The following is a 57671-nucleotide window of genomic DNA, read 5'->3' on the forward strand; positions in this document are numbered from 1 at the left end:
GGAAAAGAAAGTCATCCTTGACTCAATCCAGCCACTCTGAGGTATAATGAAAATTCAGCGTCACTTCGCTCCGACAGGTGGCCGGTTTCAATCAGAATCAGTGGCCAGATTCATCGGAATATGCACAATCCGTTAAATTTACAGCTTTTCCTTTTTTTCTCATTTCATAAGAAAGTTTTCCTGCTTTTATCCATGTATTTTCTTTTTGATCGATTATATAAAATGCATCTAAAAAATCTTCAATAATTGATACTTCTCTATCAGATTTGGCTCCCTGAATCAGCTCAGCAATTACTACTTTAGGTACACATATTTCATTTTCAGATAGTATTCTATCTACTTTCTCTGATATTTTAGATGGTTTATTCTGAAAATAATCAATCCATACAGAAGTATCTATTAATATTTTTTCAGCGCTCATAATGTCTCATCTCTTCTGCGGTCAAGACGAATTCCAACTTTCCTTTCATGGATTTAATTTTCTCGATTTTTTTCTTTCTCAAATATTCATTAATTGCTTTCCTGACGGCAGAGCTCTTATTTTTTGACTTTGTTTCTTTTAATAACTCATCAATTATATCTTTCTCAATTGTTACTGTTGTTCTCATGAATCTCCTTTTTATTAGTTTATTTTCACAATTTATAATAATAAAAATATTTTATATTGTCAATAAATTTAAAAAAATTATTGTTCTAATTATGTCATATTTTTAGGTCAAAATATTATTCATTTTATATTTTTCTATTTCCATTTTTTAATGTAAGTAATTAAAGTTTTCTGGCAATTAAAATTTTGAGTGCTATCTTTTTCAATTTAAAATTCATGACATGTAATATAAGATATTTCTTTATTAATATATTTATGAAACAGCCCATGAGAAATATTAATGTTAATGATAAAATTTAAAAATTAAAAAATGGAGGAGAAACATGCTATCTAAAAAATATCTAATAAGCCCATTAATATTTATCTGTCTTTTAATTTCGGCATTCAATTTAAAAGCTGAAAAGAGAATAAGAATAAGAGAAATGGGAGTTAAGGTAGGCATCCTGAAGCCCGGCAAATGGAATTCAATAACCGATGTAAATGGAGTTAAGGTTGGTCATTTTACCTTAATAGAAGGGAAGAATGTCAGAACAGGAGTGACAGCAATTCTTCCTCATTCTGGGAATATCTTTCAGGAGAAAGTTCCAGGAGCAATATATATCGGAAATGGATTTGGAAAACTCACAGGAATTTCTCAGGTGGAAGAGCTTGGGAACATTGAGACTCCAATTATCCTAACCAGCACATTATCTATTCCTGCAGCATGGGAGGGAATCCTCGATTTTGTTCTTTCTCTAAAAGGAAATGAAAATGTTCGTTCGGTTAATCCAGTCATTGGCGAGACCAATGATGGATTCCTGAATGATATAAGGGGAAGGCACATAAAAAGAGAGCATGTGCTGAAAGCCATTGAAAACGCAAAAGAGGGTCCGGTTGAAGAGGGTTGTGTTGGAGCTGGAACAGGAACAATTTGTTTTGGATTTAAAGGAGGGATAGGAACATCTTCAAGAGTACTTCCTCCATCACAAGGCGGATATACTGTGGGAGTCCTTGTCCAGACAAATTTTGGGGGAGTTCTCCAGATAAACGGTGCTCCTGTTGGAGTGGAGCTCGAAAAATATTATCTAAAAGACCAGATTGATTATGAGTTAGTTAAAGAAAATCATTCTAGTGACACAACAATAGATGGTTCATGTATGATTGTTGTTGCAACCGATGCTCCACTGGATTCAAGGAATCTAAAAAGACTTGCAAAAAGAACAATGCTTGGGCTTGGAAAAACAGGTGGGATTTCCTCCAATGGCTCTGGAGATTATGTAATTTCTTTTTCAACCGCTAAAGACTTAAGAATTCCTTTTGATTCAAAAAGTCCTTTAAGAACACAGCAGCTTTTAGAAAATGATTTTATTTCCGCTCTTTTTTTAGCATGCATAGAAGCAATTGAAGAAGCAATTTACGACTCACTTTTTATAGCTGAATCGATGAAAGGAAAAGATGGTAATTTTATTGAAGCGCTTCCCCTGGAGAAAGTGAAAGAAATTCTCATTAAATACAATCAAATCAAGAAATAATTTCTAATTTAAAGGGTTTTTTTGACCACTGCTTAATTTCATCCCTTACACAACTGAAATTAATTAATATTTTATCTTCTTATAATTAAAAATTAATCAATCAATAAATAATTTGTAGGGCAACCCTTCAGAGCCTGCCCCAAACCTTGCCCTGAACTTGTTTCATGGGTTGATTCGGGGGTTGCTTAATGCAAGGCTGAAGCCTTGCCCTACATGTCAATTTATTTAATTCGTTTTTATTAATTAACCAAAAAAAGAATAATTTGAATTTTATTAACTATATTTCATATAATTCAGTGCTGGAGAAAAAGATGTTAAAGAAAAATAAATATTTATTTTTTGCTTTTACAGCCATTTCAATTTCATTAATTTTTATTTTTGCTTCTGAGGATTTTCATAAAAAAGCTGTAGAAATAAATCAGAATTCACTAATAATCGATTTCCATTGTGATACACTTCAGTATGTTTTGATGAAAGGGAAAGACCTTGGTAAAAGAGGAGAAACTGGAGCTGTTGACATACCTAAATTGAAAGAAGGAGGTGTTGATGCTCAGGTTTTTGCTGCATGGGTTGATTCAATATTTAAAGGTCCTCTTGCAACAAAAAGGGCTCTTAAATTAATCGATGCGATGTATGAAGTTTTTGAAAAGAACCCGGATTCTGTAGAACTTGTCTTAAATTCCTTCGACGTGGAAAGATTGGCCAGAAATGAAAAAATTGGAGCCATTATTGGAATTGAAGGGGGTCATGCCCTGGATGGAGACATAAGAATCTTAAGAAATTTTCACAGGCTCGGCGTAAGATTGATAACACTTACATGGTCCAATTCAAATGAAATCGGAGATTCATCCGATGACAAGCCAATTCATAATGGCTTATCTGAATTTGGAAAATCTGTGGTAAAAGAAATGAACAGGCTCGGAATGATAATCGATGTATCTCATATATCTGATAAAACATTCTGGGATGTTATTGGAATAACCAAAAAACCTGTTGTAGCTTCTCATTCAAACTGCAGAAGCATTGTAAATGTTCCACGGAACCTTACGGATGATATGATAAAGGCTATAGCAAAAAATGGTGGAGTGATTGGAATTAACTTCTATTCTGGTTTTGTCGATGAGGAATTCAATAAAAGATACATGGAATGGAGAAAATCCCAGCCTCTAAGGGAAAGGAAAACTTTTAAGGATCCAGAAAAGTTAGCTGAGTACAAGTTTACTTTTTTCTCAACGCCTCTTCCTATTCAAGGACCTCCCCTTGAATCTCTCTTAAAACACATCGACCATATCTATAAGCTCGTAGGACCCGACCATATCGGGCTCGGTTCTGATTTTGATGGGATAGATTCAGCTCCTGTAGGTCTTGAAGATGTCTCAAAACTTCCAAATTTAACTGAAGCTTTATTAAAAAGAGGATACTCAGAAAAAGAAATCAAAAAAATTCTGGGAGATAATTTCCTCAGAGTTATCAAAGAAGTGGGGGGAAAATAAAAACCATAGGAATATTAGGAGGAATGGGCCCTGAGGCTACTCTCCATCTTTTCAAATTAATCATAAAAAATACACCTGCAAAGATTGATCAGGAGCACATTCCAATCTTGATATGGAACAATCCCCATATTCCTGACAGGACAAAATTTATAATCGAAAAAGGAGAAGACCCTCTTCCTCATCTAATCGAAGGAGCAAAAAAACTGGAAAATTCTGGAGCAGATTTTTTAGTGATGCCATGTATTACAGCCCATTACTTTTATGAAAAGATTTTAAAAGAAATAAAAATTCCTTTTCTACATATAATCAGAGAAACAATTGAACATCAAAAAAATAGATTTCCTGGCCTAAAAAAAATCGGAATTCTTGCATCTACAGGAACTGTCAGAACTGGCTTGTTTCAAAAATTCTTTAAGAAAGAAGGGATTGAAATCATAACTCCTGACGCAAACGACCAAAATAATCTTATAATGAAAGCAATCTATGGAGATAAAGGTGTAAAAGCCGGATATAAAATATTACCGAAAAAATTATTGATAGAAGCGGGAAATAATCTTATTAAAAAGGGTGCAGAAGCATTAATATCCGGCTGCACTGAGGTTCCCTTACTGCTTACTAAAAATGTATTTAATGTTCCTCTTTTAGATCCTCTAATTGTCTTAGCAAAATCATCTGTTAAATTTTCTTTTAGTTGAATTTTTGTTCTATTCTAAATAAAGAGGTCAACCATCTTCTGAGCGATATATTGACGAGCATCTTAATCTCTAAGAAATACTTGATTCTAAACGCCGAACATACATTAGTGAGCAGGAAGGGTGGCGGAGAAACCGAAGGTTCCTGAAAACCGTCACGAATGCGTAGCGGGCATGGTTTTCTCACTTATTTTAAAGTATAAGTGAAATTAAAACCAATAGAAGATAATGTTTTTTGAATTATGCATAAGTTATATATTCTTTCCCTTTTTAATAAGTGAGGGGGGGGTGAAGCATGAGTGCTCCCGCACTAACTATATTTATTCCAAAAAAATTAAGTGATTGAAGTAGAGATATTCTTAATTCCTTAATTTATAGCAAACGCATAAAATATTGTTACATGTAGGGCAAGGCTTTAGCCTTGCATTAAGCAACCCCCGATCAAGTTCGGGGCAGGCTCTAAAGGGTTGCCCTACAATTTATTCAATGCGTTTGTATTAGGTAATAATAAGTTAGTGCGGGACGAAGTCACCCTTGCTGATCACTGTATAAAAGTATAAGAGAAACTATCTTCTGAGCGAAGGGGATGGTTGACCTCTTCTAAAAAACTCGTATTGGTTACTAATTTTTCAATATTTTCATTTAGCGGGAACAACTCTTATTGTTTTAATTTCCCAAGGATTTACATCCAAATATACTTTTTTCCCTGAAAATTCAACTGAAGAGATTTCTTTCAACTCAAGAAAATCGATTTCTGAAGCTTTAATCATTTCAAAGGGAAGGGATATCTCTCCTTTTACTTTTTTCCCTTCAGTTTCATAAAATCTCATTACTAAGGATTCATCATCTTCTGATTTTTTTATTACATGAAGAATCACATTTTCAGGAGAGATTTCAAAGAATGAATAGCATGCAGGAAGTTTTCCAGAATGATTTGCCTCTAAAATTCCATAAAGAGGGTAGTTGAACTCATAACCTTTTTTATAGGCTTTTGAATCTTTCCAGTCTCCCCTATGGGGAAAGATAGCATAATCGATTGAATGATATCCTCTATCTGCCTTTGGGTCGGGTGAAATTGCAGATTTTAAAAGGGTAAGACAGACTTCAGAGCCTTCAAGGCTATGTCCATATTTTGACCGATTCAAAAAAGTTACCCCATAATCATCATTAGATAAGTCAACCCATTTGTGTGCTGGGAATTCCCACTTCGCCTTCTCCATTGGAGATTCAGGGTTTGTAGGTCTTTTATATATCCCATAGGCAATGTCAGTAACAAGAGCATCTGTTTCAATGTTTATTGGAAAATAAAGTTTTAGAAGAGTCTCTGATTCTTTCCAATCTGCCTTAAGATTCATTTCTATCAACTTGCTTCCCTCGTAAAGCCTTATTTCCTGGACGAACCTTGAATTTCTGAAATTTCTCTTTACCCTTAAAGAGGCCCTTAGGGGACCCCTCTCACCAATTTCTATTTTGCCCTTTGGTAACTCATATGGATAATTCCTGTATTTAGGGTCTATATTCCATGCATTAAAACTTTTTGGTTTATCTCTATACGCTCTTAAAAAATTCCCTTTTCCTTTAAGAATTTCTCGATTATTCTCTTTGTCAAAAATACTTTTGATCCATCCCTCTCCTTCAAGGTTAACTCTAATGAACTCGTTCTCTATTGAGTCTTTATTGACTCTTAAAGAAGTTTTAGAAGTGCTTTTCTCAGGAAGGATTCTGTAAACTGAATACCCTAAAGAAGGGACTGAAGCAAAAAATATAAGATAATTTTTATCATTCTCTATAACTATTTGTGATGGAATTTCTTCTCCTGTAGAATCTATAACTCCTGCTGAATTTGAAGCGCCCGGCCATTCAATTCTAACAATGTCTTTTCTCTCCCATGAAAGAGGATTAAATATAATTACTGCCTGACCTTTTCCTTCAGTATTGATATTTTTTGAGATGTTTTTAAGAGATTCATTCAATAACTCATTTCCAATTCTTTTGATTATCCTGTAATCAACCTTTGCATCTAAATAAACTTCAGGAATGCTACTTCCTGGAAGGATATCATGGAATTGGTTGAATAGAATTTTTTCCCAGAGAAAATTTATCTTACCCTGAGGATATTCATGCTCAAAAAATCTTGATATCGAAGAAAATTTTTCAAGGGAAAGAGCTAAAACCTCTGATTGCCGATTCAGCTTTTTTATATCCGCCTGGGATGTGAAAGTCCCTCGATGGTATTCAAGATAAAGTTCATCATCCCATGTTGGAAGTTTATCTCTGTATTTCTCCAAATCTTTAAAGAAATCAATGATTTTTCCATGCTTCCAGGGTTCTAAAGAAGTCAGTTCCATTGCAGCCGCAGTTTCTTTTGGGGTAGGTCCATGTCCACCATCACTCTCTCCATAGAGATAGGCAATTTCTTTCACATAATCTTCTGTAAATAATTCAGGTTTATCAAATTTCATGTCTTTTGATGAAAAAATTTGAGGTTCTTTCATTAAACGATTCTGGGATTTAAATTTTTCGATATCTTCAGGGTATGGTTTTGGAAATATTCCATATCCTCTTATTCCCAAATAGGCAAGAACTTCTGATCCATCAGGAGCTCTCCATGTAAATATGTTAAATGGAAAATTATTAGTATCATTCCATGTAATTTTTGTGGTTAAAAAATATTTTGCCCCTGTCTTAGCTAAAATCTGGGGAAGATTGTAATTGAAGCCAAAACTATCAGGAATCCAGGAAACCTCACTTAATTTTCCGAATCTCTTCAAATAATATCTCTGACCGAGTAGCCTCTGTCTTACTATGGATTCTCCATCGGGCAGATTGTTATCAGGCTCAATCCATTCTCCACCCACATATTCCCAACCCCCATTCTTCACAGCTTCGTCAATCTTTTTCGATATCTCAGGAAAATATTCTTCTGCCCACTTATAATATTGAGGAGCACTCTGGACATATATGAATCCTGGATATTTCTTTATGTGCTCTATAGCCTGATTGAAGGTGAATCTACATTTCTCTATAGTCTCACTTTTTCTCCATAGCCATGCTGCATCGATGTGGGATTGCCCTATCATATAAATCTTAAAACCAGAAAAAATAGACAGATCCTTTTTTTCTGATTTTGTAAAATTGGAATCGATCTTTTTCTCATCTGAAAATTTCTCTGATGAATAATTGAACATAGCTAACATAAATACCAATATGATTGATAAAAAAATATAGTGACTTTTCATATTCATTCTCCAACTAATAAATTCAATTATAATTTTATTGAAAAAAAAGCAACCAAGTAAAGTTTTGTAGTTGTTAATAATTTAGGCAGCAAGGGTAACCAGAAAACACGCTGTATTTTTCCACCAATCTAAATAAATTAAAAGAGGTCAACTATCCCCTTCGCTCAGAAGAGAGTTGACCTCTTAATTTAAGTCTATATTTCAGGTCACCCTTCCTGCTCAAAAAAGTTATATAAAATTTTCTTCCCACAAAACTTTACTTGCTTGAAAAAGATGGACAAAATATCTATTTATTTATTATTAAGTTAATATGAAAAAAATTTTAAAAAAATGGAATTTTAAATACACATTGATTCTTGTTTTCTTCTTTCTTTCATTAACAATTATAGTTGTTTCAATAAATTCTTCTTTCCTCAAAAAATCAGCGTTAAAAGATTCACTCTGGGTTTGGCCAGATGAAAAACTGATTTCACAGAGTTCTTCGATATATTTCAGAAGACTTTTTATGTCGGATTATAAACCGAACAAAGCAGATATTATAATCACATGTGACCATGAATACATTCTATATCTAAACGGAAAAAGAATTGCCTCCGGTGGATATGATGAATCATGGCATCACCCAGATTTATTTAACATTTCTCCTTTTATAAATAAAGGAACGAATCTTATCGCTATAGAAGCAAGATCTCCTTCTAAAAAAGGAGGATTAATTGTAAAGCTTTCAATTGACGGCAGAAAAATAACAACCAATAAAAGCTGGAAATGGATCCAAAAATATTCTGAAAAATGGAAAGATTTAAATTTTGATGATTCTTCATGGCTAAATCCAAAAGAACTGGGAAAACCACCTGTAAAACCGTGGAAAAAGTTAAAGCCGCCTGTAAAAAAATTAACTTTTCAGGAATTGTTTCAGAAGAAAGTTCACCCTGCTAAAATTTATATTATTTCAAATAATGATATCATTAAAAATTCGGAAAGAGCTCTCTATAGTTTTGAAGAAATTGGCAGGAGAGATATTTTAGTTGATTTTGGTCAGGAAGTAGTTGGTTATTTAGATGCGAAAATTCATCATTCTAAAAATACAAAATTAAAATTAACTTATGGTGAATCCACTAAAGAAGCAATGGATAAAGACTCTCCTCAAATAGAGCATGTTGAATTTATCTTACCCAAAACCGAATGGAGTGGGGCTCAAAGGAGGGCTTTTAGATTTGTCAGGGTATCAGGGGTAGATGGGAAAGATTTAAGAAATATAAAAGAAATTTATATAAATTTAGTCCATTTTCCAGTAAAAGAAAAGGGAAAATTTTCTTCAAGTGACGAATTTCTTAATAAAATATGGGAATCAAGTAAGACAACTGTTAAATTGTGCATGCAGAGCTTTTTTGAAGATGGAATAAAAAGAGATAGAGCTTTGTGGGTAGGAGACTTAAGAATTGGAGCTCTTTCTAATTATTATACTTTTGGAAATTATGAATACGTAAAAAAATCATTGGAACTATTAAAAAATCATAAGAATAAAAATGGTTCAATCCGACCTGTTTATCCCTGGACAGGGAAATGGGTTTTATATGATTACTTATGCTGGTGGGTAATTGCCGTCGAAGACTATTATTTGTTTTCAGGGGACATAAAATTTATCAAGGATAACATCAAAGAAATTGAAAGCCAGGTAAATTTTCTTGTTAAAAGGATAAATAAAAATGGACTTCTTGAAGTAAGAACTGAAAATAAAGCACCGATAACAGATTGGGCATCGATGCCTTCCAGAACAGGTGAGGTGGCATTTCAAAATGCTTTATTCTATAAAGCATTAATTTCATTAATTAATCTGAAAAAATTTCTGAGAAGTGAATACAATCTGTCCAAATACAAAAAACTGGCAGAAAATATAAAAGAAAATTTCAATAAAACTTTCTGGAATTCGGAGAAAAAAGCCATAATTGATTACCAAAAACAAGGTCGCTTTTCATCTCTTTCGGCTCAAGATGGAAATGTCTTGGCTGTTCTTTTTAATATTTTAGATGATGAGAAAAAATCTAATTGCTTAAATTTTTTATATACACACCATTCAACTCCCTATGGAAACCTTATTTATGAAAAAGATTACACAGAAAAGAATAAAGATTTTCTCTCTATGAGATTAGGTGGAAATGAAATTTCTCCATTCATGAATGCCTATGAAGCTGAGGCATTATTTCAAAGCAACAATCCAGAAAGAGCCATTGAACTTATAAAAAAGTGCTGGGGATCTATTATAAACAAAGGATATAACACATTCTGGGAATTTCTTCCTCCATCCGGAAATATACCTGATAAATATCGAAGTCTCTGCCATTTATGGTCAACAGGCCCCTCATACATTATCCCATCTTACATATTAGGTATAAGACCAATAGAGCCTGGATTTAAAAAAATAATTATAAATCCTAAATTTTTCATTTTTACTGAATTAAAAGGGGTAATCCCATCACCTTTAGGAGATGTAAAAATTAACTTTTTAAGAGAAAATCAATTCTATAATTTAAAACTAACTATTCCTGAAAAAGCAGAGGGTATTTTACTAATTCCTGTAAAAGATAAAAATCTAAATCTCTTCGATAAGAATGAGCTACGGATTTGGAGGTTCGATAAAGAATATTATCCTGAAATTTCAGATAAAGCTGAGTTTGTTGAATTATCAATAAAAGAGGGTGGAGATTATTCATTAAAATTTAAATATAAATAAATATCCTCCACTTAATCTCATCCCATTCTGCCTTAAAATCTATCCTCCTCATAAGCTCCTTGCATTAATATCAATGCTAAGAAGCAGAATACATGTCCCTTTATGGTTAAATCATATTTGTGATAACCTTCTCGGTGTATCTCGAAAGAGAAGTTAGTAAATCATTGATCTTCCCTTTCAACATTCTATCACTATTTAATTAAAATATCTAATGCAAGTAAATTCAAGAGCCACAGCTAAGGAACCAGCTATAACAATTGGAAGCCCAGACAGAAAATAGTTGATACAATATAGCCTGCCTTCCAAAAAGATGACGAGAAAAATGTAAATTATGGTAAAATCTTTAATTAATTCAATTTTAAGAAAATGATACTGATAAAATTAGCCATAATAATTTTAATTCTCCTTACTCTTATCAGATTAAAAATAGACTTAGGAATAACAATGTGTACTGGTTCAATTCTTGCAGGAATTTTTTTCAGGATGAAGCCCTTATCCTTTGTAAACTCTGTAATAGAAGCTGCTACAGAAAAATCAACATTAGACCTTGTGGGAATAGTGCTTCTTGTGATAATTCTTGGAAATTTGATGAGTAAAAAAGGTAGTTTCGATCAGCTTGTAAAATCTCTTACATATCTCATCCCATATGAGAGAGTTGTTCTTTTTCTTCCATCCTCTTTGATTGGCTTGCTTCCAATGCCTGGGGGAGCACTTTTCTCTGCTCCAATGCTTGAGGCAACATCTAAAAAATTCAATCTTTCTCCTGAGTATAAAACATTGATTAATTTCTGGTTCAGACATATATGGGAGTACGTCTGGCCTCTTTACCCGGGTCTTATTATGACAGCCAGTATGTGGCAGATTCCGGTAAAAAAAATAATCTATTCTTGGTTTCCCATGACAGTGGCTTCTTTTTTGGCTGGATTGATATTTGTTTTTGTTAAGCTTCCAAAATTTAAAAAAGATGAAAAAAACAACAATTTTTTAAAATCTTTATTGATTCTTCTGTCGAGCTTATGGGAAATATTGATTATTATTTTCCTTACTTTTGCTCTCAATATTCCTTTAATTCTTTCAATTTTTATTTCAGTGATTTTAACTCTAATTACAACAAAAATTTCTTTTAAGGAGAAAATGAAAATAACAATAAAAAGCATATCATTGAAAACAGCATTTTTACTCGTTTCAGTTATGGTTTTTAAGAATGTCCTTGAAGATTCTCGTATATTTTCTGAAATTACCAGCTCTTTAAACATTCAGGGATATTTTTCATACTTTTTTTTATTTTTTGCTCCATTTATAATAGGGCTTCTAACAGGAGCAAATCAGGCTTATGTTGGAATTTCTTTTCCAATTTTAATGCCAGTGATAGGATTTCCGAGCCCAAAACTATATACACTCCTATTTGCATATGTAAGCGGTTTCATGGGAACTTATATTTCTCCCTCCCATTTTTGTTTATCTCTGAGCTCAGAATATTTTAAAGCTGATTTTAAAAAAGTTGTAAAATTAATGATTCCTTTAATCTCCATTTTAATTTTATTCTCATTATCTTTATCCATTCTATTGCCTAATTGGTAGATTTTATATATTTGCTATTAAATTGAAGAACCTCGCCATTCCTGAATCAAGTTCAGGACAGGAAATGGCGGGGATTCTTCGACGGCAAGGTATTTTTTCATTAATATGCTCGCCTTGACCCGCCCCTGAAGGGGGATTACGGCGAGCCCTCCGTTCAAGCTTCCTCAATGGAAAATTTTGAGGGAACCAAAGGAATTGATATAATACTTAGTGAATAAAATAGTAGGAGGTAAAAATGCTCCCGACATTGTCAAATCTTGCATGGAAGATCCTTGTTCCCCTTGCGGCAGTTCTCGCATCCCTATTAATAGGGCTTATCTTCCAGAGATTTATCTTCTCAAAACTTCACAAAATTGCCAAAAGAAGTGAAGTAAGATGGGATGATGTTCTGATCATATCTCTGAAAGGGATGATTGTCTTATGGTTCTTTATAATAGGTGTGGCAATTGCATTGAAAACCATCTATCTTCCTCCTGATATCTCTGCCCTTTCCAACAAGCTGATTGTTATTTTATTGATATTTTCGGTAATCCTTTTTTCGGGGAGGGTTTCTGTTAGATTTGTCAACCTATATATGGATAGGATTACAGTGGTTCCAGCAACAATATTCAGAAATCTAATAGCGATAATCATCTATCTTGTGGGATTTATGATAATACTTCACCACCTTGGGATCTCAATCACACCTATTATTACAGCATTAGGAATTGGAGGACTTGCAATAGCACTTGCCCTTCAGGATACGCTTTCCAATCTCTTCTCAGGTTTTCATATCTTAATAACAAGACAGATAAAGCCCGGTGACTATGTAAAACTCGATACAGGAGAAGAAGGTTATGTTACAGATGTAACTTGGAGGAATACAACGATAAGGGCTCTTCCGAATAACTTGATAATTGTTCCAAATTCCAAGTTGGCTTCGGCAATTGTTGTTAACTACTATCTACCAGAGAAGGAGATGGCGGTGCTCGTTAATGTAGGAGTAAATTACGATAGCGACCTTGAAAAAGTTGAAAAGGTAACGATTGAAGTGGCAAAAGAGGTAATGAAGGAAATTCAAGGGGGTGTTACAGAATTTGAACCTTTCATAAGATACCATACCTTCGCAGATTTCAGCATTAATTTCACGGTGATATTGCGTGCTAAAGAGTTTGTCGACCAATACCCCATAAAGCACGAGTTTATAAAAAGATTACACAAACGCTACAAAGAAGAAGGGATTGAGATACCCTTCCCTATAAGAACAGTTCATTTACAATCAAAGGAGAGAGCAAGAAATGATATGGAATAAAGATAGTTTAAAGGAGATAGTAAAGGAGAAAATTGGGGAGCACAAATTCATCATCGTCTCAAACCGAGAGCCCTATATTCACACCTATTCAGAGGAGGGGATAAAGTGTATAACCCCTGCCAGTGGAATGGCAGTGGCATTGAATCCAGTGATGATATCCTGTGGGGGGATATGGATTGCCCATGGCTCTGGAGATGCGGACAGAGATGCAGTGGATGAAAGAGACCATGTAGATGTCCCACCAGAGAACCCGAGATATTCATTGAGAAGGGTTTGGTTGACGAGGGAAGAAGAGGATGGCTTTTACTATGGCTATTCCAATGAAGGTATATGGCCTCTCTGCCACATTGTCTATGTTCGTCCTACCTTTAGGGAAAGAGACTGGGAGATGTACAAGAAGGCGAATGAAAGATTTGCAGAGGTTGTCCTTAAAGAGATGGGGGATGACCAAGGCTTTGTTTTTATTCAGGATTATCATTTCGCTTTACTGTCAAGGATTATAAAGGACAGGCGCCCAGATATAGTGGTTGCACAATTCTGGCATATTCCGTGGCCCAATCCAGAAGCATTTAGGGTTTGTCCCCAAGGCGAAGAGATTCTAAATGGACTCTTAGGAAACGATATCCTTGGGTTTCATATTCGTTACCATTGTCTAAATTTTCTCGATACCGTTGACAGATTTGTAGAAGCGAGGGTTGATCACGAAAAGCTTTCTGTTATAAGAGGAGGAAAAGAAACACTGATAAGACCATTTCCCATAAGCATTGATTTTGAAAGGATAGAGGATATCTCAAGGAGTAAATGGATCAATGAGAGGATATCAAGGATAAGAACGGATTATAGGATCAGGGATAGATTACTTGGTGTAGGAATTGACCGCATGGATTACACGAAAGGGATTATAGAGCGATTTAGAGCAATTGATAGATTTCTGGAGAAATACCCCGAATACATAGGTAGATTCGTTTTTCTTCAATTGGGCCCTATTTCCCGAATTCATATTCCAAAATACAAGGAATACAACGATGAGATCTACCACACAATGGTGGACATAAATGAGAAATGGAAGGTTAAGGACTGGCAGCCCATTATTCTCCAGAAAAGCCATCTTTCCATTGAAGAGGTTATTAGCTATTATAGAGCAGCTGATCTATGCATAGTAAGTTCCATTCATGATGGCATGAATCTTGTTGCAAAGGAGTTTGTTGCATCAAGAATTGATGAGAGTGGAGTTTTAATATTAAGCAGGTTTACAGGAGCATCAAGGGAATTGGAGAGCGCAATACTTGTCAATCCTATTGCTATAGATCAGTTTGCCAATGCCATAAAGGAAGGGTTGGAGATGCCAGAGGATGAAAAGATGCAGAGGATGAGAGGGATGAGAGATATTTTAAGGAAAAACAATGTTTATCGCTGGGCAGGGAAGATTGTTGACGAGATGAAAAAGCTTATTTAGAATTTTAAACTGAAAAATGCAAAATGGAAAATGTGAAATGAAAGAAGTTAAAATCAACTACTTAAAATTTGCATTTTACAATTTTCAATAAATTTTACATCATGATACAGCCTTTCCATTTCTATACAAGACTTAACCTTGTGGAATTATTAGGGATGAAAGCTAAAAATGTGATGGAACTTCTTGATGGGATAAAAAAGGCTCCTGGCTCATCTATTTACTATCATACCCATAGATTCCTTCAGCAGCATCATTATCTTTCTCCAGAACCTCCCAATGATTTCGCATTCTGGACGACGAATTCCTTAGGGCTTGATGAATTGGGTGAAAGGCTTGCCAGCGCTGATACAGTAAGATTCAGGAGGATAAGGGATTTAAGAGAAAGATTTATTGAGATTTTGGAATCTTATACAAGAGAAAAGAATGTTAGAATTATTGATTGTCAGGAAGGGGAGGAATTTCACTTTATGTCATGTAGAACTTTTATCCTTCCCACCTGTTACAAGGCCCATGACCTAAAAGAATTTATAGAAATACTTGAGAAGATAAGTGTAAACTCCCTCTATTTTCATATCTTTGAATCCCGTTTGAGACTTGAAAGAGGGGAAAACGATTTTTCCAACTGGTTTGAAGCTATGGGAATGCAAGAGCTGGCAAGGGAATTATCACGGTTTGATCCCTATACCATAACATTGGAAGGATTGAGAAGGAGGATTATTCAATTGGTGAGCAAATATGTCAAGAATTGATGAATATATTCCCATTGTGGGGAAAAGCACTATTGAGGAGCTCTTCTTTCTGGCTGAGAGGCTAAAAGGGAAGGTTATTCAGAATATTAACTCCACTGGAGTGGGAGGAGGTGTGGCTGAGATACTCACAAGGATGCTTCCTCTTCTCAAAAATCTTGGCGTAAACACAAAGTGGGATGTGATAAAAGGGAATGAAAGATTCTTCAATATCACAAAAAAGATGCACAATGCCCTTCATGGTATGAAGTTGGATATAGGAAAAGAGGAAATTGAATATTTTATTGAGGTCAACAGGCAAAATGCTGAGGACATAGAGCTTTATGGTGATATAATCTTCATACATGACCCCCAACCAATAGTTCTTATAGAAAAAAAAGCAAGAATCGGTAAGAAATGGATATGGAGATGCCATATAGATTTTACAACCCCTAAAAAAGAGGTTTGGGAACTTTTAAAAGGGTTTATTGAAAGATATGATTGTGCTGTTTTTTCTGCCCCAGCTTTTTCAAGAGCCCTATCAGTAAGACAGGTTCTTATCTCTCCTTCCATTGACCCTTTATCCAAGAAGAATAAAGAGCTGCCAGTGGATATTGTAGATAAAGTATGCGAGCGGTTCGGTATAGACAGAAAAAGACCCATTATAACCCAGATCTCAAGGTTTGATTATCTCAAGGATCCTATAGGGGTAATAAAAGCATACAGAATGGTAAAAGAGCATATGGATTGTCAGCTTGTTCTTGCAGGGGGAGGTGCCACAGATGATCCTGATGGGATAAAGGTTCTGGAAGAAGTGAAAAGGGAGGCAGAATCTGATCCGGATATATTTGTCATTTTTCTTCCTCCAGCCAGTGATATAGAGATAAACGCTCTCCAAAAGGCATCAGATATTATTCTTCAGAAATCGTTAAAGGAGGGGTTTGGTCTTACAGTGGCGGAGGCTCTATGGAAAGCGAAACCCGTAATTGCATCCGCTGTGGGAGGAATCCCCCTCCAGATTGCCCATAGATATTCTGGCATTCTAACCCATTCTATTGAAGGGACAGCATACTGGATAAAACAACTTCTTAACGAGCCCGAATATGCAAAGAAACTTGGGATTAATGGGAAGGAGCACATTAAAAACAATTTCCTTATAATAAGGCACTTAAGAGATTACCTTCTACTTTTCCTCTCTTTGTATGAGAAGAAGGATATAACTTATCTATGAAAGAGATAATCAAGAGTATAAGATATCACAAAAATATCCTTCTCTTCCTAGATTATGATGGGACCCTCGTTCCAATAAAGAGAAGACCAGAGCTTGCCTTGCTTCATCCATGGAGAAGGAGGATATTAATAAATCTGAGCGAGAAGGTTTTCTTGTCAATTGTTTCAGGAAGATCTCTACCGGAGCTAAGAATTCTCGTGGGCATAGATAATATAGCCTATATTGGTAACCATGGTATGGAGATCTATTTAGATGATAAATACTGGATTCATCCGAAAGCTGAAACTATAAAATTACTCCTAAAAGATTCCCTAAGAAGCATAGAGCAAAAAACAGGGGATTTTAAAGGAATATTTATCGAGGACAAGGGTCTAACAGGTAGTATCCACTACAGGCTGTTAGCTCCTGGAAAACGGGATAAATTGAAAGACATAATTAATGAAGAGATAAGAACTACCGAAGGATTGCTGAGAATTGCTGAAGGGAAAATGGTTTATGAGATAAGACCCAATGTGGAATGGGACAAGGGGAAAGGGGTGAAAGAGCTTATCAGGTGGCTTGATCTTAAAGAAGAACCATTAAGAATCTATATAGGAGATGATATAACCGATGAAGATGTCTTTAGAGTCCTTGGTAAGGATGATTTAACCATTCTTGTGGGTAATAGAAAAGATTCAAATGCCCTGCACCGCTTAAAGGATATTAAAGAAGTTTGGAGATTTTTAAGGGAGTTAAATAAGATCTTAGCAACATGAAGAAAATAGAAAGTGTTTCGTTCACCCAAACCTATTGTCGTGTCACTTAAATATCTTTCGTTAGTCTTATGTGACACGACACTTTCCCTATGGGGGCAAGCCCCCCTTAGACGCTTCGCTGAGCACCCCCAGACATGGGGAAGGTCTCTTCCCCATACCCCTTCGAGTGTGCTTCAAGAGAAATATATTGTTTGTAAAGAAATTTATGTGACAGCACACTAGATGTATGATATTATATGTAGTTAGAACCATATTTATGATTCAACACACTATAAAATATTTCACGATTTTTAAATTAATCTAAATGGAGAAATCTAAATGACGGAAAAACTTTTCTGGCTAAATCCTTATGAGAAAGAATTTGAAGCAGAAATACTGGAAAATCTGGAAATAAACGGAAAGAAAGCTCTGATATTAAACAGAACCCTATTCTATCCTGAATCTGGAGGTCAACCATCTGATAAAGGATGGATAGATGGAATTGAAGTTTATGATGTGAAAGAAGAGGATTCTAAGATATTCCATTATGTTAAGGATTTCCCCAGAAAAAAATTAATCCGGGGAAAAATTGACTGGGAAAGAAGATATGACCACATGCAACAGCACACAGGCCAACATATTCTTTCTGAATCTTTCATCAAGCTACTGAATGCTGAAACTCTTTCTTTCCATCTTGGCGAGGAAATTTCAACCATTGAAATTAATCTAAGAAAGATAGATTGGGAAAAAGTCTATGAAGTTGAAAATCTTTCCAATTCAATAATCTATGAAAATAGAAAAGTAAAAGTATATTTTATAAAAAGGAACGAAATAGGAGAAAATATAAGATTGAGAAAGATTCCAGAAGATGTAGAAAATTTAAGAATCGTTGAAATAGAAAATTTTGATTTCTCAGCATGTGGAGGAACCCATTTAAAAAGAACAGGTGAAGTAGGAATTATAAAAGTTTTAAAGTGGGAAAAAATAAGAGATAATTTCAGGTTTGAATTTTTATGCGGAAAAAGAGCATTGAAAGATTATTATTTAAAAAATAAGCTTTTAAAAGAAATTGCTGACAGTTTTTCAGTAAAAGATTTAGAAGTCAAAAATGCCATCGAAAGATTAAAAGAAGAGCTGAAGAGCTTCAGGAAAAAATCAGAAGAGATTGAGAATAGATTGATTGAGTATGAAGCATTTGACATCGAAAAAGAGGGTGAGAAAGGAATTATTAAAAAAATTTTTTATAATAGAGATCCAAAGAAAATAAAATATTTAGCTTTGAATTTAATCAAAAGGGGAAATTATGTAGTTTTATTTGGAGTTAAATCAGAAAAAGTTTATGTTATTCTTGCCTGCTCAGAAAATATTCCACTCGACCTAAGAGAATTTACTCCGAAAATTTCCCAGACCATAGAAGGAAAGGGAGGGGGAAGTAGAACATTGATTGAAGTGGCAGGTCCAAAAAGAGAATCATTAGAAGAACTTCTTGACGAAATTAAGATATCTTTACAAATCCAATAAAAATTACAAAAATAAGTGAATAAATCAATTCAGTTCTACCAATTTTTTTTATATTAAATCCTGAAGGCTCGAAAATTAAAGGCCATATCCCCCTAACTATAACTGGTAAAAAAGCAAAGAAAACGAAATACGATATTTTATTGCTTACAATTAATGAAACTATGAACAAGAAAAGAAATAAATGATAAATTAAACACAAGGTCTTCGACTTTCTAATTTTCTCTTCATTTCTTATAAAAAAAGAAACCCTCAATTTAACATAAAAAATGCTGCTAATAAAAAAAATTCCATTAATAATCCATAAAATAATAGCTTTTAAATCAATGGAACTAGTTAATGAGTAGTATCCTGCAGGGGCTGATAATGATAATCCTGTTATGGCAAATATTTCTCCCATAAAAGTTCTTTCTTTCTTTTTTGAGACAAAATATATGTAAACGATGAGAAGAAAAAATGCAACAATTCCAAAGTATATCAACAATTTAAGCCCATATATAAAAATTAATAAAAAAGAAAGGAATGAAATCAATAGAAAATAAAAAACCAAAAAATAAATTGCATCATAAAAATTTTTACTCTTTATATTTTTTAGTTTTTCGAGCCTCATGATAGCAATTAAAGGCTCTTTGGATAGGAAAAGCAAAGAAATTAAGAAAAAAAATAGTATGTATTCGATTTTTATATACTTCAGTAGCAAAAAAGATGAGAAAAAGGGAACATAGAGCATTCCCCATGCTCCATGTTCCTTTGGAATAATCGGTTTTGGAAAAATTTTAAAAAATCTCATGAAAAGGAGATATATTAATTAAATTCCCAATTCTTTCTCCAATTTCTCAACTAATTCCACATATTTATGATGGATCCCTTCTCCCATTTCCTCATCAACTTTATCGAATCGCTTTATTAATTCCTTCTGATCTTCATTGGCAAACATCTGGTCTGCCATGGGATAAAGGATGTTATCCTCTTTGAAAATGTGTTGAGTAAGGAGTTCTGAATAGCCAAGAGCATTTCTTATTATCTCAGTTCTTGCTTCTTTGTTATTTTTCTCATACTTTTCAACCGCATCAGCTAAACCTTTTACGAATCTTCTTCCCTCATCGTGTTCCATCAACATTACACCAATCGGGCCACCTTCTCTTGGCATTCCCCGATTTTCCATTTCATTAAAAAGGATATTCTCTTCTTTCCCATGGTGGCATTTATCAGCAAATGTTCTTATAAAATCAACCGACTTTCTGAAAATTTCCGCTGGAACATCCTCTCCTGAATTCAACTTTTCTGATGCAATCTTAAGTATATTTATCATTCTCTCAATCACTCTATGTTCATGTTTTAAAACATCTGTTGAAATCATTTCTTTCCTCCTTCACCATTAATATAATATACAAAGATTTCCATTGAAATGACTTAAGTCACAGATTTTAAAAAATTTAAATTATTTCTGCTTCTTTCTTGAGCTTATGAAAATCCATGATTATGATTTTTTTCCCTTTAGACTGGATAATTCCTGAATTACGGAATTTTTTAAAACTTCTTGAAATTATTTCCCTCACTGTCCCTATTTGAGATGCCAATTCCTGATTCGTCAATTTAAGGTCCAATATAATTCTTTCCCCTTCTTTCACTCCTGATTCCTCTGCTCTCTTGATTAAGTATTTTGCCAACCTCTGTTTAACCTCCAGAAATGCTAAATCTTCTATAAGATGAACCATTTTTCTCAATCTTTCTGAAAGAGAACGTATTATCCCCTCGAATATCTCAGGAAATTTGTAACACAATTCTTTAAGGTCTCTTTTTGGAATAAATATTAAAGTAGTTGGTTCTAAAGCTTCTGCAGAAGCAGGGAATGGACCCTCATCAAAAACTGAAAGTTCAGCTATTGGTCTCCCTTCTTTTTCAATCGTAAGAACCTGTTCTCTATCTTCACCAGAACTTTTATAAATCTTTACGGTTCCCTTGTGAATTATAAAAAGGCCATCACAAAAATCGTCTTCAAGGAAAATAATTTCTCCTTTATTAAAATTTCGAAGTTCAGACTTCATGCATAAAATCTCTAAAACATTGAATTTTAATTTAGAAAAAAAACTTACCTTTTTAAGAGTTTCGATAACACAAAGACCTTTTATCATCGGATTTAAACTTTTTTATTGTTTTTAAATTTTCTCAAGTATCCAACCAATTTTTTTAAAGCTTTTCCCCGATGACTGATTGAATTTTTCTCATCTATATTCATTTCTGCAAATGTTTTGTCCAACGGAGGATAGAAAAACACTGGATCATATCCAAATCCCATTTTTCCTCTTGGCTTTTCAAGAATTACCCCATCCACTTCTTGTTTTGTCTCAAAAATTATTATTCTTTCATCGGCAAGAGCAAGCGCGCATACAAACTTTGCCTTTCTCTTTTGGTAGGGAATACCTTTCATTAAATATAACAATTTTTCAATATTCTTTTTACTATCTCCTTCGCTACCTGAAAATCTCGATGAATATATTCCTGGCAATCCATTAAGAGCCTCAACAATCAATCCCGAATCCTCACCCAGAGTCATCAGATTGGTCTTTTTATTCCAGAAAATAGCCTTCTTTCTTGCTATTTCTAAAAAGCTCCTTCCTGATTCTAAGAATTCATTTCTCAAATATAATTCATGGAGACCTATTATTTTGAAAGGAAGATCGGAAAGGAAACTTTTTATCTCTTCAATCTTTCCCAGGTTAAAACTTGCAATCAATAGTGTTGTGTCACTTAAATACCTTTTGTTATTTTGATGTGACACAACACTCTCCCTATGGGAGAAAGATCTCCTTAGACGCTTCGCTGAGCACCCCCAGACATGGGGAAGCTTCTTCCCCATGCCCCTTCATTGTGTTTTATTCTAAAGTATTTATTTGTGAAGATATTTATGGAAAAGCACAATAGTGTTGTGTCACTTAAATACCTTTTGTTTTTCTTTTGTAACACGCTACTTCCTCTCCCTATTTTTAACCTTAAGTATAAATTATACCCTATGGGTTATCTCTTCTATTTCTTTTAATTCAAGAATGTTTTTCAGGAATTGCTTATCCTTAGATTGGCTGCCAGAATATGAAACAGATACATGAAAAAAATCTTCTTTTCTCTTTATCTCAAAGCTTTCAACATTTAAATCCAACTGAGATATTATTTTTTTAATTTCATTTACAACTTCAGGCGTTTTCTTTGTTTTTACTTCATATAGATGAACACTGTATTTAGGTGAGATGAGGTTCTCCAAGAATCTGAAAATAATCAACGTAAAAAGAATTATAAATGTGGAGATAACAGAAATAAAATAATTGCCTGTTCCAATTGCCAAACCTAACCCAGCAACAGCCCACAAAGATGCAGCAGTGGTCAAACCCCTTACCTCTCCTCTTGCCTGAATAATAGTTCCAGCTCCAATAAATCCAATTCCTGTGATAACCTGAGCTGCAATTCTTGAAGGGTCTCCTGATGTACCTTTAACAAATTCAAAGGATAATATGGACATCAAAGTTGCACCAAAACAAATCAATATGTGAGTTCTGAACCCTGCATATTTTCCACTTATTTCTCTTTCGATCCCTATGATTCCACCCAGGATTATACTCAAAAGCAATTTAATTATCATATCTTGGCTGATTGTCATTATTTCCCCCATTAAAACTAATTAAATTTTCTCAAATTTATTTTACAAATAAAGAAAAGAAAATAAAAATAAATATTAAAAGAATCAAAAAAAAGAAGAGTTTATCCTTTATAAGGGATTCTGGTTCGTCAATCAATGCTCCACCTTTTAGCACTTTGTATGAAAAACTTAAAAGAAATATAAAGACAAAAGGTATTGAAAAAATGAAAAGTTTGTTTTTTATTTCGACTGAAAATTGGATGTATAGAATAAAAAATAATAAGCCGCTTAAAATCATAAAATAATTAAGAGTTCCTTTTTTGTATCCATTGAATGATTTTCTGTAATTTTTAGCTCTTTCATCTCCAAGATATTTCAACTCTGAGATTCTCTTGCCAGACAATAAAAAATTACCGAATAACCACCAGAAAATTAATGGTATTAACGGTGGAAATTTCTCTGGTTCTAATGAAAACCATCCTATTAAAAATCTAATTGGATTATTTGCCGATTCAAGAATCGAATCAAAATAAGGGATGTCTTTCACTCTAAATGGCTTTAAATTGTATAAAATACCTGCAATAAACAATGAAAATAGAGACAAATGAAAATAAAGAGAAAAGAATAGCACTGATATAATGAATGAAACTAATAAAAGAGAAATGGCAATGAAAATCAAAGACTTCTTATTTACTTCGCCTTTAAGCAAGGGCCTTTCCTTTTTTGCGGGATGATGAGAATCAAATGGAAAATCAGCAATTTCATTAATTATATAATTAACTACAGAGACCATGCCTGTTAAAATAAATGCAAATAATGAATAAACAAGAAGGTATTTTAAATCAATTTGACCTAAATTATTTCTGTTAAGCAAAAGGTAAAAAAATACTCCCACAAAAATAGCCAGGCTACGAGGCCAACGCTCAATTCTCATTGCTTTTAAATAGGAATTCATTTTGTTTTATTTTCGCCTGGCATAAACTTCTAAAGAATCGCCTAAAGCCAGTATTATATATAGTTTTTTAAAAAATCTCCATTCTGAGACTCTTTTCATTATTTTAAACCTTGACATAATGTAAGATAAAGTAAATTTCCAAACATATTTTCTAATTTTTAATATTTTAAATCCGTTCAATTCAAGTAGTTTAGTCAGGGATTTTTTTGTGAAAAAAACTAAATGGGCTGGCCTAAAATGCCACCATCTTCTTCCTAATATCTTTGCAACTGGGCTAAATACATCTGGCGTAACGATAACAATTACTCCTTTATTTTTCAATATATTATGCGTTTTTTCAACAACTTTTTCTGGGTAAGGCGTATGTTCAATTAAATCTATTAAAGTAACAACATCGAACCCTTCATTGCCAAATTCATAATCAAGAAAATCTTCCTGGATAAGTTCAATTCCATAAATTTCTTTTGCTTTCTCCACACTCCACTTGCTCGGCTCAATTCCTGTGGCATTGAACCCTTTACTTTTAGCAAGGTTTATGAAAATCCCTGTGGCAGTGCCAACATCCAGTAGTTTTGCATTTTTTCTGGAAATTTTTTCTAAATAATTTATTATTCTTAAAAAATTAAAAGACCTTCCTTCTTCTTCTTTCTGATAGGCATTGTCTTCCATCGACTGATAGTATTTTAATATCTGAGCTTTAGAAGGCATTGGATTTGCAAAAACAAAATCGCACATTTCACATTTACTTAAATCCCATAATTTACCATACTGCGAATCTGTAACTTTAAAATCTTTACTTTCAAGATGTTCAAGCCTTATGTTGCCTTTTCTAAACATTTTTATTTTCTCACTTTTACATAATGGACACTTTTTTCTCTCATTCATTATCATTTTCATTTCCTAACATGACTAAATATTAAAGGAAATTAATTTTAAGCACAATAGAATTGTCAATTATCATTAATTTCTATTATATTATCTCCCGCATGTTTTTATTTTATATTCCTTTATTTTTCTTGGGTGCTGTCCCCTAAATATCTTAACAAACAAATTTTTAACCCGAATTACGCAAGGATATTATGTAAACCTTCGTTAATTCGTCATTCCCGCCCCTGCTTTCGCAGGCCCCTGATTAAATCAGGGGTTGCCCCCGTGAAAACGGGGGGCGGGAATCCAGAAATAAGGGATGATAAACGCTGGATTCCTGCTGAAGTTTACCCCTTTGGATTCCTGCTTTAGCAGGAATGCCATTGAAGGAAACCTTGCGTAATTCGGGTTTAGACAAAAATTAACTTGCTTCCAGCCTAAAATCCCTTGACATAATAAAAATATTTTATTATTTTTTAATATAAGGTTTTCAATTAGACATAGATGACACAGATGTCACTATTTAATATAGTTATTATTGAAGACTGTAATATAATGTCCTATGCTGATAGTGTTTTTGTCATTCCTGCGGAAGCAGGAATCCAGAGGAAAGGAGCTGGATTCCCATTTTCACGGGAATGACGGAACGATGGGACATTTTTATACAGGAGTCAATAATATAGTTAATAATAATATTTTAATAAAATATTTAGGCTGTTTTTAATTAATATTTTTATAGGAGGCTTCATATTTTTTATACACCCAAAGTGGGGGAGATAAAACTCCAGATCACTATTACTCCATTAAATTATAATATTTCATATTTATAACCATTTAGGAGGGAAAAATGCAGATAAAAAGAAATATTAAGTATGAATCAGAATTGGATAAAGAATTTATAAAAGAAGTTGCTTCCATGTATGGAGGAGAAGAGGTTTATAACTGCATCCAGTGTGGAACATGCAGTGGAACCTGTCCTATTTCCCTTTACATGGATTATACGCCAAGAAGAATCATGGCAATGATAAGAAGTGGGTTTAAGGATGAAGTTCTGAAAAGCTTCACAATCTGGCTATGCTCTTCATGTTACTCCTGCACTGTTCAATGTCCAATGAATATAAAGATTACAGATATTATGTATGCTTTAAAGAGGATGGCTATTGAGGAAAATATATGTCCTCGAAAATTTCCAATTCCGGTTCTCGCAAGAGAATTTACAAAAATGGTCAGAAACTATGGAAGAATAAACGAAGGAAGGCTAACTACAAAACTTTTCTTTAAGTCAAATCCTTTTAAAATATTTAACTATTCAAACCTTGGGATGAAATTGTTTAAACTTGGGCGTATAAAACTCATGCCAGAGACAATAAAGAACCCTAAGGAAATAAAAACTCTTTTAAAAGGACTGGAGGGGAAAAAATGAAAGAATATGCTTATTTCCCAGGTTGTTCTGTTAAAGGAACTGCTAAGGCTTATGAAGAATCCCTTTTGGCTGTGTTCAAAGAATTGGGGATTATTTGGAATGAGTTAGAAGACTGGAATTGCTGTGGAGCTACTATATATATGTCTGTGGATGAAACCATATCTTTTACTCTCTCATCAAGAAATATGGCCTTAGCAGAAAAAAATGGAAAAGATATTGTTGCTCCCTGTAGTGCTTGCTATCTTGTATTAAAAAAGACAAAAGATTACATCGAAAAATATCCTGATTTAAAAGAGAAAATTAAAAATAGTCTTAGCTCTATTGGACTCAGTTATTCAGGAAATACTATTGTAAAACATCCGTTGGAGATATTCGTTAATGATATGGGGTTGAATGAGATAAAAAGACATGTTAGGAAACCTTTAAAGGAAATGAAGATAGCGCCATATTACGGTTGTCAGATTGTCCGCCCTTATACGGATGTGGATAATCCAATTTATCCAGAGATAATGGATTCTCTTTTAGAATCTATCGGAGCCAGTGTAGTGGAGTATCCTGTTAAAACGAGATGCTGTGGAGGATCTTTAACAGGAACCATTGAAGAAGTTGGGCTCAGACTAAATTACATCCTCATTGAAGAGGCAATTAAAAGGGGAGCGAATTGTATCGCAGTTCTATGTCCTCTCTGTCAATTCAACCTTGAAGCTTACCAGGAAAGTATAAACAAAATGTATAAATCCAATTTTAACATGCCCATTCTATATTTTACTCAGGTAATGGGTATGGCTTTTGGACTATCTAAACAATCATTGGGGATGAAAAGATCAATCGTTTCAGCAGAGCATTTTTATCCAGTTTGACGGAGGTAAAAATGAAAAAAAATTTGGAAAAAAACGAAGACCTATGGATAGGTGTTTATATTTGTCATTGCGGGACTAACATTGCACCAAAAGTAAAAGTTGAAAAAGTCGCTGAATTTGCTTCAAAAATTGAAGGAGTTAAAGCAGCAAGAGATTATAAATATATGTGTTCTGACCCGGGGCAAGATCTTATAAAGAATGACATCAAGAACTTAAACCTGAACAGGGTAGTTGTTGCTTCCTGTTCACCAGCCTTGCATGAGAACACGTTCAGAAGAGCCTGTGCTCAAGCTGGTTTGAATCCTTTCCTCTTTCAGATGGCAAATATCAGGGAACATTGTTCATGGGTTACAGAGGACTCTATTGAAGCCACTGATAAAGCTGAAAAAATTGTATCAGCGGCAATCAGAAGAGTTACTTGGCATGAACCACTTGAATATACAAAAGTTAAGATAAACCCAGATGTCCTTGTAGTTGGCGGAGGAATTACTGGAATCGAATCTGCACTAAGACTGGCAGGAGCTGGAAGAAAGGTGTATTTAGTGGAAAGAGAGCCGTCAATCGGAGGTCGAATGGGTGAGCTGGACAAGACATTTCCCACACTCGATTGTGCAGCATGTATATTAACTCCAAAGATGGGAGAAGTGAAAGGAAAGGAAAAAATTGTTCTCATGACCTATTCAGAAGTTGAAAATGTGTCAGGTTCGATTGGAGGCTTCAAGGTTAAAATTCATAAAAAACCGAGATATGTAAAGCTGGATGTGTGCACTGGCTGCGGGATTTGCTGGGAGAATTGCCCTGCATTTATAACCCCCTCCCAGAGAAAAATCGAAAGAGAAGGAGTGTTGATAGGGGAGAAAGTTTATGCAAAATAACCAAACACCAAGTAATCTAAGGCACAAAGGCACTGAGGCGCATAGGCACAGAGGTTGTTTAATTTTTCATCCTTTGTGCCTTTGTCACTTTGTGCCTCTGTGCCTTTCTTTGTTTGTTGGAATTTGGTAATTGGGTATTTCTGTATATGATTCTTGAAGAGATAAAAAGAATACTTAACTGTGAGGTTATCTGTGGTGGAGACTCCATGAATACAGAAATAAAATATGCATGTGGTTCTGATCTGATGAGTGATGTTCTGGCCTATTTTAAACCCGGCTCTCTTCTTTTAACAGGGCTGACTAACATCCAATCTGTAAGAACTGCTGATATAGCTGAGGTTAAAGCTATTGTATATGTTCGAGGGAAAAGACCTGATAAAGATGCGGTAGATCTGGCCATAAAACTGAACATTCCTTTGCTATCAGCAAAATGTATGATGTATGAAGCCTGTGGTCTTCTTTATTCCCATGGCTTGCCTGGCGTTGGCGAAAAATCTAAAGGTTAGCAGAAATGTCAGTTGAAAATATTCTGTGGGAAAAATTTAACATTACGGGAAGAGATTTTAAAAATGCTGGAAGTGTTTCAATAAAAATAAAAGAAATTCTCAAACAAGTTGGAATAAATTCTTCAATTGTAAGACGGGTGGCTATCGCTACTTATGAAGCAGAAATGAATGTAGTGATGTATGCTAATAAAGGAATTTTAAATTTTTCTCTTTCTCCTGAAAAAATTGAAATTAATGTAGAAGATGAAGGTCCAGGAATTGAAGACATAGAGCTTGCAATGCAGGAAGGATATTCCACTGCTACAGAAGAAATGCGGGAGATGGGTTTCGGAGCAGGGATGGGATTACCAAACATCAAGAAAAACGCAGATGAATTCGAAATTTCCTCTGAGGTAGGCAAGGGAACAAAAGTTGGAATAATCATTAATTTAAAAAAAGAGACATAAATGGAACAATATTATCACTCAATCTATTTCGATGAAGAAAAATGCAATGGCAGAATGAGGTGCATGCGAGTTTGCCCGACTCAAGCAATTAGAATTAGAAACGGAAAAGCTAAAATGATCGAGGAGAGATGTATTGATTGTGGAGAATGTACAACAACTTGTCCACAAAATGCCATTCTTCCCCTCACAGATTCATTTTCTGAACTTTCTAAGTTCAAATATAACATTGCTATTCCATCACCTGCCCTTTACGCTCAATTTGGTCGAGAAATCCTTCCTGATAAAGTCCTTGAAGGAGTAAGAAAGATTGGATTTGATGAGGCATACGATGTAGCTCTGGCATGCGGTTCAGTAAGTTTCGCGATTCAAGAATACATAAGAGATTACAAAGGGCAAAAACCTCTCATTTCAAATTCCTGTCCGGTTATTGTTCGATTAATCCAGGTAAAATATCCTGAATTGATAGATTTAATAATACCAATCGAACCACCGAGAGAAATAGCTGCAAGAGAAATGAAAAAGGGGAAATCTAAAAAATTAGGGCTTAAGGAAGAAGAAATCGGTGCAATTTATCTTACTCCTTGCCCTGCAAAAATGATATCCATAAAACAGCCCGCAGAAGGGGGGAAGTCACATTTAGACGGGGCTATTTCAATTGCTGATGTTTATGCTCCTCTTCTTTCTGCAATGGAGGGTCTGAATAAACGGGAATATAAACAATCCTTAGAAAACATATGTATAGTTGGCATAGCCTGGTCCATAGCAGGAGGAATATGTAGAACACTTAGATTAAAGAACTCTTTGGGAGTTTCAGGTCTCTCCCATGTTATCAAAATATTTGATGATGTAGTAAGTGGTAAATTAAAAAATATTGATTTTGTTGAAGCTTATGCGTGCATCGAAGGATGCGTCGGAGGTTCATTAACTGTAGAGAATATCTACATCTCTTATAATAAGATTTTAAAATTAATCGAGACCCTTGAGCTAAGAAAGAATAAAGCCTGTCCCGATATAAGGGAAATAAGAAGATTATACAAAGAAGATTATTTCTTCATTAGAGAAAAAATAAACCCAAGACCTCTTAAGCCTCTCGCTGAAAACATCTCAGATGCTATAAAGAAGATGAAGGAAAAGGATGAAATATATCAGAGCTTGCCAAAGATTGATTGTGGGGTCTGTGGCTCTCCCACCTGTTTGGCATTTGCTGAAGATGTAGTTAAGGGAGAAGCAAAAATTTCAGATTGCATACTTATCTCATCAGAAAAATTTCTCAAAATAAAACAGGTTAGTAGAAAAGGAGAAAATTAAAATGAACTTAAATGAAATAATAAAAAAACTTAATTTAGAGATAATAACCGCAAAAGATAGGTTAGATGTCCAGATAACAGGAGGATATGCCAGTGACCTTTTAAGTGATGTCATAGCTAATACAGTAAAGGGAAATATCTGGCTTACATTACAGACTCATCAAAATATAGTAGCTGTTGCAATTTTAAAAGAACTTTCGGGAATAATACTTGTAAACAATCGCAAGCCCGAAGAAGAAACTATAAAAAAAGCCCAACAAGAAAATGTTCCAATTTTAATAAGCAAATTATCCACTTTTGAGTTAGCAGGTCAATTATATCAGTTGGGAATAAAAGCATCACAAAAATGTTAAAACCCTTTAAAGCTGATTTACATATACATTCATGCTTATCCCCCTGTGCTGATCTGAATATGTCACCCATAAAAATAATAAATAAAGCTACGATGGAGAAAATAGAGATTATTGGTATCTGTGATCATAATTCTTCCGAGAATGTAGTGGCATTTACAAAAGTTGCAGAAACCAAAAACATCAAAGTTTTACCTGGAATGGAAGTAACTTCAAAAGAAGAAGTGCATATACTTGCGTTATTCGAAAAAGCTGAATCTGCTTTAAAGCTTCAGGAGATCATATATGAGAATCTTTCTGGCGAGAATGATGAAGAGGCTTTCGGGACTCAAGTTGTTGCAAATGAACTTGATGAAGTCGAAGGTTTTAATAATAAACTTTTAATTGGAGCTACTGAACTTTCAGTAGAAGATGTGGTTGATTTTATTCACTCTTTTAATGGACTTGCCATTGCCTCTCATGTAGATAGAGAAGGATTCAGCATAATCGGTCAGTTAGGTTTTATCCCAGAAAATCTTAAATTAGATGCTTTAGAGATATCTCCAAAACTTTCAAATATAGAAGCAAGGAAAATATTTAATCAATATGAGAGTTTCCCATTTATTTTCTCTTCAGATGCTCACAAGCTGGAAGAGATAGGAAAGGGCGTAACCTCTTTTCTTTTAAAAGAGCCTACTTTAGATGAGATAAAAAAGGCTTTAAAGAGCGAAGAAGGAAGAAAGGTCATTAACTGAAATGGAAGATTTATCTCTTCACATTCTGGACATAGCTGAGAACTCCATTTCTTCTGGTGCAAAAGAAATTAAAATCAAGATCTCAGAAAATTCAGAAAAAGACATTCTTTCTTTAGAAATAATAGATAATGGAAAAGGGATGGATGAGGAAACTGTAAGAAAAGTGCTTGATCCATTTTTTACAACAAGGACAACAAGAAGGGTGGGGCTTGGATTGCCACTCCTTGCTGAGGCAGCAAGAATGAGCGGGGGGGATATATCTATTAAGTCAAAATTGGGGAAAGGAACAAAAATTACTGCTACATTTCAGCTCAGACATATCGACAGAAAGCCCCTTGGGGATATGGTAAGTACCTTGATTACACTCATTGCAGCAAATCCTTCACTGAAATTTATATACATACATCAAAAGAACGGAAGTAAATTTATCTTTGATACTAATAATTATAAAAAATTAATAAAAGATAATTTTATAAAACCTGAAACCATCAGGGAAATAAAAAAGATATTGAAGAATGGATTGGACAATTTATCAAGGAGGTGAGCAAATGTTTTCAATGGAAAAGGTCGATAGTATCATTGAAAGGTATAAGGGTGAAAAAAGTTCCCTTATAGCCATGCTTCAAGACCTTCAGGCTGAATTCAATTATCTTCCAAAAGATGCCCTTAAGAAAATCTCAGAAAACACTAACATCCCAATAAGTAGAATTTATAGTGTTGTAACTTTTTTCAAGGCTTTTAGTCTAAAGCCTAAAGGTAAACACATCATAAAAGTATGCTTGGGGACAGCATGTCAGATTAAACAAGGTGCAAAAATATTAGAAAATTTTGAAAAGGAATTAAATATAAAAGAAGGTGAGACAACCAAAGATATGAAATTCAGCCTCCATAAGGTTTATTGTTTAGGATGCTGTGGACAAGCTCCAGCTTCAATAATAGGAGAAGATGTTTATGGATATTTAACTCCTTATAAGATAAAAAAAATTATCACAAAATTTAAGTAGGAGGTCTTAATATGACGAAAAAAACATTAGAAGAATTGAAGAGAATAAGAGAAGAAACAAAAAAAGGATTATTTTTAAGAGAAGGTGATTTTAAAGCTAAGATAATTGTTCATATGGGAACCTGCGGAATTGCTGCTGGTGCAAGACAAATTATGAGTGCACTCATGGATGAATATGAGAAAAAAGGGATCCGTGATGTGATGATAACAACTTCAGGTTGCGCTGGGTTGTGTTCAAGGGAACCTATGGTAACTATAGAAATAAAAGATCAGGCTCCTGTAAAATATGTTGATTTAACTCCAGAGAAAATAAGAAAAATCTTTAATGAACATGTTCTAAAAGGAAATATTGTAAAGGAATATGCCCTGGCTGTAGGAAGCGAGAGGGTTGGTGGTTGAAAAAATAAGGAGGAAAAAAAATGGAGAGGATGCGTAGATTAGAGCTTTTAGTGTGTACTGGCACCGCCTGTGTTTCAAAGGGTGCCTTTGATCTTTTAGAAATTTTTAAAAAAGAAATAGAGAAAAAAGGACTCAAGGACGAGGTTGCTGTAATACCTACAGGATGCAATAGTTTATGTGGAAAAGGTCCATTAATCCTTGTAGAACCCGATGGAATCTTTTATCAAAGTGTGAAAGAAGATGATGTTCCCTATCTTGTTGAAGAACATTTGTTAAAAGGAAGACCTGTAAAAAAGCTCATGTATACTCCTGCCTTAGAAGAGATACCGATCCCAAGGATGAGAGATATTGATTTTTACAAGAGGCAAATTCTTATTGTTTCAAGAAACAGGGGACTTATTGACCCAGAAAAGATAGAAGAATATTTAGCAATGGATGGATATACTGCTCTCGAAAAGGCCTTTACTCAGATGACGCCTGATCAAATAATAGAAGAAATCAAGAAATCTGGACTCAGGGGAAGAGGTGGAGCAGGATTTCCTACTGGTCTCAAATGGGAGATAACGCGTAAACAGCCTGGAGATGAAAAATACCTGATTTGCAATGGCGATGAAGGAGATCCAGGAGCGTTTATGGATCGTGCAATTCTTGAATCAGACCCTCATACTGTTTTAGAAGGGATGATTATTGGAGCAAAGGCAATAGGCGCAAACCACGGTTTCTTTTACATCCGAGAAGAATATCCCTTGGCCTTAAAAAGAGTTTATACTGCGATAGATCAAGCTCGAGAATATGGTCTCTTAGGAGATAATATAATGGGAACAGAGTTCAGTTTTGATGTAACAGTTGTAAAAGGAGCAGGCGCATTTGTTTGCGGTGAAGAAACAGCTTTAATAGCATCCGTAGAAGGCAGACTTGGTGAACCGAGATACAGGCCACCTTTCCCAGCAGAAAAAGGAGTGTGGGGTAAACCTACATGCATAAACAATGTAGAGACCTGGGCTAATATCCCAGCTATAATCAATAGAGGGGGAGATTGGTTCTCTACCATCGGCACAATCACAAGCAAAGGGACTAAAGTTTTTTCAGTGGCAGGGAAAATAAGAGATGCAGGACTTATAGAAGTGCCAATGGGGATAACACTTGGGGACATAATTTTTGATGTTTGCGGTGGTATTCCTCAAAATAGAAAGTTCAAAGCCGTCCAGATTGGAGGACCATCTGGTGGATTTTTGCCAGCAGAACTTCTCAATCTTCCAATAGACTATGAAAGCCTTACAGAAGCTGGAGCTATAATGGGTTCTGGAGGACTGGTTGTTATGGATGAAAATACTTGTATAATAGATGTTGTCCGCTTTTTCCTTTCTTTTTTGAAAGATGAATCCTGTGGTAAATGCACTCCCTGCAGAGAAGGAACAGTAAGATTATTTGATATCCTCACAAAAATATCTGAAGGTAAAGGAAGCATGGAAGACCTTGAGCTCCTCGAAGATATTGGTAGATATATAAAAAATTCAGCCTTCTGTGGATTAGGTACATCCGTGCCTAATACAGTATTGACAACAATAAGATACTTTAGAGATGAATATGAGGCTCATATAAAAGATAACCGCTGTCCCGCATCGATTTGTAAAGAATTAAGTATAACCCCTTGTATTGAAGCCTGTCCTATAGATACACAAGCTCCTGCGTATATTTCATATGTGGCTGAAGGGAGATTCAAAGAAGCTTTTAATGTTATAAGAGAAGACAATCCACTGGCTACTGTTTGTGCAAAAGTGTGTGATAGTCCTTGCGAGATAAGATGCAGAACAGGAGAAACTGGGGATGCAATAGGTATCAGGAGTCTTAAGAGGTTTGTACTTGATTATGGAAGAGAAAAAGGATGGAAACCTCCAGTGGTTAAAGGTTCAAAAAGATATGAAAAAGTTGCAATTGTTGGCAGCGGTCCGGCAGGTCTTATGTGTGCATGGGAGCTTGTGAAGCTTGGGTACAGACCAACAATTTTTGAAGCCGAGGAGACTTTAGGAGGAATGTTAACTCAAACCATTCCTGAATTCAGACTTCCAAAATCTGATGTGGATCAGGAGATAGAAGCTATCAGGAAAAGTGGAGTTGAGTTTAAAACGGGAATAAGGATTGGCATTGATAAAACACTGGAAGACCTTTTCAAAGAAGGATATAAATCTATATTTTTAGCTACAGGAGCCTATAAAAATATAAAACTTGGAATCCCAGGTGAGGATTCAGCTGGAGTGATAGACCCTATAGAATTTCTAAAAGCAGCAAAGAGAGGGAAGAGGCCAAAGATAGGGAAAAAAGTTGCTGTGGTAGGAGGTGGAAATACTGCAATAGATGTGGCAAGAACAGCCTGGAGATTGGGCTCTGATGTTACAATTTTCTATCGAAGAACACAGACTGAAATGCCTGCAAATAGAGAGGAAATTTTGGAAGCTCTGGATGAGGGCATAAAAATTGAACTTCTTGTAGCTCCAGTGGAAATTATATCAGAAAATGGCAAACTGAAGGCCATTAAACTCATAAGAATGGAACTCGGAGAATTTGATAAGGATGCAAGAAGAAAGCCAGTTCCAAAAAAAGGATCTGAATTCTTAATTGAAATAGATACATTAATTCCAGCAATTGGTCAACAGCCTGAAATTCCTTTTGCTAAAGATGGTTATTCTCTAAATTTATCAAAGTGGAATACCATTGAAGTCGATTTCAAATCTCTTCAAACAAATGTGGAAGGTATTTTTGCAGGTGGCGATGTTGTCACTGGTCCTGCTACAGTGATTGAGGCAATGGGAGCTGGAAAAAGAGCTGCTTACTATATTCATAGATATTTACGCTCATTAAAAGGTGAACCTGTAAAAGAAAAAGAAATAACTCAAATATATGTCAAACCGTACGAGCTTTCTGATGAAGAACTTGAAGAGATAATTTCAGCCTATCGTCCTGAAGTTTCTTATTTAAATATAGAAGAAAGAAGAGGAAATTTTAAAGAAGTTGCCAAGGGGCTTACTAAAGAACAAGCAATAAAAGAGGCAAAAAGATGTATAAGATGTGATTTAGAAAGGATGAAAAAGGAGGTGGCCATATGATTAGAGTGGAAATAAATGGCAATAAATTTGAAACTGAAAAAGAAGTAACAATTCTTCAGGCTTGTGAAAAGCTTGGAATTCCCATTCCAACATTATGTTATCATCCTTTACTTGAGCCCTATGCAGCTTGCAGAGTCTGTGTTGTCGAAATCACCCATAGAGGTGCAACTAAGATAGTGACTTCCTGTAACACAATGATAGAGAATGGAATGATTGTAAACACTGAGTCCCCAGAGGCATTGAGTGCAAGAAGGATGAACTTAGAACTTTTAATGGCTCAGGCTCCTGCTGCAGAAGTAGTTCAACAGATTGCAAAGGATATGGGGATTGAGAAAACAAGGTTCCCTATTAGAAAGCCTGAAGAGAAGTGCATTCTATGTGGACTCTGTGTAAGAGCATGTGAACAGGTGGTGGGAGCCAATGCCATAGGATTCAAATACAGAGGAGTTGATAGAGAAGTTGCACCTCCTTTTGATGAACCATCTGAAAAATGCATAACCTGTGGAGCTTGTACATTTTTCTGTCCAACTGGAGCAATTTCCTTGAATGATTTCTTTGGAAGAAAAATTATTCATTCAGAACTTTTCCTCGGCCCTCCAAAAGCGATAAGGGTGCCTACTCTTACAGCTGTTCCAAATGTGCCAATAATTGACCCGGAGTATTGTATTCATTTTAAGACGAATAACTGCCAGCTCTGTGTTAAAGTATGTGAGCCAGGGGCGATCGACCATGCGATGAAGGAAGAATATGAAGAAATAGAAGTGGGAAACATCGTTCTTTCTACTGGCTATGAACTTTTTGATTGTAGGAAGATTCCAGCATACAATTATGGAAAGCTAAACAATGTGATTACAAGTCTTGAGTTTGAGCATCTCTGCCATGCCAGTGGTCCCACTGGGGGAAAGATAAAAACAACAGATGGAAAAGAACCTGAGGCGATAGGGGTTGTCCATTGCGTTGGAAGCAGGGATAAAAATTACCATGAATATTGCTCAAAAATCTGTTGTATGTATGCCTTAAAATTTTCGCATCTTATAAGGGAAAAAACTAATGCTCATATTTACGAATTTTACATTGATATGAGAGCCCCTGGAAAAGGATATGAGGAGTTCTATAACAGAATGCTACAGGAAGGAGTTACGTTCATAAGAGGAAAAGTGGCAGAGATTACAGATGTGGCTCTTATTCCTGAAGAAGAGGGTAAATTGGTAATTCGCTGTGAAGATACACTGGCAGGAGTTATAAGAAGAATACCGGTTGATATGGCAGTTCTCTGCCCTGCTATAATTCCAAGGAAGGATTCTGAACAGGTCGCAAGAATATTCGGAATAGGATGCGGAAATGATAAATTTTTCAGAGAACAGCATCCCAAATTGGGCCCTATTTCAACTTTAACAGATGGAATATTTATTGCAGGTGCATGTCAGAGTCCAAAAGACATTCCTGAAAGCATTGCCCAAGGAGCAGGAGCTGCTGCTGGAGTTCTATCGATGGGGGAAGAATTTATAATTGAACCCATATATGCAGTTATAGATGAAGAACTCTGCGCAGGATGCAAAATATGCATTGGAGTTTGTCCATATGATGCCATCTCCTACAATGGAGAGAAAAAAATAAGTGTTGTAAATGAAACACTCTGCAAAGGTTGTGGTGCCTGTGTAGCAGCTTGCCCTTCAAGATCTTCATATCAGAAAGGATTCAGGGATGAACAGATCCTTGCAGAGATTGCAGGAGCAATTTCCATTTAAGGCACAGAGGCGCAAAGTGGCAAAGGCACAAAGGACAAAACATACTCTGTGCCTATGTGCCTTAGTGCCTTTGTGTCTTAGATTATTGGATATTTCTAATAGGAGGTATTATGAGTAATAATGGTAAAGATTTCAGTCCAAAGATAATAGGATTTTTATGTAGATGGTGCTCTTATCAGGGAGCGGATTTAGCTGGGACGAGTAGAATTCAATATCCTCCAAATCTAATTCCGATAAAAGTAATGTGTTCAGGAAGAGTGGACCCATCCTTTGTTTTAAAAGCCTTTGAAATGGGAGCAGATGCTGTTGCCATATTTGGATGCCATCCTGGGGATTGCCATTATCAGGAAGGAAACTATAAAGCCTTGAGGCGATATACACTTCTTTTGAAAATGCTCGATCAGATAGGAATCGATAGAAGAAGGCTAAAGTTAGAATGGGTCTCTGCTGCAGAAGGAGAAAAATTTGCCCGATGTGTTTCTCAAATTTCTAAGGAGATAAAAGCTTTAGGTCCATTGAAATATAGAAAGGAGACATAAAATGGCGAAGCCAAAAGTAGCATTCTACTGGTGTGCCTCCTGTGGAGGGTGTGAGGAAGCAGTGGTAGACCTGGCTGAAGATATATTGAAAGTAGTAGAAGCAGTTGACATAGCTTTCTGGCCAGTTGCATTAGACATAAAGAAAAAAGATGTGGAAGGTATGGAAGATAAATCTATTGGAGTTTCTTTTATAAATGGAGCAATTAGGCTATCCGAACAGGAGGAAATGGTAAAGCTCCTGAGGAGAAAATCAGGGTTGATTGTAGCATTTGGTAGCTGTGCCCATCTTGGAGGAATTCCTGGACTTGCTAATCTTTATGAAGTAAATCAGATATTTGAAAGAGCTTACTTTACATCTCCATCAACTCATAACCCTGAAAAGATTCTCCCTTCTCAGGAAACAGATGTCCCTGAAGGAAAGCTAACTCTTCCAAGATTTCTTGATAGAGCTTATGCCTTAGACCAGGTGATAGATGTTGATTATTATCTTCCTGGATGTTCAGTACCAGCAGACTTGATAATGAATGCTGTGAAAGCTATCCTCGAGGGAAAGCTTCCTCCTAAGGGAACAGTTTTATCTCCAAATAAATCCTTATGTGATACATGCAAGAGAAACGAAACAAAGCCAGAAAAGCTCAAGATTAAAAAAATATATAGACCTTATGAGATAGAAATAGACCCTGAAAAGTGTTTCCTTGATCAGGGGCTTATATGTCTGGGTCCAGCCACAAGAGGAGGATGCGGAGAAAGATGTATAGAAGCTAACATGCCATGCAGAGGATGCTTTGGCCCTACAGATCAGGTGGAGGATCAGGGAGCAAAATTTCTATCAGCCTTTGCGTCGATAATAGATTCTAATGATGAAAAAGAAATTCAAAAGATAATAGATACCATAGCTGACCCTGTTGGAACTTTTTATAGATTCTCCCTTTCCAAATCTATATTAAAAGGAAAAATTTAAGGAGGAAAAAATGTCAAGAAAGATAACTATCGACCCAATTACAAGGTTAGAAGGTCATGGAAAGATTGAAATATTTCTCGATGATGAAGGAGATGTAAAAAATGCCTATCTCCAGGTTCCAGAATTGAGGGGATTTGAACAGTTTGTTGTTGGAAGACCTGCTGAGGAGATGGCGAGAATAACTCCAAGAATATGTGGCGTCTGTCCCACTGCCCATCATATGGCTTCTACAAAAGCTTTAGATGACCTTTTCAAGGTTGACCCCCCTCCTGCAGCAAAAAAAATTAGGGAGCTTTTCTATTCAGTATTTATGCTTGAAGACCACACATTACACTTTTTCTTTTTGGGAGGCCCTGATTTTGTTGTTGGACCCTCAGCTCCTGCTGCAGAAAGAAATATACTTGGAGTTTTAGGAAAAGTTGGACTCGAGATAGGAGGAAAGGTAATAAAAATAAGAAGAGAATGCAGGGAATTGATGACCATGATGGCTGGAAAAGTTATCCATCCTGTTTTTGGACTTCCGGGAGGAATATCTAAGGGAATAAAAAAGGAAGAAGCTGAGAAAATCCAGGAAGTGGCAAAAGGAGGAGTAGAGTTTGCAAAATTTGCCCTGAAAATTTTTGAGGATGTGGTTTTAAAAAATAAAGAATATGTCGACCTCATAACAGGAGACATTTATTATCATAAAACATACTCTATGGGCCTTGTTGATGGGTATAATAAAGTAAATTTCTACGATGGAGATATCAGGGTTGTAAATCCTGATGGGAAGGAATATGTGAAGTTTAAAGCTCAGGATTATCTTAAACATGTTGCTGAGCATGTTGAGCCATGGAGTTACATAAAATTTTTGTATCTAAAAAATGTGGGATGGAAAGGATTCGTAGATGGAATTGATAGCGGAGTATACAGGGTTGCTCCTTTAGCAAGGTTGAATACCTCCGATGGCATCGCAACTCCTCTGGCCCAGACTGAATATGAAAGAATGTATGAAACATTGGGAGGGAAACCTGCCCATTTTACCCTTGCTTTCCATTGGGCCAGGCTAATAGAGTCTCTCTATGCAGCTGAAAACATGCTAAAATTATCACAGGATCCAGAAATCACTGACACAAAAATAAGGAACATCCCAACTACCACTCCAAAAGAGGGCATAGGAGTTGTGGAAGCACCAAGAGGAACACTTTTTCATCATTACAAAACTGATGAAAAAGGAATCATAGAAGAAGCAAACCTCATTGTAGGTACTCAGAACAATTCAGCTGCTATAAACATGGGAATTCAGAAAGCAGCTAAAGCTCTAATTAAAAAGAATAAAGTTGATGATGGAATTTTAAACATGATTGAAATGACTTTCAGAGCTTATGACCCATGCCATGCTTGTGGAACTCATTCTCTCCCAGGTCATCTTCCTTTGATTATAAGAATTTTTAATTCAAAAGGGGAACTCCTTCGACAGATTAAAAATTAAAAATTGGGTCTTTTTCAAAATGAGAAAGAACTACAAAAAAAATTTTCTGATACTTGGGCTGGGAAATGAGATTCTTAAAGATGATGGGGTCGGAATTTTTGCAGTAAGATCCCTTAAAGATAGAGTTGGAAAAAATGTAGATTTGGAGGAAAGCTCTGAATCAGGGTTGACATTACTTGATATAATCCTTCCATATAAAAGAGTTTTGATTATCGACTCCATAAGAAAGGAGGAAAAAGAACCAGGGACTATTTATGAATTTGATTTGAAAGACTTGTCAGTTTCCCCATCCCCCTCTCCCCATTATTTGGGGCTTCCCCTTTCTCTTTTACTGGCAAAAAAATTAAACCTTAAAACACCAGAAACAATAAAAATTCTTGCTGTAGAAATAGGTCATCCAATTAAAATGGGAGAGGGACTTTCCCCTGGAATTAAGAAAGTAATTCCAACACTTATAAAAAGAGCAGTAGAAATAATTAACGAATGGAAAGAACGTGAAAAAAATAAAGAAAAACTTGAAGTAATTTATTAGACAAAATCAGTTATGTGGTGTGGAATTCTTTGAGGAAACAAGAAAAATCAGCGGGTCTGGCCTGGGATTATCAATAGCAAAAAAAATCATAGATGCCCATCCCGGGATAATCAAAGTCTCAAGTGTTCTTGGAGAAGGCAGCACATTTACTGTTTTATTGCCTAAAATAAATAAAAGAAAATGAATAGAAAAATATTAGAAAAAAATCTGATTTATCTTTGTTTTATTTTTAATGAATTTATTTTTCCTATAAGAGTATTTCTGTGAATTCCCAATGATTTAGATGCTTTCTTTTTATTTCCCTTGTTCTTTTTTAAGGCTTTTTCTATGTATACTTTTTCAAATTCTTTTAAAGCTTCTTTTATAAGTAAATTTTTCTCAACCATTTCCTCACAAATAATTTCTAATTTTTCTTTTATTGAAAGAGTTCTAAACGATTTTTCCATGTTTCTTATCCTTCCCCATTAAATATTTGTAATTTGAGTAGAATTTATCCTGGAGATCGATGGGTAAATATTTAACAATTTTTACTGAGACATCTAAAAAAATTGGAGAGAAATAGGACTTCTTCATTGAATCGAGAAAAAGAGGAAGAAATACCATTATCAATATTAATGCAACAGATATAATAAATCCTTTTAATATTCCAAAAATTCCTCCCAGAGCTCTATCTAAAAATTCCAATGGACCTCTTAAAAAAATTTTACTTATTACAAGGCCAATTAATTTCCCCAATAGAATAACCCCTATTAAAATTCCAAAAAAACTTATCACTTCTGAATAAGTTGGGTCTTTTATCCATTTTATTATTTTTAATGAGACATCCTGCCAGTATCCAAATGCCAGGAATAATCCAGCCACTATGGAAACTATTGATGTCACTTCTCTAAATAACCCTCTAACTATTCCTAATATAAACGAAAAAATGAAGATAAATATGATGATTAAATCAAGCCATGGGAAGCCAGCCTTGCTAAACAATTTATCTCCTCTTTTTCAAATCTTCTAATATCCTGTAATCACCTTTAACCATACCAATCGTCACAATGGGTTTAATCTTCCCGTGAAAATCCGAGCCAGCAGACGGTATGAGGCCATTATCCAATGCCATTTTTAGATACTTCTCGGTCAACTCCTCATTGTGATAAGATGTCCATACCTCTAACCCTTTTAACCCTGCTTTCTTTAAAATTATTGCATCCCCAGTCTCGATTCTGCAAAAACTTGCTCCTGGATGAGCAAGCACTGGAACGCCTCCAAAACTTTTTCCGATTTTTATTGCTTCCTCAGCAGGGATATTTTCAAAATGAACATAGGCCGGTTTATTCTCCTCAAAATAATCCTTATAAAATCGATAGGGTGCTTTGAATGTATCCTTCTCAAAATATTTCTCCAATCTTGGGTTCGTCCTTTCTTTCTCTAATATAACTTTTGCAATTGCAGTGCCGAGAGGAGGGGTTCCTTGAGAACTTTCCAAAACTTCATCCATGGATATGTTAAATCCAATCTCTTTCAATTTTTCTATTCTTTTTAATGCAAGCCTGAATCTTCTTTTTTTTATCTTCTTAATAAAACTCTCAATTTCTTTACTTTTCCATTTAATAAAAGGAAATAGAATGTGTAATTCCCTTCCGTTAAAATTTGTTGTTACTTCTATGTTTGGAATTACCTCAATACCATATTTTTTACCTTTTTCTAAAGCTTCTGGATAGGCATCCAAAGAATCATGGTCAGAGATAGATATGGCTGTGAACCCTGCTTTTTTCGCTAAAACGATTATCTCTTCAGGGCTCAAATCTCCATCACTGCTCTTGTTTGAATGGATATGAAGGTCGATAAAATTTTCCATAGATTAAATATCCATCTTTCCTGTCAATAATCGATAGGCCTTGATGTATTTTTCTTTTGTTTTTATAACAACTTCTTTGGGCAAATCAGGAGGCGGGGAATTTTTATCCCATTTAACACTCTCCAGATAATCTCTTACAAATTGTTTATCATAGCTTACTTGAGGTTTTCCCCCTTCATAAGTTTCAAGGGCCCAAAAACGAGAAGAATCCGGAGTCAATACTTCATCCACTAAGATAACATTTCCCTTTTCATCGATACCGAACTCAAATTTACTATCTGCTATTATAATTCCTCTCTCTAACGCATACGAGAAAGCTTTATCGTAAATCTCAATACTCTTGTATTTTAGAAAATCAGATATTTCATCTCCAATTATATGTTTTACTCTCTCAAAAGATATATTTTCATCATGACCGCTCTCAGCTTTAGTTGCAGGAGTAAAAATCGGAAAAGGAAGTTTCGAGCTCTCTTTCAGATTAGAAGGAAGATTAACATCCCCAATTTTCCCGGTTTGTTTATACTCCTTCCAACCCGAACCGAACAGATATCCTCTCACAACACATTCTACCGGCATCACTTTCACTTTTTTAACTATCATTGACCTTTTCTTCAATATGTCTTTATATTCCTTCAAAAAATCAGGAAAATCATCTACCTCAGATGTAATCAAATGATTTTCTACGATTGAGGATGTGAAATTAAACCAGAATAAAGATAGCTGATTTAATATTATTCCTTTCAGAGGAATTAAAGTTGGTAGCACATAATCAAACGCTGAAATTCTATCTGTTGAGATAATGAGGAGTTTTTCTCCCAGATCGTAAACATCTCTTACCTTTCCTCTTTTAAATAATGGAATTCCTTTTAAATTAACCGAACCTAAGGTTTGCATTTTTAAAATATATAAATTTTATTTTAATAAAGTCAAGGAAAGTTTGGCAAAAATTTTTAAAATATATTTGACTTATAATGCGTCATAAGATATATGAAAGAAATATGAATTTGCCGAATTTTCTAACGTTTATCAGAATTTTTCTTGTGCCTTTTTTAGTCGTAGTTCTCTTAACAAAGTTCGAAGGAAAAGAATTATGGGGGTTTGGTATTTTCATTGCAGCTGCTTTTACAGATTGGTTTGATGGATATATTGCAAGGAAAAAAAAATTAATCACAAAACTCGGAAAATTTCTCGACCCTGTAGCAGATAAGCTGTTGACATCATCTGCATTCATTTCTCTGGTTGAAATGAATTTAGCTCCCGCATGGATGGTTGTGATTATAATTGGAAGAGAAATTGCTGTAACAGGGTTGAGAGCTATAGCAGCTTCTCAGGGAGTAACAATATCTGCTTCGATTCTCGGCAAATTCAAAATGGAAATTGAGGTAATCTGTATTTCTCTATTAATACTGGGAAAAAAATATTTAGGAGATTTCATCTTTTTAGGTAAAATATTTCTATGGGTTGCAATGATTATGGCACTTATTTCCGCTGCAGAATATTTAATTAAGTTCTGGAAAATTTTTTCTGACAAAACACTTCGAGAATTAATTTAACCCGAATTATGCAAACCTATGTCAAAGCTCTTGTAGGGCAGGGCTTTAGCCTGCATCTTTGGTGAATCAAAGCAAGGCTAAAGCCTTGCCCTACATGTCAATTTATTTAATGCGTTTGTATTAGCTTAAACAAATTAAAGGTAAAAATAGCTTTGATGATCCTAATGTCATGTCACTTAAATACCTTTCGTTATTTTTATGTGACATGACACTTTCCCTATGGGAGAAAGATCTCCTTAGACGCTTCGCTCCCCCAGGCTGGGGAAGGGATCTTCCCTATATCCCTTCATTGTGCTTTATGAGAAATTGTTTATTTATAAAGATATTTATGGGATAGCACACTAATTATAATTATTTAGGTGGTACTGGATAAGCTTTTCTTTACCTGGGATAAGCTCTCCATATCTTCCACATTGTAAATTTCCACCTCTTTTCCCTTCATTTTTGATATTCTTTTCGTTAAACCGCTGAGAACCTTCCCTGAGCCTAATTCAACAAATATTTCCGCCTCTTCCAACATCAATTCCATTGACTGAACCCACAAAACAGGTTTGGTGACCTGCCTTTTTAGGGCATTCCTTGCTTTTTCAGCTTTAAATATTTTTTCTGCATCAACATTTGTAACCACTGGGAATTGAGGATCTTTGAACAGGACAGAACCAAACTCAATTTTTAATTTCTCCTCTGCCTGAATCATCATACTACAATGAAAAGGAGCTGAAACAGGAAGATATACAGCTTTTGGTGCTTTTATCTTTTCAACTGCTTTTTCCACAGCAAGCTTTTCTCCTGATATAACTATCTGTTCATAGCTATTCCAATTAGCTATCTCAACGATGCCCTCTCCCATGTTGCTTAAAATTTCTTCCACTTTTTTTCCTTCAACTCCAATAAGAGCTGCCATTGCTCCTTTTTCTGGGGAAACAGCTTCCTGCATAAAAACGCCTCTTTTATAGACCAATTTTAATGCATCTTCAAAATTAAGGGAGCCTGCACATAGAAGGGCTGAATACTCGCCAAGACTGTGACCAGCTGAAATTGATGGTTTAATATTAAGGGCTAAAAATGCTATGTAACTTACAATTAGCAATGCCGGTTGTGTATTATATGTCAATTTAAGTTCGTCTTCTGGGCCTTCAAAACATAATTTAGAGATCGGGTATTCAAGAACTTCATCAGCTCTGTGAAATATCCTCTTTGCAAAATCAAAATTTTTATAAAATTCTCTTCCCATTCCCACTTTTTGTGATCCCTGACCGGGAAAAAGAAATGCTATTCTATTCATTTTATTTTTTTAAATTTAGATTGAATATGTTATTTTCCTTTGAGATCTGGAAAAAGATTTTAAAAGCCTTAATACTTCTTGTTTTAAAAATAATCATCATTAACTCAATTCCTATCCAGAATAAATAAATGAAAAAAATTTCCTCCCTGAGAGATGGGAAAATAAACTGAATAAACCATAACGTAAATAAAGCTGTAGCTTCATACCAGTGAAATCTCATGTTAATCAGAAATATAAACCCGAGAAACGACTGCGCCACAGTGAGTATAATTTCTAAACGATGAAAAGAATCAAACGGAATTGAAACTATTCCTTTTGAACTTATGCTGAATACAAATGGAAGAGAACCAGCAAGAACAGTCCACTGGTTAATGTTGGATGAAACGAAATTCATGATAGCGATCGGAGCTGTTTTAATTCTCCTCGCCCAATTAATGGCTGAAACTTTTTCAGGAAACTCTGATAAAAAAGGTGCCATCCACTGAATGAATACAAATTCAGAAATACCCATAAATAAAGCAAGGCTTTTCAAGCTTTCAACGAATTTCTCAACTGTAAAAAGGAGGATTAAGCCACCGGATAAAAACAATGCTATTATAGCTGTATTCCTCCACCTTTTTTTTAAAGAAAGTATCCTTCTTGGAATGGCTTCAACATCCTCTAACTTTTCTTCTTCCTGAGGAGGTATCTTGTTTAAAACATAAAGGTAAATTAAATATATGAAAATAAGAATACTTCCATCAAAAATTGTTAACGTACCTTTGAAATATATATAGATAAAATATATCAAAGGAGGGAGAAGAAACAGAGTCTCCACTGAATGTTCATTTTCCAATTTTATAAAAAGAAGAGGTTTTTTATATTTTTTTAAATGAGAGAAAAATGCAACAAAATAAATTAAAGGCCAACCAAGACCGACAAGAAGCCTCAGAGAACCTGTCAGGTTGGCTGTCATGTTGGGAATATCCCTGTTCCAGGCTATAGAGGCTTCGACTGCAAATTCGGGAAGAGTTTGAAGCCATGCTAAAATAGCTAACGCCAATCCTTGAGAGATTAGAAATTGTGCAGCTTCAGCCGCCCAGGCAATAAGCATAGCAGCAGTAATTATTGAAGGAAATGTCCATAATGAAGAATAGGGATGAGCTCCCTTAATGCTATATAAAAAGATTTTTTTCACTTCAGAGCTTTATTGAATAGATTTAATCAAAACCTAATCTTTTCTTGGCTTCATCGCTCATCATCGATGGATGCCAGGGGGGATCCCACACAAGGTCTATCCTGACATTTTTTATTCCTTCAATATTTTTTACTGCCAGTTCTGCTGCCTCTAATAGAGTATTCTGAAGAGGGCATCCTGGAGCAGTTAAAGTCATCTTTAAAAAAACTTGATCTTCTTCGATCCTGACATCGTAGATAAGCCCCATATCTACTATATTTAATCCAATCTCAGGATCAACCACATTTTTGAGCTTATCCAAAACTTGTTGTTCTGTAATCAATTGAATCCTCCTAAAAATCATTATACATTTATTTGAATTCTTTATCGAGTTTCTTTCTTGCCTTTTTTGCAAATTTGCTTTCAGGGTAATCTGAAATTATCTTTGAAAAATAAGGAAAAGCTTCCTCTTTTTTCCCGACTTTCAAAAAAGAATCTCCTAAATAATAGTAAAGCATATCAAGCTTTTTAAAATCTGAGTAATAAGAAAGGGCTTCTTTAAACCTGTTGATAGCAGCTTCATATGCTCTTGTTTTATAGTAAAATCTTCCAATAAGAAAAATATGTTCAGTATATCTATTTTTACAAATTTTTAATTTTTCCTTTGCCTGTTTTGCTTCTTCACTGTATGGATAATCAGCAATTACTTTCTCAAGTTCGGAGACGGCTTTCAAAGTATTTGTTTGATCTCTTCCTGGCTTGAACATCTTCTTATAGTATGTCATTGCAATTTGATACCTTGCGTAAGAAGCCAGAGGACTAAAGGGATAAAGGGATATAAATTCAGCATACTCTGAAGAAGCTAAAATCATACTTCCCTCATCACCCTGATTAAAGTATATATCTCCTAATTTTAATTTGGCTCTTTGAGCATATATGCTCTGAGGGAATGTATCGATAACCTGGCGAAAATAGAGTCTTGCCTTTTCTGGGTCTTTTTTCATCCAGGCTTCGCCCAGCTTAAAAAGTGCCTCATCCGAAGAAGCAATTTCAGGCGTAACGACAGGTGGCTTTTTTGAACAATAAATAAAAAATAACATTAAGACAAAAGTTAGGAAAAAAATTTTTCTCATTTTAATCTCCATAAACTTCCAGCATCCATTTCCATTGTTTCTCAAGGCCATCTTCCAATTTCCCATTTGGCTTAAACTTTAAATCCCTTTGTGCTTTTAAATAATCTGCTTGCGTATGCCTTACATCCCCTGATACCTCTTTCAAATATTTTATTCTTATTTTTCTTCCTGTAATATTTTCAAATAGAGGAAAAATTGAATTTAGCCTTATGTTCGTTCCTCCTCCAATGTTATACACCTCTCCAGCAACACCATAATAATAAGAAGAAATCGTGCCGTTTATAACATCATCAATATAGGTAAAATCTCTACTCTGATTTCCGTCGCCATACACCTCAATTTCTCTACCATCTAATATACTCAAAAAAAACTTATGAAAGCCCATATCAGGCCTCTGACGAGGACCATATACAGTAAAATATCTCAGGGATATCACAGGTATTTTAAAATTCTCAAAATATAAGAAACAAAGATTTTCTCCTGCTAATTTTGTTACACCGTATGGAGAAACAGGTTTCAACTCAGAATTTTCTCTAAATGGAATGCCAGCATTTCCATAAACTGAGGAAGAGGATGCATAGATAAATTTCTTTACAGGTATATTCTTTAACACTTCCAATATCTTTTGTGTCAATAAAACATTGGTTCTCACATAAACTTCAAAATCTAACCCCCAGCTTTTTCTTACACCAGGTTGTGCAGCTAAATGAAATACTCCATCACATCCTTTCAAGATCTTTTCGATTTCCATTTCTTCCATTTTCCCTCGAAGGAATAAAAAATTTTTATTTCCCAAGATAGACTTTATGTTTTTTTCTTTAATAATAGGAGAATAATAATCTGAAAATGAATCCACTCCAATGACTACATTTCCTTCAGCTAAAAGTCTCTCACATAAATGAGACCCGATAAAACCAGCAGCTCCAGTTACTACAAATTTCATTCTATCTTAAATTTAATTTTCTCTTCTTTTCTTCTATTTCTTTAAATTTTATGTATGATTCCAATGGATCAGCTGATTTGAAAATGCTCGAACCTATCACCAACAAGTCTGCTCCTGCATCTATTATTTTTTCGATGTTATCAATCCCGATACCTCCATCAACTTCAATTTCCACTTTCAAGTTTTTCTTCAAAACTATTTCCTTTAACTTAGTTATTTTTTTTAAAGTTGAATTTATAAAATTCTGAGCTTCAAAACCAGGATTTACACTCATCAATAGCACGAAATCAACTTCTTCAATTATTTCATCAATTGAAGAAAGGGATGTGGCCGGGTTTAAAGCAACCCCTGCTTTCCTGTTGTTTTTCTTGATATTATTTATAATTTTGTTTAAATGAGGTGAACTCTCAACATGAATCGAAAGCCAATCAGAGCCATAATCTATAAAAAATTTTAACATACTGTGAGGATTATCAATCATAAGATGAACATCTAAAGAAACAGAAGTTAACTTTTTTATCGACCTGATCAATTCAGGACCAAATGTAAGATTTGGTACAAAATGTCCATCCATTATATCCACATGAATAGCTTCTATACCACCATTTTCTATTCTTTTTATTGAATCTCCGATGAAAGCAAAGTTAGCTGATAAAATCGATGGAATAATCATTAACTGCTAACCTCTAAGGAAATCAAGTTTTTTTTAATCATTTTCCAGCCTGATAATGGCATCTGCCTTATTATTATACCTGACTCAATCCCAGGATAGGAAATCTTGGAGATATCTCCTATTTTAAAGCCCATTCCCTCAATCTGACTGATTACCGAGTTTAACTTCTTTCCTATTAAATCTGGCATTATAAGCTCTTCTTCATATGTACCACTCGATACAAGAATATTCACGGAACTTCCTCTTTTAACCTCCACATCATGCATTGGTTCCTGAGCTATAATTGAGCCTGAGGGAAAGTTATAAGACTTGGTCTGAGAGATCTCCCCTTTAAGCAATCCAGTTTCTCCTAACATTATCTCTGCAGCTCTCAATGTTTTTCCAGCTAAATCAGGTACAATAACCTTTTCACTCCCAAGAGAAATCGTTACCTTTACTGATTTATTTCTTTTGATTTTGAGACCTGGAAGCGGGTCCTGATAAATTATCGTATTTAGGGGAAAATCTGGATGGTACTGACTTGCCCTTTTTTTCAGAAAAAGATTTAATTTAGAACATGTATAAGAAGCTTTTTCTAAGGATTCTCCTCTCAAATCTGGGACATCCACCTCATCCCCTTTTATCAATAGATTCATGGTTATAAGCATAGAAATAAAACTTACAACTCCAAAAAATGTAAGAACCCCTATAATTTTTAAAATCTTTTTCATTCGATTGAAATAATTGATTTTTATATCATAAATACTTACATCATTTCAATTTTTCTTTCTTTTTTTCATCTCTTAGAAGATAATAAATTTCCCAGCTGAGTTCATTAACAAGACAATCTTTACAGGATTCTATAATTTTTAAATCCCCTTCTTGTATTTTATTGCTTATAATTTTCTTTATTCTGCTTCTAATCTTATATAGCAAAATAAAATTTATCATCTCTTTTGATATTATAAACTTTTCCTTTATTTGTAAATATTTAGAGGACAACCATCTCTTGGGGGATATACAGAGCATCTAATAAATAGATAAGACATAAACGAAGAAAGAAGTGAGCAGGAAGGGTGGCATGAAATATAAATCTAAATTATTAAGAGGTCAACTATCTTCTGAGCGATATATCGACGAGCATCTAAAAATCTGCGAAGTGAGTGAGAATAATCTTCTATATTTATTCTATCGAAAGAGAAATAATATAACGAACGGGAGCGAGAGAGAATATAGAAGATAAGAGAAGATAAGACCTTGAGTGATAGGAGATTATTTGAACGAACGAGCATAGATTTTGATGCGAGGAGATCTGAGGGAAGGGGATGGTTGACTTCTTCTAATTCATTTAGATTGGTGTGGAAAATACAGCGTGTTTTCTGGTTACCCTTGCTGATCACTATGTAAAAAGTATAAGAGAAACTACCTTCTGAACTAATACCAGCACTTTAAATTATTCCATATTGATATAACAAAATTCAATGTGTTATTCTTAGTTATATGAATGAATCTAAATGGATAATAAATCCTATCCATCCAGAAGCGAATAAATTATCGAATGATTTAGAAATTCCGATAGAATTGGCATCGATATTGATTAGAAAGGGGATCCGTACGTCTGAGGAAGGAAAAAAATTTCTGTTTCCCTCAATTGAAGACCTCCATCCTCCCTTCTTAATGAAGGATATGCAAAAAGCAGTGGAAAGAATAAAGAAAGCTAAAGAAAATAACGAAAAAATCTTAATTTTTGGTGATTATGATGCTGATGGCATTACTTCAACTCTCATTCTCTATAAATGTCTGAAAAATTTAGGAACAAACGTTTTCTATTACATTCCCCATAGAATTAAAGAAGGGTATGGAATAAAAAAATCATCTCTGGAATATATTGAAGATTATGCTCCAGACCTTGTCATTACAGTAGATAATGGAATAAAAGCAATTGATTTCGTAAATGAAGCTAATAAAAAGGGAATAGATGTGATCATTGCTGATCATCATGTACCAGGGGATGAGCTTCCGCCTGCTTTTGCTGTATTAAATCCCCTTCAGAGAGGGTGTTTTTACCCCTTTAAAAACCTTGCTGGAGTTGGCGTAACTTTTAAGCTTGTCCAATCGCTCCTTCAAGAATTTAAAAAAGATAAGAATGTTCGTCATTATTTAAAAATAGCCTCGATAGGCACGATAGCGGATTTAGCTGAACTCCAAGGAGAAAACAGAACTATTGTAAAACTTGGGTTAAAAGAACTCGGGAATCCTTACAATAACGGACTGAAAAATATAATTGAAATATCAGGCTTAACAGGAAAGGAAATAACCACCTATGATATATCATTTAAAATAGGACCAAGGATAAATGCATCAGGGAGATTGGCATCTCCTTACATTGCAATAGAACTATTTTTAACAGAAAGCCAGGAAGAAAGTTTGCTTAAAGCAAAAGAATTAGATAAACTCAATACACAAAGACAGCAAATAGAGGAAAATATTTTAAAAGAAATTATGGATAAAATAAAAGAAATTGAACCTCAGAAACGAAAGATATTAATATTTGCAAATGAGGGATGGCATAGAGGAGTCATAGGCGTGGTTGCTTCAAAGATTGCAGAAAAGTATAGAAGGCCAGCCATTCTTATTTCAATAGATGATAACAATGGATATGGTTCAGGAAGGTCTATTGAATCTTTTTCTTTAATTGATGCTCTTAAATCTTCAGAAGATCTTTTTAAAAGCTGGGGAGGGCATAAAATGGCAGCTGGCTTTGAAATTCAACCATCGAAAATTCCACTCCTTGAAGAAAGATTGACGGAATATTGCGAGACGCATGTAGATGATGAGGTATTCACCCGGAAATATATGATTGATTCATGTATAAATTTTGACAGGATAGATAATGTATTCATTGATTATTTAGAAATGTTTTCTCCGTTCGGAATAGGCAATCCAAGACCTGTTTTTTTCACGGATAATGTAACAATTAAAGAACCTCCTGCCATACTGAAAGGAAAATATCTGAAACTGTTTCTGTTTAAAAAAAACAAATTTTTCGATGCCCTGATATGGGAAAACACAGAAGATTACAACAATCTAAAAAGAGGGGAAAAAATAAATATAATTTTTTATCCGCAAAGAAAATATTCAAAACAAACGAATGAATTTTTTTTAAATATATTAGATATAAAAAAGATATAATCATACATATGATTTCTCAAAAAGTTGGAAAAACGATCTTGGGCATGTTTCTTATTTCAATTCTGGGCATTTTTTTATTTGAAATTATAATCAGAATCGACAGAGAAAACACAAAAAAACAAGAAGAAATAAAGCAGACAAAAGATGACAAAATTCAGTTAAAAACAAACATAAATTATGTGGAAACAAAAGGAGGTAAAAAAATTTTCCAGGTCAATTCTCTTGAACATTATCTGGGTAATGATAATCTGTTTCATCTAAAAGGAAATGTCTGCATTCGGATATTTAATAAAGCTCCTGATAATAAAGACCTGATTATTGAAGGGGAAGAAGGATTTTATCCAAAAGATTTTTCTTCTTTTAAAATTCTTAAAAATTCTAAGATTATCTCAGAGAAAAACATAATTGAATCCGAGTATTTTGAATATTTCTCAAAAAATGAAGAAATTAAAACGGACAAAAAAACGAAATTTATGATTAGAAACGTTGAGGGAACATCAACAAATGGCATGAATTATTATCTTAACGAAAAAAAAGTTAGCCTGAACAATTTAGAAAAGGCATTGATGGAAGTTGAAAATGAGGAGTCAGTGATTTTCCACGGAGAAAGATTCAACTTTTTATATGACCAGAATAAAGGAGAACTTATTAATAACACTTCCATTGCTCAGGGTGAAAACATTCTAAGGGCAAATTCTATAAATTTTAAATTGGATGAAGAAAAAAATCACATAAAAGAGATTGAGGCTTTTGAGAATGCTTTTCTCAGATTTTCTCAGGTGGAAAAAAAAGAAATTATCAAAAACATTGATAATAAGCCAGGGCTAAGGAAAATCGCAGGGAACAAAATATTTCTTGAAATATTTCCCGATGGGAAAAAACCTTTTAAAGGAACATGCAGTGGAAATTGTGAATATATAACAGAATTTTTAAACTCCCAAGAGAAAAGGAAACTGGCTTCTGAATTCATGAAATTTGAATTTTATGAGGAAGGAGGAATAAAAAATTTTGAAGGGATCGAAAGAGTTTTAATGGAAGATAACCAGAAAAGATTTTATGGAGATTCTATTTCTTTAGAATTTTATCCTGGAGAAAATAAAATTCGAAAAGGAAACATCCAGGATAACTTCTTTTATGAAGATATGGATATAAAACTTTGGGGAGCATTCTCTACAATAAAAGACAATATAATAGAAGTTCAAGGATTTAGACCAAAAATAGTTTACAAAGAAAACCAGATTGTTGCTGATAAATTAATAATAAATAATGAAAAAAATTATTTCGAAGGAGCAGGAAACATAAGAACAACGATGATTGACAAGAATAACAAAATAGGATTTTTCTCTGATGCAAACGAACCGATCTTTATCTCTTCAGACAAAATATTCTGGTCCAGAAAAAATGATGAGTCTCGATTCATTGGTAACACTGGAATGTGGAAAGGAAATGAATCTTTGATGGCTGAAGAAATTCACATCGAAGGAAATGAGGGAAATTTGAAGGCATTTAAAAATTGTCAGTTTGAAATCTTCTATGAAAAAAAAGATGGTGGGAAAAAAAAGATTAAATGTAAAGCTGATGAGATTTCTTTTTTAAACAAGCAAAAATTAATTTCCCTCTCAGATGAATCATCTGAATCATCTTTATTAACCGAGGAGTTTGAAATTAAAGGCAACAGGATGTACATTTATTTAACTGAAAAAAAAATATTAGAAAAAATAAATGTTGAAAAAAATGTAAAAATACAATATGGAGATTTTTTAATAAGTGGAGAAAAGGTTGAATGGGATATTGTTGATGAAAAGATGGAGGTCACTGGAAATCCTGAATTGAATGACAAAAATAGAGGGATGATAAAAGGAAGAAAGGTTATAGTAGATTTTGCTAATGATAAAATTGTAACGGAAAGTCGTGAGGAGGAAAGGTCTATTACTATAATAAAATCTCAAAAAGAGAAAAAATGATAAAATTAGAGGCAATGAATTTAGAAAAAAGCTTTAACAGGAAAAAAGTAATAAAAAATGTTTCCCTTTACCAGGAGGAAGGAGAGATTGTGGGACTTTTAGGTCCAAACGGCGCTGGTAAAACAACTACCTTTTCGATGATTTTAGGACTCTTAAAAGTGGACAAAGGAAAAATTTTTTTTAATAACCATGAAATTACAAATTTCCCGATGTATTTAAGAGTCCAGATGGGAATCGGATTCCTTTCCCAAGAAACATCATCGTTCAGAGGTCTGACTACTGAAGAAAATCTCTTGGCTGTTTTAGAAAATTCTGAAATCCATCCAAATCAATGGAGAGAAATAATTAAAAATTTACTAAACGAGTTGGAAATCTGGCATCTCAGAAAAATTAAATCTTTTGCTCTTTCTGGTGGAGAAAGAAGACGTCTTGAAATCGCTAGATCACTCGTGCTTTCACCAAAATTCCTTCTCCTCGATGAGCCTTTTACTGGAATAGATCCTATTGCCATATTAGACATACAAAAAATTATACATTCATTAAAAGAAAAGGGGATAGGAATCCTTATCACTGACCATAATGTAAGGGAAACCTTGAAAATTACAGACAGAACATATATCATTAAAGATGGGACGATATTTAAAGAAGGGAATCCTCAGGTTTTATCCACTGACCCAGAAGTTAAAAAGGGATATTTAGGTGAAAAAGTTGTTGTTGATTGATTTAAAATGACGATAAATCAAAAATTCGATGTAAAACAAATCCAGAAATTAATAATGACTCCTGCCTTACAGAAATCTCTAAAACTTTTGCCCTTGCCCAATCTTGAACTTGCAAGAATAATAGAAGAAGAAATAGCCTTAAATCCAATGCTGGAAATTAGCACCGAGGATTCCAATCAGGGAGAAGAGATATTGCAAAAAGAGGTAGAAGATTTAAATCCTGCTAAAGAAGATATAAATCTTGATGAATTTTTAGCTTCAATCCCTGAGGAGAGCTTTTTCTTTCCAGATGAAACGATAAATTTCGACCTTTTTGAAAACATTCCTTACAAGAAATCCATAAAAGAATATTTAACAGAACAAGTCATGTCCATTTCTTTCAATGAAGAAGAGAAAGGAATAGCAGAAAAAATAATTGAAAATTTAGATGAAAGAGGATTCTTAATTTCTTCAGTAAAAGAATTATCAGAACGAGAAGATATTGATTTTAATAAGCTAATTAAAACAAAGAGTAAATTACAGGAAGAAATTGATCCCCAAGGTATTGCTTCTGACAACTTTTATGAGTACTTAAAATTTCAACTCAAAAAAATGTTCAAAAATCCTTCTGAGATAAAATATATTTCTGAACAATTAATGAAGTTTGAAAAAAATCAAGGGAAAAAACCAAAAGATTCAGAATTACAATACATAAAAAAATTTATAGAAAAATTAAAAAAATTGAAACCATATCCCATGTATGGAATTGAGGATAAAAAACCTGAATATTTTAATGCGGATGTAATAATCATGAAAGAGGAAAATGGATACAGTATAAACTTAAATACCGAAAACGTCCCGGTTGTGAGAATCAACAGATCCTATTTAAAACTTTTAAAAGAAGAGAAAACCCTTGATAGCGAAACAAGAAAATTCTTAAAAGAAAAGAAGAAAACAGCAGAATTTTTTCTTAAAAGTATTGATCTAAGGAATAAAACCATATTTAAAATCGCTAAAATTATACTTGAAAATCAAAGAGAATTCTTTGAAAAAGGAATAAATTATATCAAACCAATGAAGATGAAAGATATTGCATCATCAATTGGAATTGATGAATCTACTGTTAGCAGAGCAGTTGCGAATAAAAATATTTCTACCCCCCATGGAATATTTCCCATTAAATTTTTCTTCCACAGTAGCCTTCCAGATTCTTACGGACATAATGTATCTTCCTATGCAATAAAAAATAAAATAAGAAGGTTAGTAGAAGAAGAAAACAAAAATTCCCCCTTGACTGATTTAGAAATACTGGAAATATTTAGAGTTGAGGGAATAAAAATTTCAAGGAGGACAGTAACAAAATATAGAGAAGAAATGAAGATCCCTCCATCCTATTTAAGAAAGAAAAATATAAATTTAGGAGTATAAAATGAAAGTCAATTTCACTGGAAGACAGGTTGAAATAACAGAGGAGTTAAAGAGATATATAGAAAAAAAACTGAAAAAAATTGAAAGAACGGGTGTAAAAATAATCGATGTAGATGTTGTTCTATCCGAAGAGAAATATATGAAAGTAGCAGAAATAAACCTGAAAGGGAATCTTCTGTCATTCAATACAGTTCAGAAATCGAACAACATTAGAAAATCAATCAATCAGGCATTCTCAGCAATACAAAAAAGGATGAAAAGAGAGAAAGAAAAATTTATAGATAAAAAAAGGAGAAGAAGGAAAACAAAAGTTATTGAAGAGAGAGTAATTGAAGAGATTGAAACTCAGAATGTTATAAAAACAAACGATTATTATACAAAACCCATAACCTTGGAGGAGGCTTTAATTTATATTAATTCAAATAAAAAAGATATACTTGTATTCAAAAATTCTTTGAATAATAGATTTTCCGTTCTATATAGAAAAAAAGATGGATCGATCAGTTTAATAGAACCTGATCTATAAATTATATGAGACTCAGCAATCTTTTAAAAAAAGATCTTATAATTACAAATCTGACTCAGAAAGATAGGGAAGGAATTCTTCAAGAGATGATAGGCTTTTTAAAAAAGAAAAAATTAATCTCAGACCACAAAGACCTTTTCAAAAAATTACTGGAACGTGAAAAACAAGTAACAACAGCCATAGCCGATGGGATAGCAATTCCTCATTGTAAATCAAAAGAAATTGAAGAATCCATAATAGTCCTGGGAATATCAAAAGAAGGAGCCAACTTCAATTCTATAAATGGGAAGCCAACTCATATTTTTTTTCTTGTAATCTCTCCTCTTGAACTTTCATCTCATCACCTTCAAATATTAGCCTTGGTAGCTCATATGGCAAAGAAAGGTGAACATTTAAGAGACAGGTTGTTAAAGAAAGAGTCTGAAGAAGAAATTATAAAAGCAATCAGGGAAGAAGAAACAACTCATGAATAAAGAGACGATTAAAAAATGCTCTCAAAACGCTATATCTGGAATACTGATGGATATTCTGGGTATCGGAGTATTAATAATCGGCGAAAGCGGAACTGGAAAAAGTGAAAGTGCATTGGATTTGATATTTAAAGGACATAAACTCATTTCAGATGATCTGGTTGACATTTTCAAATCTAAAAATGGAAACCTCATCGGTAAATCTCCTTCTCTCATTAAAAATCTAATGGAAATAAGAGGGTTGGGAATAATTAACATAAAAAAAATTTTTGGACCATCTTCTGTAGAGAAAAAGAAAA

The 57671-nt window shown here is 34.3% G+C and carries 59 protein-coding genes (1 of these 59 running past the window's edge); 38 read left to right on the forward strand and 21 right to left on the reverse strand.

Features of this window, described 5'->3' with window-relative positions; all coding sequences use genetic code 11:
* Nucleotides 1-97: 97 nt before the first annotated feature.
* Nucleotides 98-421 (reverse strand): PIN domain-containing protein, encoded by a 324-nt coding sequence (locus tag AB1410_11055; GenBank protein ID MEW6457235.1) that lies wholly within the window; start codon nt 419-421, stop codon nt 98-100.
* Nucleotides 411-656 (reverse strand): type II toxin-antitoxin system VapB family antitoxin, encoded by a 246-nt coding sequence (locus AB1410_11060; GenBank protein MEW6457236.1) that lies wholly within the window; start codon nt 654-656, stop codon nt 411-413. Before AB1410_11060 ends, AB1410_11055 begins: the two co-directional genes overlap by 11 nt.
* 274 nt (nt 657-930) lie before the next feature.
* On the opposite strand from AB1410_11060, the gene AB1410_11065 reads away from it, so the two are divergent.
* The 3 genes from AB1410_11065 to AB1410_11075 all read left to right on the forward strand — a co-directional run bounded on the left by AB1410_11065 (nt 931) and on the right by AB1410_11075 (nt 4306).
* Nucleotides 931-2118 carry a P1 family peptidase gene (locus tag AB1410_11065; protein MEW6457237.1) on the forward strand — a complete coding sequence of 396 codons (1188 nt, stop codon included), beginning with the start codon at nt 931-933 and terminating at the stop codon, nt 2116-2118.
* 311 nt (nt 2119-2429) lie between these two features.
* On the forward strand, nt 2430-3611 hold the full coding sequence (locus tag AB1410_11070; protein ID MEW6457238.1) for a dipeptidase: 1182 nt from the start codon (nt 2430-2432) through the stop codon (nt 3609-3611).
* An 11-nt stretch (nt 3612-3622) separates the two neighbouring features.
* The gene (locus AB1410_11075) at nt 3623-4306 is read left to right on the forward strand and encodes an amino acid racemase (GenBank protein MEW6457239.1); all 684 of its coding nucleotides are present in this window, start codon (nt 3623-3625) and stop codon (nt 4304-4306) included.
* A gap of 635 nt (nt 4307-4941) precedes the next feature.
* Here AB1410_11075 and AB1410_11080 read toward each other — a convergent pair.
* Entirely contained in the window at nt 4942-7542 is a 2601-nt protein-coding gene (locus AB1410_11080; protein ID MEW6457240.1) for a glycoside hydrolase family 38 C-terminal domain-containing protein, read from the reverse strand.
* A gap of 310 nt (nt 7543-7852) precedes the next feature.
* On the opposite strand from AB1410_11080, the gene AB1410_11085 reads away from it, so the two are divergent.
* The 8 genes from AB1410_11085 (at nt 7853) to AB1410_11120 (ending at nt 18812) form a co-directional block, all read left to right on the forward strand.
* Nucleotides 7853-10273 (forward strand): amylo-alpha-1,6-glucosidase, encoded by a 2421-nt coding sequence (locus tag AB1410_11085; GenBank protein MEW6457241.1) that lies wholly within the window; start codon nt 7853-7855, stop codon nt 10271-10273.
* A 366-nt stretch (nt 10274-10639) separates the two neighbouring features.
* Complete coding sequence (locus tag AB1410_11090) at nt 10640-11854, forward strand: DUF401 family protein (protein ID MEW6457242.1); 1215 nt, start codon at nt 10640-10642, stop codon at nt 11852-11854.
* Nucleotides 11855-12089: 235 nt separating this feature from the next.
* A complete protein-coding gene (locus AB1410_11095) occupies nt 12090-13145 on the forward strand; it encodes a mechanosensitive ion channel family protein (protein MEW6457243.1) in 1056 nt (351 codons plus the stop codon).
* Nucleotides 13132-14601, forward strand: coding sequence for a trehalose-6-phosphate synthase (locus tag AB1410_11100; GenBank protein ID MEW6457244.1), 1470 nt, complete (start codon nt 13132-13134; stop codon nt 14599-14601). Before AB1410_11095 ends, AB1410_11100 begins: the two co-directional genes overlap by 14 nt.
* 101 nt (nt 14602-14702) lie before the next feature.
* Nucleotides 14703-15350 carry a DUF5752 family protein gene (locus AB1410_11105; GenBank protein ID MEW6457245.1) on the forward strand — a complete coding sequence of 216 codons (648 nt, stop codon included), beginning with the start codon at nt 14703-14705 and terminating at the stop codon, nt 15348-15350.
* Complete coding sequence (locus AB1410_11110) at nt 15337-16557, forward strand: glycosyltransferase (GenBank protein MEW6457246.1); 1221 nt, start codon at nt 15337-15339, stop codon at nt 16555-16557. The genes AB1410_11105 and AB1410_11110 overlap by 14 nt, the downstream gene beginning before the upstream one ends.
* Nucleotides 16554-17312 carry a trehalose-phosphatase gene (otsB, locus tag AB1410_11115; protein MEW6457247.1) on the forward strand — a complete coding sequence of 253 codons (759 nt, stop codon included), beginning with the start codon at nt 16554-16556 and terminating at the stop codon, nt 17310-17312. Before AB1410_11110 ends, otsB begins: the two co-directional genes overlap by 4 nt.
* A gap of 318 nt (nt 17313-17630) precedes the next feature.
* Nucleotides 17631-18812 carry a DHHA1 domain-containing protein gene (locus tag AB1410_11120; protein ID MEW6457248.1) on the forward strand — a complete coding sequence of 394 codons (1182 nt, stop codon included), beginning with the start codon at nt 17631-17633 and terminating at the stop codon, nt 18810-18812.
* Here AB1410_11120 and AB1410_11125 read toward each other — a convergent pair.
* The 7 genes from AB1410_11125 to AB1410_11155 all read right to left on the reverse strand — a co-directional run bounded on the left by AB1410_11125 (nt 18787) and on the right by AB1410_11155 (nt 24232).
* Nucleotides 18787-19599, reverse strand: coding sequence for a YwiC-like family protein (locus AB1410_11125; protein MEW6457249.1), 813 nt, complete (start codon nt 19597-19599; stop codon nt 18787-18789). The two genes, AB1410_11120 and AB1410_11125, sit on opposite strands and share 26 nt — an antisense overlap.
* Before the next feature lie 18 nt (nt 19600-19617).
* Complete coding sequence (locus AB1410_11130) at nt 19618-20169, reverse strand: hemerythrin domain-containing protein (protein MEW6457250.1); 552 nt, start codon at nt 20167-20169, stop codon at nt 19618-19620.
* A gap of 76 nt (nt 20170-20245) precedes the next feature.
* A complete protein-coding gene (locus AB1410_11135; protein MEW6457251.1) occupies nt 20246-20944 on the reverse strand; it encodes a Crp/Fnr family transcriptional regulator in 699 nt (232 codons plus the stop codon).
* A gap of 5 nt (nt 20945-20949) precedes the next feature.
* A complete protein-coding gene (rdgB, locus tag AB1410_11140; protein ID MEW6457252.1) occupies nt 20950-21669 on the reverse strand; it encodes an RdgB/HAM1 family non-canonical purine NTP pyrophosphatase in 720 nt (239 codons plus the stop codon).
* 144 nt (nt 21670-21813) lie between these two features.
* Nucleotides 21814-22461 (reverse strand): MgtC/SapB family protein, encoded by a 648-nt coding sequence (locus AB1410_11145; GenBank protein MEW6457253.1) that lies wholly within the window; start codon nt 22459-22461, stop codon nt 21814-21816.
* A 37-nt stretch (nt 22462-22498) separates the two neighbouring features.
* A complete protein-coding gene (locus AB1410_11150; protein ID MEW6457254.1) occupies nt 22499-23395 on the reverse strand; it encodes a UbiA family prenyltransferase in 897 nt (298 codons plus the stop codon).
* Nucleotides 23396-23401: 6 nt separating this feature from the next.
* Nucleotides 23402-24232: a class I SAM-dependent methyltransferase gene (locus AB1410_11155; GenBank protein ID MEW6457255.1), complete on the reverse strand. Its 831-nt coding sequence runs from the start codon at nt 24230-24232 to the stop codon at nt 23402-23404.
* 543 nt (nt 24233-24775) lie between these two features.
* On the opposite strand from AB1410_11155, the gene AB1410_11160 reads away from it, so the two are divergent.
* From AB1410_11160 to AB1410_11250, 19 genes are all read left to right on the forward strand, one after another.
* Complete coding sequence (locus AB1410_11160; GenBank protein ID MEW6457256.1) at nt 24776-24904, forward strand: hypothetical protein; 129 nt, start codon at nt 24776-24778, stop codon at nt 24902-24904.
* Between the two features lie 205 nt (nt 24905-25109).
* Nucleotides 25110-25685 (forward strand): 4Fe-4S dicluster domain-containing protein, encoded by a 576-nt coding sequence (locus AB1410_11165; protein ID MEW6457257.1) that lies wholly within the window; start codon nt 25110-25112, stop codon nt 25683-25685.
* Nucleotides 25682-26545: a CoB--CoM heterodisulfide reductase iron-sulfur subunit B family protein gene (locus AB1410_11170; protein ID MEW6457258.1), complete on the forward strand. Its 864-nt coding sequence runs from the start codon at nt 25682-25684 to the stop codon at nt 26543-26545. The genes AB1410_11165 and AB1410_11170 overlap by 4 nt, the downstream gene beginning before the upstream one ends.
* 11 nt (nt 26546-26556) lie before the next feature.
* Nucleotides 26557-27420, forward strand: coding sequence for an FAD-dependent oxidoreductase (locus AB1410_11175; protein MEW6457259.1), 864 nt, complete (start codon nt 26557-26559; stop codon nt 27418-27420).
* A gap of 206 nt (nt 27421-27626) precedes the next feature.
* Entirely contained in the window at nt 27627-27926 is a 300-nt protein-coding gene (locus AB1410_11180) for a hypothetical protein (GenBank protein MEW6457260.1), read from the forward strand.
* Nucleotides 27927-27931: 5 nt separating this feature from the next.
* Nucleotides 27932-28372: an anti-sigma regulatory factor gene (locus AB1410_11185; protein MEW6457261.1), complete on the forward strand. Its 441-nt coding sequence runs from the start codon at nt 27932-27934 to the stop codon at nt 28370-28372.
* Nucleotides 28373-29680 carry a [Fe-Fe] hydrogenase large subunit C-terminal domain-containing protein gene (locus AB1410_11190; protein MEW6457262.1) on the forward strand — a complete coding sequence of 436 codons (1308 nt, stop codon included), beginning with the start codon at nt 28373-28375 and terminating at the stop codon, nt 29678-29680.
* A 1-nt stretch (nt 29681) separates the two neighbouring features.
* Entirely contained in the window at nt 29682-30032 is a 351-nt protein-coding gene (locus tag AB1410_11195; protein MEW6457263.1) for a DRTGG domain-containing protein, read from the forward strand.
* Complete coding sequence (locus tag AB1410_11200) at nt 30026-30763, forward strand: PHP-associated domain-containing protein (GenBank protein MEW6457264.1); 738 nt, start codon at nt 30026-30028, stop codon at nt 30761-30763. Before AB1410_11195 ends, AB1410_11200 begins: the two co-directional genes overlap by 7 nt.
* A gap of 1 nt (nt 30764) precedes the next feature.
* Nucleotides 30765-31307 carry an ATP-binding protein gene (locus AB1410_11205; protein ID MEW6457265.1) on the forward strand — a complete coding sequence of 181 codons (543 nt, stop codon included), beginning with the start codon at nt 30765-30767 and terminating at the stop codon, nt 31305-31307.
* Between the two features lie 4 nt (nt 31308-31311).
* Nucleotides 31312-31767 (forward strand): NAD(P)H-dependent oxidoreductase subunit E, encoded by a 456-nt coding sequence (locus AB1410_11210; protein MEW6457266.1) that lies wholly within the window; start codon nt 31312-31314, stop codon nt 31765-31767.
* Nucleotides 31768-31778: 11 nt separating this feature from the next.
* Complete coding sequence (locus AB1410_11215; GenBank protein ID MEW6457267.1) at nt 31779-32165, forward strand: (2Fe-2S) ferredoxin domain-containing protein; 387 nt, start codon at nt 31779-31781, stop codon at nt 32163-32165.
* Between the two features lie 20 nt (nt 32166-32185).
* Nucleotides 32186-35269 carry an NADH-quinone oxidoreductase subunit NuoF gene (gene nuoF, locus AB1410_11220; GenBank protein MEW6457268.1) on the forward strand — a complete coding sequence of 1028 codons (3084 nt, stop codon included), beginning with the start codon at nt 32186-32188 and terminating at the stop codon, nt 35267-35269.
* Nucleotides 35266-37017 carry a 4Fe-4S dicluster domain-containing protein gene (locus AB1410_11225; protein MEW6457269.1) on the forward strand — a complete coding sequence of 584 codons (1752 nt, stop codon included), beginning with the start codon at nt 35266-35268 and terminating at the stop codon, nt 37015-37017. Before nuoF ends, AB1410_11225 begins: the two co-directional genes overlap by 4 nt.
* Nucleotides 37018-37127: 110 nt before the next feature.
* Nucleotides 37128-37556 (forward strand): hydrogenase iron-sulfur subunit, encoded by a 429-nt coding sequence (locus AB1410_11230; GenBank protein MEW6457270.1) that lies wholly within the window; start codon nt 37128-37130, stop codon nt 37554-37556.
* 1 nt (nt 37557) lies between these two features.
* Nucleotides 37558-38517 carry an oxidoreductase gene (locus AB1410_11235; protein ID MEW6457271.1) on the forward strand — a complete coding sequence of 320 codons (960 nt, stop codon included), beginning with the start codon at nt 37558-37560 and terminating at the stop codon, nt 38515-38517.
* A gap of 10 nt (nt 38518-38527) precedes the next feature.
* Entirely contained in the window at nt 38528-39988 is a 1461-nt protein-coding gene (locus AB1410_11240; protein MEW6457272.1) for a Ni/Fe hydrogenase subunit alpha, read from the forward strand.
* Between the two features lie 19 nt (nt 39989-40007).
* Nucleotides 40008-40520 (forward strand): hydrogenase maturation protease, encoded by a 513-nt coding sequence (locus AB1410_11245; protein MEW6457273.1) that lies wholly within the window; start codon nt 40008-40010, stop codon nt 40518-40520.
* Between the two features lie 19 nt (nt 40521-40539).
* Nucleotides 40540-40704: an ATP-binding protein gene (locus AB1410_11250; GenBank protein ID MEW6457274.1), complete on the forward strand. Its 165-nt coding sequence runs from the start codon at nt 40540-40542 to the stop codon at nt 40702-40704.
* A gap of 28 nt (nt 40705-40732) precedes the next feature.
* Here the strand turns inward: AB1410_11250 and AB1410_11255 are convergent, their stop codons facing one another.
* From AB1410_11255 to AB1410_11270, 4 genes are read right to left on the reverse strand one after another with little or no spacing between them, the layout of a single operon-like run.
* Nucleotides 40733-40966: a helix-turn-helix domain-containing protein gene (locus AB1410_11255; protein ID MEW6457275.1), complete on the reverse strand. Its 234-nt coding sequence runs from the start codon at nt 40964-40966 to the stop codon at nt 40733-40735.
* Nucleotides 40950-41501: a CvpA family protein gene (locus AB1410_11260; GenBank protein MEW6457276.1), complete on the reverse strand. Its 552-nt coding sequence runs from the start codon at nt 41499-41501 to the stop codon at nt 40950-40952. The genes AB1410_11255 and AB1410_11260 overlap by 17 nt, the downstream gene beginning before the upstream one ends.
* 1 nt (nt 41502) lies before the next feature.
* Nucleotides 41503-42369, reverse strand: coding sequence for a PHP domain-containing protein (locus tag AB1410_11265; protein MEW6457277.1), 867 nt, complete (start codon nt 42367-42369; stop codon nt 41503-41505).
* 3 nt (nt 42370-42372) lie between these two features.
* Entirely contained in the window at nt 42373-43263 is an 891-nt protein-coding gene (locus AB1410_11270) for a phosphoribosylaminoimidazolesuccinocarboxamide synthase (GenBank protein ID MEW6457278.1), read from the reverse strand.
* A 104-nt stretch (nt 43264-43367) separates the two neighbouring features.
* On the opposite strand from AB1410_11270, the gene pgsA reads away from it, so the two are divergent.
* Nucleotides 43368-43922, forward strand: a complete 555-nt coding sequence (gene pgsA, locus AB1410_11275; protein MEW6457279.1) for a CDP-diacylglycerol--glycerol-3-phosphate 3-phosphatidyltransferase — start codon at nt 43368-43370, stop codon at nt 43920-43922.
* Nucleotides 43923-44277: 355 nt separating this feature from the next.
* Here the strand turns inward: pgsA and fabD are convergent, their stop codons facing one another.
* Genes fabD through AB1410_11310 form a run of 7 tightly spaced genes read right to left on the reverse strand, consistent with a single transcriptional unit; the run spans nt 44278 to nt 49822 of the window.
* A complete protein-coding gene (gene fabD, locus AB1410_11280; protein MEW6457280.1) occupies nt 44278-45207 on the reverse strand; it encodes an ACP S-malonyltransferase in 930 nt (309 codons plus the stop codon).
* 1 nt (nt 45208) lies between these two features.
* On the reverse strand, nt 45209-46384 hold the full coding sequence (locus AB1410_11285; protein ID MEW6457281.1) for a hypothetical protein: 1176 nt from the start codon (nt 46382-46384) through the stop codon (nt 45209-45211).
* 22 nt (nt 46385-46406) lie between these two features.
* On the reverse strand, nt 46407-46706 hold the full coding sequence (locus AB1410_11290; GenBank protein ID MEW6457282.1) for an iron-sulfur cluster assembly protein: 300 nt from the start codon (nt 46704-46706) through the stop codon (nt 46407-46409).
* 28 nt (nt 46707-46734) lie between these two features.
* Entirely contained in the window at nt 46735-47496 is a 762-nt protein-coding gene (gene bamD, locus AB1410_11295) for an outer membrane protein assembly factor BamD (protein ID MEW6457283.1), read from the reverse strand.
* A 1-nt stretch (nt 47497) separates the two neighbouring features.
* Nucleotides 47498-48439: an NAD-dependent epimerase/dehydratase family protein gene (locus AB1410_11300; protein MEW6457284.1), complete on the reverse strand. Its 942-nt coding sequence runs from the start codon at nt 48437-48439 to the stop codon at nt 47498-47500.
* A 1-nt stretch (nt 48440) separates the two neighbouring features.
* Nucleotides 48441-49112, reverse strand: coding sequence for a ribulose-phosphate 3-epimerase (gene rpe / locus AB1410_11305; GenBank protein ID MEW6457285.1), 672 nt, complete (start codon nt 49110-49112; stop codon nt 48441-48443).
* Complete coding sequence (locus AB1410_11310; protein MEW6457286.1) at nt 49112-49822, reverse strand: PASTA domain-containing protein; 711 nt, start codon at nt 49820-49822, stop codon at nt 49112-49114. The genes rpe and AB1410_11310 overlap by 1 nt, the downstream gene beginning before the upstream one ends.
* A gap of 769 nt (nt 49823-50591) precedes the next feature.
* On the opposite strand from AB1410_11310, the gene recJ reads away from it, so the two are divergent.
* The 7 genes in view from recJ to AB1410_11345 are tightly spaced (at most 8 nt apart) and all read left to right on the forward strand, a layout consistent with a single transcriptional unit that may run on beyond the window.
* Nucleotides 50592-52283: a single-stranded-DNA-specific exonuclease RecJ gene (gene recJ / locus AB1410_11315; protein MEW6457287.1), complete on the forward strand. Its 1692-nt coding sequence runs from the start codon at nt 50592-50594 to the stop codon at nt 52281-52283.
* 8 nt (nt 52284-52291) lie between these two features.
* The gene (locus AB1410_11320) at nt 52292-54247 is read left to right on the forward strand and encodes an LptA/OstA family protein (protein MEW6457288.1); all 1956 of its coding nucleotides are present in this window, start codon (nt 52292-52294) and stop codon (nt 54245-54247) included.
* The gene (gene lptB, locus AB1410_11325; protein ID MEW6457289.1) at nt 54244-54969 is read left to right on the forward strand and encodes an LPS export ABC transporter ATP-binding protein; all 726 of its coding nucleotides are present in this window, start codon (nt 54244-54246) and stop codon (nt 54967-54969) included. Before AB1410_11320 ends, lptB begins: the two co-directional genes overlap by 4 nt.
* Nucleotides 54970-54975: 6 nt before the next feature.
* Nucleotides 54976-56376: an RNA polymerase factor sigma-54 gene (rpoN, locus tag AB1410_11330; GenBank protein ID MEW6457290.1), complete on the forward strand. Its 1401-nt coding sequence runs from the start codon at nt 54976-54978 to the stop codon at nt 56374-56376.
* Nucleotide 56377: 1 nt separating this feature from the next.
* On the forward strand, nt 56378-56902 hold the full coding sequence (gene raiA, locus AB1410_11335) for a ribosome-associated translation inhibitor RaiA (GenBank protein ID MEW6457291.1): 525 nt from the start codon (nt 56378-56380) through the stop codon (nt 56900-56902).
* Nucleotides 56903-56907: 5 nt separating this feature from the next.
* Entirely contained in the window at nt 56908-57375 is a 468-nt protein-coding gene (locus AB1410_11340) for a PTS sugar transporter subunit IIA (protein MEW6457292.1), read from the forward strand.
* Nucleotides 57368-57671, forward strand: partial view of a hypothetical protein gene (locus AB1410_11345; GenBank protein ID MEW6457293.1) — the 5' portion only. It continues 260 nt past the right edge of the window; 304 of the gene's 564 nt are visible here — the first part of the coding sequence; its start codon is at nt 57368-57370; its stop codon lies beyond the right edge, outside the window. The genes AB1410_11340 and AB1410_11345 overlap by 8 nt, the downstream gene beginning before the upstream one ends.

The sequence above is a fragment of the Acidobacteriota bacterium genome (assembly GCA_040756905.1).
In the GTDB taxonomy this organism is placed as follows: Bacteria; Acidobacteriota; Aminicenantia; order JBFLYD01; family JBFLYD01; genus JBFLYD01.

Excerpts from the sequence above, each read along its gene's own strand:
- AB1410_11055 (MEW6457235.1), bottom strand. The coding sequence starts at position 421 with ATGAGCGCTGAAAAAATATTAATAGATACTTCTGTATGGATTGATTAT.
- AB1410_11065 (MEW6457237.1), top strand. The coding sequence starts at position 931 with ATGCTATCTAAAAAATATCTAATAAGCCCATTAATATTTATCTGTCTT.
- AB1410_11070 (MEW6457238.1), top strand. The coding sequence starts at position 2,430 with ATGTTAAAGAAAAATAAATATTTATTTTTTGCTTTTACAGCCATTTCA.
- AB1410_11080 (MEW6457240.1), bottom strand. The coding sequence starts at position 7,542 with ATGAAAAGTCACTATATTTTTTTATCAATCATATTGGTATTTATGTTA.
- AB1410_11085 (MEW6457241.1), top strand. The coding sequence starts at position 7,853 with ATGAAAAAAATTTTAAAAAAATGGAATTTTAAATACACATTGATTCTT.
- AB1410_11090 (MEW6457242.1), top strand. The coding sequence starts at position 10,640 with ATGATACTGATAAAATTAGCCATAATAATTTTAATTCTCCTTACTCTT.
- AB1410_11095 (MEW6457243.1), top strand. The coding sequence starts at position 12,090 with ATGCTCCCGACATTGTCAAATCTTGCATGGAAGATCCTTGTTCCCCTT.
- AB1410_11100 (MEW6457244.1), top strand. The coding sequence starts at position 13,132 with ATGATATGGAATAAAGATAGTTTAAAGGAGATAGTAAAGGAGAAAATT.
- AB1410_11105 (MEW6457245.1), top strand. The coding sequence starts at position 14,703 with ATGATACAGCCTTTCCATTTCTATACAAGACTTAACCTTGTGGAATTA.
- AB1410_11110 (MEW6457246.1), top strand. The coding sequence starts at position 15,337 with ATGTCAAGAATTGATGAATATATTCCCATTGTGGGGAAAAGCACTATT.
- otsB (MEW6457247.1), top strand. The coding sequence starts at position 16,554 with ATGAAAGAGATAATCAAGAGTATAAGATATCACAAAAATATCCTTCTC.
- AB1410_11120 (MEW6457248.1), top strand. The coding sequence starts at position 17,631 with ATGACGGAAAAACTTTTCTGGCTAAATCCTTATGAGAAAGAATTTGAA.
- AB1410_11125 (MEW6457249.1), bottom strand. The coding sequence starts at position 19,599 with ATGAGATTTTTTAAAATTTTTCCAAAACCGATTATTCCAAAGGAACAT.
- AB1410_11130 (MEW6457250.1), bottom strand. The coding sequence starts at position 20,169 with ATGATTTCAACAGATGTTTTAAAACATGAACATAGAGTGATTGAGAGA.
- AB1410_11135 (MEW6457251.1), bottom strand. The coding sequence starts at position 20,944 with ATGATAAAAGGTCTTTGTGTTATCGAAACTCTTAAAAAGGTAAGTTTT.
- rdgB (MEW6457252.1), bottom strand. The coding sequence starts at position 21,669 with ATGGGGAAGAAGCTTCCCCATGTCTGGGGGTGCTCAGCGAAGCGTCTA.
- AB1410_11145 (MEW6457253.1), bottom strand. The coding sequence starts at position 22,461 with ATGACAATCAGCCAAGATATGATAATTAAATTGCTTTTGAGTATAATC.
- AB1410_11150 (MEW6457254.1), bottom strand. The coding sequence starts at position 23,395 with ATGAATTCCTATTTAAAAGCAATGAGAATTGAGCGTTGGCCTCGTAGC.
- AB1410_11155 (MEW6457255.1), bottom strand. The coding sequence starts at position 24,232 with ATGTTTAGAAAAGGCAACATAAGGCTTGAACATCTTGAAAGTAAAGAT.
- AB1410_11160 (MEW6457256.1), top strand. The coding sequence starts at position 24,776 with ATGTCACTATTTAATATAGTTATTATTGAAGACTGTAATATAATGTCC.
- AB1410_11165 (MEW6457257.1), top strand. The coding sequence starts at position 25,110 with ATGCAGATAAAAAGAAATATTAAGTATGAATCAGAATTGGATAAAGAA.
- AB1410_11170 (MEW6457258.1), top strand. The coding sequence starts at position 25,682 with ATGAAAGAATATGCTTATTTCCCAGGTTGTTCTGTTAAAGGAACTGCT.
- AB1410_11175 (MEW6457259.1), top strand. The coding sequence starts at position 26,557 with ATGAAAAAAAATTTGGAAAAAAACGAAGACCTATGGATAGGTGTTTAT.
- AB1410_11180 (MEW6457260.1), top strand. The coding sequence starts at position 27,627 with ATGAATACAGAAATAAAATATGCATGTGGTTCTGATCTGATGAGTGAT.
- AB1410_11185 (MEW6457261.1), top strand. The coding sequence starts at position 27,932 with ATGTCAGTTGAAAATATTCTGTGGGAAAAATTTAACATTACGGGAAGA.
- AB1410_11190 (MEW6457262.1), top strand. The coding sequence starts at position 28,373 with ATGGAACAATATTATCACTCAATCTATTTCGATGAAGAAAAATGCAAT.
- AB1410_11195 (MEW6457263.1), top strand. The coding sequence starts at position 29,682 with ATGAACTTAAATGAAATAATAAAAAAACTTAATTTAGAGATAATAACC.
- AB1410_11200 (MEW6457264.1), top strand. The coding sequence starts at position 30,026 with ATGTTAAAACCCTTTAAAGCTGATTTACATATACATTCATGCTTATCC.
- AB1410_11205 (MEW6457265.1), top strand. The coding sequence starts at position 30,765 with ATGGAAGATTTATCTCTTCACATTCTGGACATAGCTGAGAACTCCATT.
- AB1410_11210 (MEW6457266.1), top strand. The coding sequence starts at position 31,312 with ATGTTTTCAATGGAAAAGGTCGATAGTATCATTGAAAGGTATAAGGGT.
- AB1410_11215 (MEW6457267.1), top strand. The coding sequence starts at position 31,779 with ATGACGAAAAAAACATTAGAAGAATTGAAGAGAATAAGAGAAGAAACA.
- nuoF (MEW6457268.1), top strand. The coding sequence starts at position 32,186 with ATGGAGAGGATGCGTAGATTAGAGCTTTTAGTGTGTACTGGCACCGCC.
- AB1410_11225 (MEW6457269.1), top strand. The coding sequence starts at position 35,266 with ATGATTAGAGTGGAAATAAATGGCAATAAATTTGAAACTGAAAAAGAA.
- AB1410_11230 (MEW6457270.1), top strand. The coding sequence starts at position 37,128 with ATGAGTAATAATGGTAAAGATTTCAGTCCAAAGATAATAGGATTTTTA.
- AB1410_11235 (MEW6457271.1), top strand. The coding sequence starts at position 37,558 with ATGGCGAAGCCAAAAGTAGCATTCTACTGGTGTGCCTCCTGTGGAGGG.
- AB1410_11240 (MEW6457272.1), top strand. The coding sequence starts at position 38,528 with ATGTCAAGAAAGATAACTATCGACCCAATTACAAGGTTAGAAGGTCAT.
- AB1410_11245 (MEW6457273.1), top strand. The coding sequence starts at position 40,008 with ATGAGAAAGAACTACAAAAAAAATTTTCTGATACTTGGGCTGGGAAAT.
- AB1410_11255 (MEW6457275.1), bottom strand. The coding sequence starts at position 40,966 with ATGGAAAAATCGTTTAGAACTCTTTCAATAAAAGAAAAATTAGAAATT.
- AB1410_11265 (MEW6457277.1), bottom strand. The coding sequence starts at position 42,369 with ATGGAAAATTTTATCGACCTTCATATCCATTCAAACAAGAGCAGTGAT.
- AB1410_11270 (MEW6457278.1), bottom strand. The coding sequence starts at position 43,263 with ATGCAAACCTTAGGTTCGGTTAATTTAAAAGGAATTCCATTATTTAAA.
- pgsA (MEW6457279.1), top strand. The coding sequence starts at position 43,368 with ATGAATTTGCCGAATTTTCTAACGTTTATCAGAATTTTTCTTGTGCCT.
- fabD (MEW6457280.1), bottom strand. The coding sequence starts at position 45,207 with ATGAATAGAATAGCATTTCTTTTTCCCGGTCAGGGATCACAAAAAGTG.
- bamD (MEW6457283.1), bottom strand. The coding sequence starts at position 47,496 with ATGAGAAAAATTTTTTTCCTAACTTTTGTCTTAATGTTATTTTTTATT.
- AB1410_11300 (MEW6457284.1), bottom strand. The coding sequence starts at position 48,439 with ATGAAATTTGTAGTAACTGGAGCTGCTGGTTTTATCGGGTCTCATTTA.
- rpe (MEW6457285.1), bottom strand. The coding sequence starts at position 49,112 with ATGATTATTCCATCGATTTTATCAGCTAACTTTGCTTTCATCGGAGAT.
- AB1410_11310 (MEW6457286.1), bottom strand. The coding sequence starts at position 49,822 with ATGAAAAAGATTTTAAAAATTATAGGGGTTCTTACATTTTTTGGAGTT.
- recJ (MEW6457287.1), top strand. The coding sequence starts at position 50,592 with ATGAATGAATCTAAATGGATAATAAATCCTATCCATCCAGAAGCGAAT.
- AB1410_11320 (MEW6457288.1), top strand. The coding sequence starts at position 52,292 with ATGATTTCTCAAAAAGTTGGAAAAACGATCTTGGGCATGTTTCTTATT.
- lptB (MEW6457289.1), top strand. The coding sequence starts at position 54,244 with ATGATAAAATTAGAGGCAATGAATTTAGAAAAAAGCTTTAACAGGAAA.
- rpoN (MEW6457290.1), top strand. The coding sequence starts at position 54,976 with ATGACGATAAATCAAAAATTCGATGTAAAACAAATCCAGAAATTAATA.
- raiA (MEW6457291.1), top strand. The coding sequence starts at position 56,378 with ATGAAAGTCAATTTCACTGGAAGACAGGTTGAAATAACAGAGGAGTTA.
- AB1410_11340 (MEW6457292.1), top strand. The coding sequence starts at position 56,908 with ATGAGACTCAGCAATCTTTTAAAAAAAGATCTTATAATTACAAATCTG.